Source organism: Pseudoalteromonas sp. SR43-2, from assembly GCF_014163885.1.
GTDB lineage: Bacteria > Pseudomonadota > Gammaproteobacteria > Enterobacterales > Alteromonadaceae > Pseudoalteromonas > Pseudoalteromonas distincta.
Genome location: NZ_JACJED010000005.1, coordinates 151,578 through 209,248, shown reverse-complemented (window position 1 = coordinate 209,248; position 57,671 = coordinate 151,578). Strand labels below are relative to the sequence as shown.

55 protein-coding genes (1 of these 55 only partly in view) are annotated in these 57,671 nt (G+C 38.7%); 30 read left to right on the top strand and 25 right to left on the bottom strand.

Going from position 1 to position 57,671, the window contains the following annotated elements; translation table 11 throughout:
- From H5120_RS20205 to H5120_RS06535, 4 genes are all read right to left on the bottom strand, one after another.
- Window positions 1-96 carry the 5' end (the start) of a YbjQ family protein gene (locus H5120_RS20205; protein ID WP_259397825.1) on the bottom strand. The gene continues 807 nt to the left of window position 1, outside the view, so 96 of the gene's 903 nt are visible here — the first part of the coding sequence; its start codon is at window positions 94-96; its stop codon lies off the left edge, out of view.
- Window positions 97-502: 406 nt separating this feature from the next.
- The gene (locus H5120_RS06545) at window positions 503-1,609 is read right to left on the bottom strand and encodes a hypothetical protein (protein WP_310735968.1); all 1,107 of its coding nucleotides are present in this window, start codon (window positions 1,607-1,609) and stop codon (window positions 503-505) included.
- Between the two features lie 156 nt (window positions 1,610-1,765).
- The gene (locus H5120_RS06540) at window positions 1,766-2,062 is read right to left on the bottom strand and encodes a hypothetical protein (RefSeq protein WP_007581994.1); all 297 of its coding nucleotides are present in this window, start codon (window positions 2,060-2,062) and stop codon (window positions 1,766-1,768) included.
- Between the two features lie 35 nt (window positions 2,063-2,097).
- Window positions 2,098-3,102 (bottom strand): YHYH protein, encoded by a 1,005-nt coding sequence (locus H5120_RS06535; protein WP_182673914.1) that lies wholly within the window; start codon window positions 3,100-3,102, stop codon window positions 2,098-2,100.
- 186 nt (window positions 3,103-3,288) lie between these two features.
- Here H5120_RS06535 and H5120_RS06530 point away from each other — a divergent pair, with 186 nt between their 5' ends.
- The gene (locus H5120_RS06530; RefSeq protein ID WP_182673913.1) at window positions 3,289-4,047 is read left to right on the top strand and encodes a sulfite exporter TauE/SafE family protein; all 759 of its coding nucleotides are present in this window, start codon (window positions 3,289-3,291) and stop codon (window positions 4,045-4,047) included.
- A gap of 175 nt (window positions 4,048-4,222) precedes the next feature.
- Here H5120_RS06530 and H5120_RS06525 read toward each other — a convergent pair whose 3' ends face one another.
- Together H5120_RS06525 and H5120_RS06520 are read right to left on the bottom strand one after the other, a co-directional pair.
- A complete protein-coding gene (locus H5120_RS06525; RefSeq protein ID WP_182673912.1) occupies window positions 4,223-4,858 on the bottom strand; it encodes an NAD(P)-binding oxidoreductase in 636 nt (211 codons plus the stop codon).
- A 183-nt stretch (window positions 4,859-5,041) separates the two neighbouring features.
- Window positions 5,042-5,365: a hypothetical protein gene (locus tag H5120_RS06520; RefSeq protein WP_004335602.1), complete on the bottom strand. Its 324-nt coding sequence runs from the start codon at window positions 5,363-5,365 to the stop codon at window positions 5,042-5,044.
- Between the two features lie 318 nt (window positions 5,366-5,683).
- On the opposite strand from H5120_RS06520, the gene H5120_RS06515 reads away from it, so the two are divergent.
- Complete coding sequence (locus H5120_RS06515) at window positions 5,684-7,165, top strand: OmpA family protein (protein WP_182673911.1); 1,482 nt, start codon at window positions 5,684-5,686, stop codon at window positions 7,163-7,165.
- A 57-nt stretch (window positions 7,166-7,222) separates the two neighbouring features.
- On the opposite strand, the gene mnmC is transcribed toward H5120_RS06515, so the two are convergent.
- Window positions 7,223-9,232 carry a bifunctional tRNA (5-methylaminomethyl-2-thiouridine)(34)-methyltransferase MnmD/FAD-dependent 5-carboxymethylaminomethyl-2-thiouridine(34) oxidoreductase MnmC gene (gene mnmC, locus H5120_RS06510; protein ID WP_182673910.1) on the bottom strand — a complete coding sequence of 670 codons (2,010 nt, stop codon included), beginning with the start codon at window positions 9,230-9,232 and terminating at the stop codon, window positions 7,223-7,225.
- Between the two features lie 179 nt (window positions 9,233-9,411).
- Between mnmC and fabB the strand changes: the two genes are divergently transcribed.
- Complete coding sequence (gene fabB / locus H5120_RS06505; protein WP_004335606.1) at window positions 9,412-10,623, top strand: beta-ketoacyl-ACP synthase I; 1,212 nt, start codon at window positions 9,412-9,414, stop codon at window positions 10,621-10,623.
- A 101-nt stretch (window positions 10,624-10,724) separates the two neighbouring features.
- Here fabB and H5120_RS06500 read toward each other — a convergent pair whose 3' ends face one another.
- On the bottom strand, window positions 10,725-11,090 hold the full coding sequence (locus H5120_RS06500) for a hypothetical protein (RefSeq protein WP_024596750.1): 366 nt from the start codon (window positions 11,088-11,090) through the stop codon (window positions 10,725-10,727).
- A gap of 51 nt (window positions 11,091-11,141) precedes the next feature.
- On the opposite strand from H5120_RS06500, the gene H5120_RS06495 reads away from it, so the two are divergent.
- Entirely contained in the window at window positions 11,142-11,684 is a 543-nt protein-coding gene (locus H5120_RS06495; RefSeq protein WP_182673909.1) for a GNAT family N-acetyltransferase, read from the top strand.
- A gap of 98 nt (window positions 11,685-11,782) precedes the next feature.
- Window positions 11,783-13,456 carry a gamma-glutamyltransferase gene (gene ggt, locus H5120_RS06490; RefSeq protein WP_182673908.1) on the top strand — a complete coding sequence of 558 codons (1,674 nt, stop codon included), beginning with the start codon at window positions 11,783-11,785 and terminating at the stop codon, window positions 13,454-13,456.
- Between the two features lie 47 nt (window positions 13,457-13,503).
- Here the strand turns inward: ggt and H5120_RS06485 are convergent, their stop codons facing one another.
- From H5120_RS06485 to H5120_RS06445, 9 genes are all read right to left on the bottom strand, one after another.
- Window positions 13,504-14,358 carry a Tim44 domain-containing protein gene (locus H5120_RS06485; protein WP_182673907.1) on the bottom strand — a complete coding sequence of 285 codons (855 nt, stop codon included), beginning with the start codon at window positions 14,356-14,358 and terminating at the stop codon, window positions 13,504-13,506.
- A gap of 163 nt (window positions 14,359-14,521) precedes the next feature.
- Window positions 14,522-15,274, bottom strand: a complete 753-nt coding sequence (locus H5120_RS06480; RefSeq protein WP_004335615.1) for a DUF3379 family protein — start codon at window positions 15,272-15,274, stop codon at window positions 14,522-14,524.
- Complete coding sequence (locus H5120_RS06475; RefSeq protein ID WP_032827217.1) at window positions 15,274-15,831, bottom strand: sigma-70 family RNA polymerase sigma factor; 558 nt, start codon at window positions 15,829-15,831, stop codon at window positions 15,274-15,276. The genes H5120_RS06480 and H5120_RS06475 overlap by 1 nt, the downstream gene beginning before the upstream one ends.
- Window positions 15,832-15,892: 61 nt before the next feature.
- Window positions 15,893-17,551 carry a BatD family protein gene (locus H5120_RS06470; RefSeq protein ID WP_182673906.1) on the bottom strand — a complete coding sequence of 553 codons (1,659 nt, stop codon included), beginning with the start codon at window positions 17,549-17,551 and terminating at the stop codon, window positions 15,893-15,895.
- Window positions 17,545-19,476 carry a VWA domain-containing protein gene (locus H5120_RS06465; protein WP_182673905.1) on the bottom strand — a complete coding sequence of 644 codons (1,932 nt, stop codon included), beginning with the start codon at window positions 19,474-19,476 and terminating at the stop codon, window positions 17,545-17,547. The genes H5120_RS06470 and H5120_RS06465 overlap by 7 nt, the downstream gene beginning before the upstream one ends.
- Window positions 19,476-20,462: a VWA domain-containing protein gene (locus H5120_RS06460; RefSeq protein ID WP_182671277.1), complete on the bottom strand. Its 987-nt coding sequence runs from the start codon at window positions 20,460-20,462 to the stop codon at window positions 19,476-19,478. Before H5120_RS06460 ends, H5120_RS06465 begins: the two co-directional genes overlap by 1 nt.
- Window positions 20,455-20,889 (bottom strand): DUF4381 domain-containing protein, encoded by a 435-nt coding sequence (locus H5120_RS06455; RefSeq protein WP_004335624.1) that lies wholly within the window; start codon window positions 20,887-20,889, stop codon window positions 20,455-20,457. The genes H5120_RS06460 and H5120_RS06455 overlap by 8 nt, the downstream gene beginning before the upstream one ends.
- A 2-nt stretch (window positions 20,890-20,891) precedes the next feature.
- Window positions 20,892-21,836 carry a DUF58 domain-containing protein gene (locus H5120_RS06450; protein ID WP_182671279.1) on the bottom strand — a complete coding sequence of 315 codons (945 nt, stop codon included), beginning with the start codon at window positions 21,834-21,836 and terminating at the stop codon, window positions 20,892-20,894.
- 3 nt (window positions 21,837-21,839) lie between these two features.
- A complete protein-coding gene (locus H5120_RS06445; RefSeq protein ID WP_182673904.1) occupies window positions 21,840-22,796 on the bottom strand; it encodes a MoxR family ATPase in 957 nt (318 codons plus the stop codon).
- 306 nt (window positions 22,797-23,102) lie between these two features.
- On the opposite strand from H5120_RS06445, the gene fadI reads away from it, so the two are divergent.
- The 3 genes from fadI to H5120_RS06430 all read left to right on the top strand — a co-directional run bounded on the left by fadI (window position 23,103) and on the right by H5120_RS06430 (window position 27,204).
- Window positions 23,103-24,413, top strand: coding sequence for an acetyl-CoA C-acyltransferase FadI (gene fadI / locus H5120_RS06440; protein WP_004335629.1), 1,311 nt, complete (start codon window positions 23,103-23,105; stop codon window positions 24,411-24,413).
- Window positions 24,413-26,620 carry a fatty acid oxidation complex subunit alpha FadJ gene (fadJ, locus tag H5120_RS06435; protein WP_182673903.1) on the top strand — a complete coding sequence of 736 codons (2,208 nt, stop codon included), beginning with the start codon at window positions 24,413-24,415 and terminating at the stop codon, window positions 26,618-26,620. The genes fadI and fadJ overlap by 1 nt, the downstream gene beginning before the upstream one ends.
- Window positions 26,621-26,694: 74 nt before the next feature.
- Window positions 26,695-27,204, top strand: coding sequence for a GNAT family N-acetyltransferase (locus H5120_RS06430; protein WP_182673902.1), 510 nt, complete (start codon window positions 26,695-26,697; stop codon window positions 27,202-27,204).
- A 35-nt stretch (window positions 27,205-27,239) separates the two neighbouring features.
- On the opposite strand, the gene H5120_RS06425 is transcribed toward H5120_RS06430, so the two are convergent.
- Window positions 27,240-27,626 carry an MmcQ/YjbR family DNA-binding protein gene (locus H5120_RS06425; protein ID WP_024596739.1) on the bottom strand — a complete coding sequence of 129 codons (387 nt, stop codon included), beginning with the start codon at window positions 27,624-27,626 and terminating at the stop codon, window positions 27,240-27,242.
- Between the two features lie 194 nt (window positions 27,627-27,820).
- Between H5120_RS06425 and yeiP the strand changes: the two genes are divergently transcribed.
- A complete protein-coding gene (gene yeiP / locus H5120_RS06420) occupies window positions 27,821-28,393 on the top strand; it encodes an elongation factor P-like protein YeiP (protein WP_002962153.1) in 573 nt (190 codons plus the stop codon).
- A gap of 139 nt (window positions 28,394-28,532) precedes the next feature.
- Window positions 28,533-28,727 (top strand): hypothetical protein, encoded by a 195-nt coding sequence (locus H5120_RS06415; RefSeq protein ID WP_024604473.1) that lies wholly within the window; start codon window positions 28,533-28,535, stop codon window positions 28,725-28,727.
- Here the strand turns inward: H5120_RS06415 and H5120_RS06410 are convergent.
- Together H5120_RS06410 and H5120_RS06405 are read right to left on the bottom strand one after the other, a co-directional pair.
- On the bottom strand, window positions 28,724-30,976 hold the full coding sequence (locus tag H5120_RS06410) for an EAL domain-containing protein (protein WP_182673901.1): 2,253 nt from the start codon (window positions 30,974-30,976) through the stop codon (window positions 28,724-28,726). The two genes, H5120_RS06415 and H5120_RS06410, sit on opposite strands and share 4 nt — an antisense overlap.
- 54 nt (window positions 30,977-31,030) lie before the next feature.
- Complete coding sequence (locus H5120_RS06405) at window positions 31,031-33,754, bottom strand: insulinase family protein (RefSeq protein ID WP_182673900.1); 2,724 nt, start codon at window positions 33,752-33,754, stop codon at window positions 31,031-31,033.
- A gap of 191 nt (window positions 33,755-33,945) precedes the next feature.
- Here H5120_RS06405 and sixA point away from each other — a divergent pair, with 191 nt between their 5' ends.
- The 3 genes from sixA to H5120_RS06390 are packed head-to-tail and all read left to right on the top strand — an operon-like array spanning window position 33,946 to window position 35,539.
- Window positions 33,946-34,416: a phosphohistidine phosphatase SixA gene (gene sixA / locus H5120_RS06400; protein WP_024593905.1), complete on the top strand. Its 471-nt coding sequence runs from the start codon at window positions 33,946-33,948 to the stop codon at window positions 34,414-34,416.
- A gap of 23 nt (window positions 34,417-34,439) precedes the next feature.
- Window positions 34,440-34,793, top strand: a complete 354-nt coding sequence (locus H5120_RS06395) for a RidA family protein (RefSeq protein WP_002962161.1) — start codon at window positions 34,440-34,442, stop codon at window positions 34,791-34,793.
- Window positions 34,794-34,801: 8 nt separating this feature from the next.
- Window positions 34,802-35,539 (top strand): SDR family oxidoreductase, encoded by a 738-nt coding sequence (locus tag H5120_RS06390; protein ID WP_182673899.1) that lies wholly within the window; start codon window positions 34,802-34,804, stop codon window positions 35,537-35,539.
- Window position 35,540: 1 nt separating this feature from the next.
- Here H5120_RS06390 and H5120_RS06385 read toward each other — a convergent pair whose 3' ends face one another.
- Window positions 35,541-36,470, bottom strand: coding sequence for an AEC family transporter (locus tag H5120_RS06385; protein WP_182673898.1), 930 nt, complete (start codon window positions 36,468-36,470; stop codon window positions 35,541-35,543).
- A gap of 27 nt (window positions 36,471-36,497) precedes the next feature.
- Window positions 36,498-37,055 (bottom strand): endonuclease SmrB, encoded by a 558-nt coding sequence (smrB, locus tag H5120_RS06380; RefSeq protein ID WP_007377742.1) that lies wholly within the window; start codon window positions 37,053-37,055, stop codon window positions 36,498-36,500.
- A gap of 152 nt (window positions 37,056-37,207) precedes the next feature.
- Here smrB and prmB point away from each other — a divergent pair, with 152 nt between their 5' ends.
- The 9 genes from prmB to H5120_RS06335 all read left to right on the top strand — a co-directional run bounded on the left by prmB (window position 37,208) and on the right by H5120_RS06335 (window position 44,875).
- On the top strand, window positions 37,208-38,143 hold the full coding sequence (gene prmB, locus H5120_RS06375; protein WP_182673897.1) for a 50S ribosomal protein L3 N(5)-glutamine methyltransferase: 936 nt from the start codon (window positions 37,208-37,210) through the stop codon (window positions 38,141-38,143).
- A 64-nt stretch (window positions 38,144-38,207) separates the two neighbouring features.
- Window positions 38,208-39,305, top strand: a complete 1,098-nt coding sequence (aroC, locus tag H5120_RS06370) for a chorismate synthase (protein WP_008138551.1) — start codon at window positions 38,208-38,210, stop codon at window positions 39,303-39,305.
- Between the two features lie 120 nt (window positions 39,306-39,425).
- Complete coding sequence (locus tag H5120_RS06365; RefSeq protein WP_182673896.1) at window positions 39,426-39,803, top strand: DUF4112 domain-containing protein; 378 nt, start codon at window positions 39,426-39,428, stop codon at window positions 39,801-39,803.
- A gap of 106 nt (window positions 39,804-39,909) precedes the next feature.
- Window positions 39,910-40,557 (top strand): glutathione S-transferase family protein, encoded by a 648-nt coding sequence (locus H5120_RS06360; protein ID WP_182673895.1) that lies wholly within the window; start codon window positions 39,910-39,912, stop codon window positions 40,555-40,557.
- Between the two features lie 61 nt (window positions 40,558-40,618).
- Window positions 40,619-41,080, top strand: coding sequence for a zinc-ribbon domain containing protein (locus H5120_RS06355; RefSeq protein ID WP_182673894.1), 462 nt, complete (start codon window positions 40,619-40,621; stop codon window positions 41,078-41,080).
- Window positions 41,081-41,198: 118 nt separating this feature from the next.
- Window positions 41,199-41,753, top strand: a complete 555-nt coding sequence (locus tag H5120_RS06350) for an elongation factor P hydroxylase (RefSeq protein WP_182673893.1) — start codon at window positions 41,199-41,201, stop codon at window positions 41,751-41,753.
- Window positions 41,743-42,906: an ATP-NAD kinase family protein gene (locus H5120_RS06345; RefSeq protein WP_182673892.1), complete on the top strand. Its 1,164-nt coding sequence runs from the start codon at window positions 41,743-41,745 to the stop codon at window positions 42,904-42,906. The genes H5120_RS06350 and H5120_RS06345 overlap by 11 nt, the downstream gene beginning before the upstream one ends.
- Window positions 42,903-43,178: a YfcL family protein gene (locus H5120_RS06340; RefSeq protein ID WP_024596509.1), complete on the top strand. Its 276-nt coding sequence runs from the start codon at window positions 42,903-42,905 to the stop codon at window positions 43,176-43,178. The genes H5120_RS06345 and H5120_RS06340 overlap by 4 nt, the downstream gene beginning before the upstream one ends.
- 143 nt (window positions 43,179-43,321) lie before the next feature.
- Window positions 43,322-44,875, top strand: coding sequence for an AbgT family transporter (locus H5120_RS06335; protein ID WP_182673891.1), 1,554 nt, complete (start codon window positions 43,322-43,324; stop codon window positions 44,873-44,875).
- Window positions 44,876-44,951: 76 nt separating this feature from the next.
- Here H5120_RS06335 and H5120_RS20200 read toward each other — a convergent pair whose 3' ends face one another.
- From H5120_RS20200 to H5120_RS06320, 3 genes are all read right to left on the bottom strand, one after another.
- Complete coding sequence (locus tag H5120_RS20200) at window positions 44,952-45,266, bottom strand: hypothetical protein (protein WP_259397732.1); 315 nt, start codon at window positions 45,264-45,266, stop codon at window positions 44,952-44,954.
- Between the two features lie 512 nt (window positions 45,267-45,778).
- Window positions 45,779-47,623 carry a DEAD/DEAH box helicase gene (locus H5120_RS06325; protein ID WP_024606656.1) on the bottom strand — a complete coding sequence of 615 codons (1,845 nt, stop codon included), beginning with the start codon at window positions 47,621-47,623 and terminating at the stop codon, window positions 45,779-45,781.
- Between the two features lie 160 nt (window positions 47,624-47,783).
- Window positions 47,784-48,047 (bottom strand): GrxA family glutaredoxin, encoded by a 264-nt coding sequence (locus H5120_RS06320; protein ID WP_024595981.1) that lies wholly within the window; start codon window positions 48,045-48,047, stop codon window positions 47,784-47,786.
- A gap of 258 nt (window positions 48,048-48,305) precedes the next feature.
- Here H5120_RS06320 and H5120_RS06315 point away from each other — a divergent pair, with 258 nt between their 5' ends.
- The 8 genes from H5120_RS06315 (at window position 48,306) to H5120_RS06280 (ending at window position 57,534) form a co-directional block, all read left to right on the top strand.
- A complete protein-coding gene (locus tag H5120_RS06315) occupies window positions 48,306-49,343 on the top strand; it encodes a response regulator (protein WP_259397824.1) in 1,038 nt (345 codons plus the stop codon).
- A 19-nt stretch (window positions 49,344-49,362) separates the two neighbouring features.
- The gene (locus H5120_RS06310; RefSeq protein WP_259397823.1) at window positions 49,363-49,977 is read left to right on the top strand and encodes an isochorismatase family cysteine hydrolase; all 615 of its coding nucleotides are present in this window, start codon (window positions 49,363-49,365) and stop codon (window positions 49,975-49,977) included.
- On the top strand, window positions 49,970-52,780 hold the full coding sequence (locus H5120_RS06305) for a PAS domain-containing hybrid sensor histidine kinase/response regulator (protein WP_182673890.1): 2,811 nt from the start codon (window positions 49,970-49,972) through the stop codon (window positions 52,778-52,780). The genes H5120_RS06310 and H5120_RS06305 overlap by 8 nt, the downstream gene beginning before the upstream one ends.
- 688 nt (window positions 52,781-53,468) lie before the next feature.
- The gene (locus H5120_RS06300) at window positions 53,469-53,759 is read left to right on the top strand and encodes a hypothetical protein (RefSeq protein ID WP_182671308.1); all 291 of its coding nucleotides are present in this window, start codon (window positions 53,469-53,471) and stop codon (window positions 53,757-53,759) included.
- Between the two features lie 500 nt (window positions 53,760-54,259).
- Window positions 54,260-55,000: a bifunctional diguanylate cyclase/phosphodiesterase gene (locus H5120_RS06295; protein ID WP_182673889.1), complete on the top strand. Its 741-nt coding sequence runs from the start codon at window positions 54,260-54,262 to the stop codon at window positions 54,998-55,000.
- A gap of 108 nt (window positions 55,001-55,108) precedes the next feature.
- The gene (locus tag H5120_RS06290; RefSeq protein WP_039489282.1) at window positions 55,109-55,483 is read left to right on the top strand and encodes an Hpt domain-containing protein; all 375 of its coding nucleotides are present in this window, start codon (window positions 55,109-55,111) and stop codon (window positions 55,481-55,483) included.
- Between the two features lie 9 nt (window positions 55,484-55,492).
- Complete coding sequence (locus tag H5120_RS06285; RefSeq protein WP_082007326.1) at window positions 55,493-56,890, top strand: sigma-54 dependent transcriptional regulator; 1,398 nt, start codon at window positions 55,493-55,495, stop codon at window positions 56,888-56,890.
- Window positions 56,891-57,003: 113 nt separating this feature from the next.
- Window positions 57,004-57,534, top strand: a complete 531-nt coding sequence (locus H5120_RS06280; protein WP_182673888.1) for a peroxiredoxin-like family protein — start codon at window positions 57,004-57,006, stop codon at window positions 57,532-57,534.
- Window positions 57,535-57,671 lie beyond the last annotated feature (137 nt).

Below are 57,671 nucleotides of genomic sequence, written 5' to 3'. Positions count from 1 at the left end.
TTGATTGGTTATTGTGTTTTTAAGTCCTTTTTCAGAAATGCTCCACATTGGAGTTTTTTTATCTGATTCAGTTTTTGTTTTTTTAGAAAAAAACATATCTATCCTTAGTGTGATTTTATAAATTAATAAATACTTATGTAGAATGACAAATGTTTAATTTTTTAGCAATGGACTTAATTATTGTTTGTTAAGCCTAATGTATTAAATAACTACTGTTGTAAAATGATAGCCACAATAATAATTAGCTTCGTTGTATTGGTTCAGCTGCAAAACGCGAATTTGAACCCACACAAAAACAAATAGTCACAACAATCGTAACAACAAGTGGTTTTATATAGATAAGTTTTATTAATTTTCAGCTAGTTACATGCCCGATTAAGACTCCCCCAGCTCCACCAATAAAGGTTTTTGAACTCGTTATTCAAAAACCATAAGAAACCCGCAAATTTGTTAATCCAAATTTGCGGGTTTTTTTATGAAATTTATAAAGTAAAAATAAAGTTTAAGAATGTCTTATAGCACGTAGCTTTATTTTTATTGCAATCACAAGCAGGCTAAATAATGACAGCATACTTATTAACAACGTTAGGTTAAGTATGGGGTTACTTGGCTCATAGGTAGCGACAGGAGAGTTATTTATAGTTTGCGAGTTTTGATATTGCCTAATATAGCTTTGGCTGATCCAATCTACCGCGTTTATCCATTGTACTTTGGCGGGGTCAGTATTGTTTAGCATCCCTATTGCGTGCTTATCGTTATCTAAGCTTTTTGAAAGTTGTATCAGTTGCTGCCAAAATTCATTTTTAGGGCCTAGGTCATCTATTTCTTGCAGGTGCTGTTGTAATTTATTGCCCCCCATCGCTTTTATATCAGCTTGTCCTGTACTTTGCGCGTAGCTATTTATTAGCGATGAAAAGCGACTAAAGTACTCATTACTTTTTTGCTGTGTAGGGTTAGCTGTTTGCTCGTTTGTGACTTTTTGTGTTGGTTTATTTAGGCTATTTTGATCAATCAAATATTGTTTATAGTTTTGGTAACTTAAGCTGTTTGTAGTTGTGTTATTTGTGGTTCCATTATTTAGAGTGCCAAAGTTATTTTTAAGTGCATTAACACTGATCACTACGCCTATTATGGTAATAATACAAAGTGCGCAATAGCAAAAGTACAATGCGCTTTTTAAAGTGTTACGCAGTAGTTTATATTTATTATAACTTTGCTTAATAGCTGCAGCTGTATTTGGGGCTTCGTCTGTATCTAGGCGTTCGTTTTGTATTGAGATATTTTTGCCGTTAGTGCTTTCACTAATGTGTTTATCTGTATTTTTACTGTGCTCAGTGAGTGCTATTTGATTATTTTGAGACTGAGAGCTTACAGTAGAGAGTTGAGGTTCTACTTTAGTAATCAAACCTAGCTTTTTTAGTGAGGATTCTGTTTTAACAGCATCAATACTCGATAAGTCTTTTTTTAAAGCGTAAGCTTTTCCATCAAATAACTGAACAACTATATTATGAGGAATATTAAGAAGTTGGCTAAGTTTTTCTTGGGCAGAGGTAATGTCAGTATTTTGATATAACTGACCATTAAAAACAATTTTAAATGTGGCGCTCACGTTAGTACCTTGCTTGTGTAATTCCATTTTTGGAATTTTATTTTTATTATTTGATACACAAAGTTAACTTAACAGATAAAGGATATGCTTTCTAATGATTTGCGATTAAAAAAGCCTTAACAAACAGCGTTAAGGCTTTGGCGTGTAGCTGTTACTTTATCGTTTAGCGAGTGATTTTACAGATTGCTTTTGATCACTTGCTGGTTGGGTTGCTTTGTCTATTAATGTTTCAAGTGGTTTATTTCGAACGCACATAAGTACTTTGTTCATTGCTTGGCATGTGCCTGTCGCTTTTTTATCATGGCTTGTGTAGCTGCAATCTTCATTAATGGCTTTTGCTTCACATGCTTCCCAAGGCGCATTTGAGCCGTGGCCTGCATGACTTAGCGCTGAGCATGAGGCAGCAAGTAAAAAGCCAGTGGTTAGTGCTTTTATCACGTTAAATATTTTCATTAGTATCTCAGTTAATTATTTGGCCAGAATGCGAGTTATCTTGCGGTAGCACCTTTAAAACAACCAATAAACATGTTTTCAGATACATCTGCTGCATGGTAGTGGTATCCGCGTGTATCGTCGGTGTGGCCTCTACATTCGTCTAAATCAGTGGGTTCTAATCCATCTTCGTTAAGCATGCCAAATATACCAAATCCATCGAGTGCATAACCCATCATGGCGGCATGACCGTCTGATTGAATTTGTGTTTGGCTACAGCCTGCTTCACCGTGATAGTGATAACCTGCTACTAAGTTAATATGGCCAGCGCAATCATCAAAGGCTGCAATAGTGTATGCGCCTAAAATAGCCTCAACAGGGGCTGGTGCAGCAAGTACAACACCATTGAGAGCAACACCTACATTAGCATTACCAATACTGCTGTTTTGAGTGGTTGCAACGGGCGTTATTGGTATTAAAAATGATTCTGATATACCGCCATCAACATAATCAATAGAGCATTCTACGCAGTGGTTTTGGTATTGTTCTTCTACGTTTGGACGTGCAGCGCCATCACACGATTCTTGTGTGTCTGTTACATTTACAAGGCCTGTACCTTCGTCGTATAGCTGCCAATGACTATCGTTATATAATGTAGGAAGATTTAAAATAAAGTCACCAGTTATATCATAAACCTCACCGGTTCCGTCAAACCAAATACCGGCTTCGTCTGCTGTTGAGGTGATATTTCTAGGGCAAAATACACCAATCTCGTAATTTGAAGGTGCACCTGCAATATCAATTTTGTAGCATGAAGCTTCATCGCCATTACTTAGCGTACATGTTTGAGTGGTAATTGATGAAATGAGCGCATCGTTTTCAAAGTTAAAAGGGTCAACTTCTACAATGAAATCGGTTGAAGTATCTGTTGTAGTGCCCTCATCGGTGGTTGTTTCAGTTACGACGGTACTTTCAGCATCGCTACCGTTACAGGCGGCTAAACTCAGTGCAAGTATACACACTGCAAGCGGTGCTAAAATTGGTGCGTTAAGTTTTCTCATCAGAAATATCCGGTAATGAAGTTGAATGTATAATATTTGTTAAATGTGCAAACAAAGTGCAAAAACAACGCAACATAATACATTGCCTGAAATAGAGGCTTATAACGCTTGCTATAAGTGTATGTTGTACCTTTTATTGTTTAAAATACTGCGACTTTAAAGTACCTAAATAGGCAGTGGAGTTTTATGGACTTTTTACTTCCCGACAGTATGTCTTTATTTTTGTTTTTATTAATGATGATCACCGCTGGCTTTACTTCTTTTATATCTGCTGCATTTGGTGCGGGTGGCGGGCTAATGTTGCTTGTTGTTATGGCGTCGTTTATGCCTATGGCAGTTGTTGTGCCTGTGCATGGTTTAGTACAGCTTGGCTCTAATGCAAATAGGTTTTTACTCAGCTTTAAGCATATTGATAAAAGCATGTTTGTATATTTTGCGTTAGGCGGCTTAGTAGGGGCGGGGTTATCAAGTTTTGTTATTGATGATATATCGCTTGATGCTATGAAGTTAGTGGTCGCTATTTTTGTTATTTATTTACTGTGGGGTAAAACACCGCCAGTAAAATTAACCTCTAAGTTATGGCGTATGGTCGCCGGAGGCATAACGACTTTTATTTCTATGTTTGTGGGAGCGAGCGGGCCATTAGTTGGTAGCTGTTTATATATAAATAATTACGAAAAGTTAAAATTTACGGCAACGTTTTCGAGCATTATGAGTGTGCAGCATCTGTTAAAAGCGGTAATTTATGGTGCTGTTGGCTTTAGCTTTTGGCAATGGATGCCGCTTGTAATTGCTATGGTACTAAGTGGTGCTGTAGGTACTTGGTTTGGAATTAAATTACTTAAAGGTATGTCTGGGGATAAATTTAAGCGTATTTTTAGAGTCGTTTTAACGCTATTAACGCTACAACTCGGTTGGCAAGGTATTAAAATATTACTCCACTAATTTACTTAGTGGAGTAAATTTAACTTTATTAAACATAAATTACTTAAGCGAATTAAATAACTCATTGCCTAAAAACTACCGATGCAGAGTGACTACACTGTAATTTTTGGCTTATCGATGAGCTATACTAATCTGCAATAATTGTTTATACGTTTAATTAAATAGGTATTAAAGCTTATTTAACTGCGGCTTTAATTGGTTTGTCGCCATCAAATAACTCAAAGATGCGGTTAGTAATAAATGAGTTAGTCGCAATATGTAATAATGCATTGGCTACGTTTTCACGGCTAATTTTAGCCTCAGAACGATCACTTGGTCGCTGCGTCGTTACTTGCATTGAAGCGCTATCATCAGTCAGTGTACCAGGGCGAACAATGGTGTAATTTAAACCACTATTGATTAAGTGCTCGTCAGCCATGTGCTTAGCAACTAAGTAAGGTTTTAAATCACCTTGAATCGAATCTGGGTCGTCTGCACCGATTGAGCTGACCATAATAAAGTGTTTAACGCCATGTTCTTTAGCAAAGGTAGCTGCTTTAGTTGCAGCCCATAAATCAATAAGTACAGTTTTATCATCGCCCGTATTTCCGCCAGAACCTGCAGCAAAAATCACTTGGTCACAGCCTTTTATTGCTTCGCCAAAATCGCCTTCAAGATCTTGCTCAACAATAGTTAAAAAAGAGCTGTTTAAATCACTTAGCTTATTTTTGTCACGCACTAATGCCACAACATTTTGCTCATTTTTTAAAAGTAGCTCAGTTGCCATTTTACCTATTTGTCCGCTTGCGCCAATAATTAGGGTCTTACTCATAATTAACTCCTTCCAATAAATAGTAAAAGTAATGTGCTTACAAACAGACCTTGGGGGTAGGGGATAATTTTTAAAGGGTAAAAAAGAGTTTAAATGAGCTAATTTCAAAAAATACTTTAATTAAAATTCAATACTTAACTGAGCATTAAAATTAGCTGCTTTTGGCGTGTTTTTTAGAACTTTTTATTCAACCATTATACTCACTTCGGTCACATAACTACGGCGATATAGACTAATACGAACCTTATGTTCTTGGTAATTATAAAACAAAGTGCGATATGTATTATTGCCGTTTGTTTTTAACGGCTCACCTAATTTTTGCTGATAAAAGCGAGCGATATCAGAAATTGAATCTGTTAAATAACCAGTGCGAACCATTGGGTATTCGCCGGCTACATCCATTGTTGTAACAAACTCTTCAGGAAGTGGGATTTCAGTGACGTTTTGGCTAAGTACATTAAACGATAGAGTGCATAGCAGTATTATTAAAAATGCTAAAGTTTTCATTAAAGTCCTTTAAATAATAAATTCCATTTATTGGTACTCATTTTACCTCAATAAGCACCTTTGTCATTTAAATTTTATTACGAATTAAATCTCGTACTATAAACCGAGCAGGGTGAATAGCTTGGCTTACACGTTCGCTTAATGGGCGGGGCTCGTTATTTATACAACTTATTAACCGACGCATTATACAACTCTTAATATGGCTGCACTCCAGTTACACGTTGAAGTTTGAAAAAGTTACGCAAATAAGGATCGTTGAATTAAGTTTGCTCATTAGGCATAGTGCTAATGTAAACTAATACTTTAAAAGGAATTTTTATGAAAAATAATATTATCAAAGTACTTTTAATTTGTACTACCTACCTGTGCTGCATATTTAACCTGCAAGCAAAGCCATTATTAACGGCTTACCCCGATGCGAAATTAGAGAGAAAAGTCACTTTATCGGGTGAAGAAGCACAGTTTGTATCAGCCTTTAATCCTGCGCTAAAAAAATCTCAAAAATTTGAATATAAGACATTTATTGGTGATGTAAGTCATTTTTCTTATCTAATAAAGAATGTTGCTTCTTTAAAGGTAATAGAAAACTACAAAGACGCTTTAAATGATGCTGGATTTAAAGTTTTGTATATATGTTCTTTAAACGATTGTTATGAAAAGCGAGAGGATAAATTGCTGGCTGAAGAGTCGAGCTATTTCAACGTGTCTAGTTATTACGGACAACCACATTATATTTACGCAGCAAAAGGAGAGGTTCCTGAAGCTGCCATTTCGTTATTTGTTGGACAATATAAAAATACGACACAAGCGCTTTTGACTACGATCAATATTAAAGAAATTGAAACTGGGCTGATAAAAGCTGATTTTGAAGCATTCAAGAAAAAATTTAGTAATAAAATAAAAAAATCTACACATGAAGATCTTAAAGGTTCTGCTGATCATCTTTTATTAAGTCGTTACCCTGGTAGCTATATCGAGGATTATCAAAATGTTGATTATGAGGAGTTTAGTATCCCAATTGGCAAGTCTGATAAAAAAACGAGTACTTCACCTATGCTTGATGTTACAGGAGATTTAACGCGAATTACTTATATTGCGAATAAAGTATCGACGTTAAAAATTTATCATAACTATGTGAGTGCTTTGACTAAAGAAGGTTTTGAAACCGTATTTTCTTGTCAAAAAAATGAATGCGGTACAAAAAGAAAAGAGATTCAAGCATTAGGCGATAAGCTGGCAATCAAATCTGTTTATAACTACTTTCACCAACCTAGATATCAAGTTATGAAAAACACTCTAAATGAGCAAACTACCTACGTTGCCTTTTTTATAGGTAATTATAATGGCGATTCTCGTATTCAGCTTGTTGTTGCTCGTACAGAGCCCTTAGTGACAGGCTTAATAGAAACGAATAGTGATAAAGTTCTTGAGCAGTTAGAGCAAAAAGGAAAGGCGTCTATTTACGGTATTTTATTTGATTATGATAAAGCCACTATTAAAGCTGAATCTAAAGAGGCGTTAGATGTTATTGCTCAAGTTATGGAAAAAAATAAAAAATTGAGTTTATATGTTGTTGGTCATACCGATGATAAAGGCTCGTTTGATTATAATTTAAAGCTTTCAAAGCGCCGTGCTGATGCGGTTGTTAACGCATTAATTGCTGATTATGGGGTAGCTAAAGCAAGGTTATTAGCTCAAGGAGCGGGTCCTTATTCCCCCGTTGCAACTAATAAAAATGATTTAGGTCGTGAACTAAACCGCCGTGTTGAATTAGTTGAAAGGTTGTCTAGTTCGAAATAATTTATGTTTTTAACTTATATGCACATTAGACCTATTGTTTTAATGTGCATACCTCATTTAAATTTTATTACGAATTAAGTCTCGCACTATAAACCGGGCAGGGTGAATAGCTTGGCTTACACGTTCGCTTAATGGGCGAGGCTCGTTATTTAAACAGCTTACGAGATGTTCTGCGCTTAGCGGTGCGCTACATAAAGCGCGGGCGCCAAAGCCGGTAAAAATATGTAGGCCTTGTTGTGGCTTATTAAGTTTCTCATATTGATAGCGTTTTCCTAGGCGTAAGTTAGCAAAGGCCATTGTATAATCACTTTGTTCGCACCATTGCCCTGCCATTGGTAGGTGATCTATAAATGTGCATCGTACAGCTGCTTTTGCCGAGGTAATATTGCCAAGGGTAGAGGCAAATTCACTTTGCTGATAAAAGCTAAGTAGTTGCTCTTGGTTTAATTGGTTGTCGAGCGCTGTAACTTGACGGCTTTTAGTATTTTTTTCAAACGTGGCTCCCATACAGTGATGATCTAAATAGGCTGGGGTAAAATACCCTTTATGGCATAGCACTGTTTTAAGTTTGCGTGATTGCTCACTTGCCTCAATATGTGAAACTTGCCCGCGTACGCCTACTATTGGTAGCGATTTTGTTTGCTCAAATGCATCACTGTGCTCGCCTGCACAAATAATTACATCACTAAAAGGACCTAGCCGTTCATCATTTGTTGATAAAAACCAGCCGTTATCGGTTTTTTCTAGCTGTTCAATATTACAACTAAATGAGCTTTTAAATGGGTTTATGCTATTTGCAGCGCTTAACATGGCGTTTACTAGTTGCGGAGGGTTAACCCAGCCGCCTTGTTCAAAAAATACGCCCGAATAACCTGTTTTTACGCCGGCTATTTCGTCGCCTTGCTCTGCGGTTACGTTGTGCATTAGCTGGGTTGGCCACAGTTGTTTTTGTGCTAAATTTTCATGTTTATCGGCCAGAGGCTTTTTTACTGCGTGTTGTAATACGCCGCACCAATCGTAATCAAAGCTAAAGCCATTATTGATTAGTTGGTTATACAAACGCTTTGCGTATAAAAAGCTATGTGCAAACAATTCACTGTGCGGTGAATTTTTAGCTTGTAGGTGAGGGTAAATAGCACCTTGCACATTGTGCGATGCCCCCATAGCTGGTTTTTCATCTTGGCAGAATAATTGACTTGCTATGCCTCGTTTAGCCAAGCTATATAAAATGCAGCTACTGGCTATACCGCCGCCAATGACCGCTACATTTTTTAAAGCGCTGCTATCTTGATGAAAATATGCAGGAGCTGATTGAGCATCATTTACGCACTCTAGTTGGCCAACAAGCATATCTCTTTTTTGGCCAAAGCCTTTGGCTTTTTTAGTATTAAACCCTGCATCAATTAATCCACGGCGAACAAAACCTGCTGAAGTAAATGTTGATAAGGTTGCATTTGCCCTTGATATATTGACCATAGAATTAAATAAACTTTGCTGCCACATTTCGGGGTTTTTACTTGGCGCAAAACCATCTAAATACCAAGCGTCAACAATTCCTGTTTGCGGATAGCTCATTGCTTGTATTGATTCAAGTGCATCACCAAAGTATAAATCGAGAACAACAAGTCCATTGTCAAATTCGAGTCTGTGGCATCCTTCTAAATTAATTGGGTATTGTTTAGATAATTTGTTACTAAAGGCGCTTAATGATGGCCATGCCTGTAGTGCTTTGTTTAAATCGTCTATGTGCAGTGGATATTTTTCAAATGAAATAAAGTGTAAGCGTTTAACACCATTATCTAATTGATTTTGAACTTGTTGACGTGCAAGGTGGTCAGTAAAACGCTGCCATGTATTTAAAAAGTTTAAACCTGTACCAAAGCCGGTTTCGGCAATAACAAAATGTGGCTGGTCATGATTTTGTAATCGTACATCTATATTATTTTGCTCATAATACACATAATGCGATTCAGCTAAGCCATCGTCATTAGAAAAATAAATATCACCGAAGTCATTAGCGAAAGGTGTACCTAAATTATTAAAGTGTATATGTGCATTTTTGATCATGATTTTTTAATTTTATAGATATATTTTTTAATTATTTTACGGGTTTTCTTTGAAATAGTCTGGCGTTATTTATAAGCTAGCAGTTCAGAGTACAAGTGTACGCTAGAAAGCTGACCACTTAGGTGATTAAATTCGCGTAAAATAGAATGCAATTAAGTATTAAGCTAAGGGAATTACCCATGAGAAGAGCTGTAATTACAGGTATCGGTGTTGTATCAAGTATAGGTAACAACAAAGAAGAAGTATTAGAATCGTTAAAAACGGGCAAAAGCGGCATCGCTTTTAATCAAGAATTTGCCGATTATAAGTTACGTAGTAACGTATCGGGTAAAATTGATATTGACGTTAAAGCACACGTTGACCGCAAAGCAATGCGCTTTATGGGAGATGCTGCTGCTTACTCTTATATTTCAATGACGCAAGCAATTGAAGACTCAGGTTTGTCTGACGACCAAGTATCAAATGAGCGCACGGGTATTATTGTTGGCTCTGGCGGTGGTTCGTCTAAATGGCAAGTAGAAGCTGCTGATATTTTACGTGAAAAAGGCGTAAAACGTGTAGGTCCTTATATGGTGCCACGCACTATGGCGAGTACTACATCTGCTTGTTTAGCAACACCATTTAAAATTAAAGGTGTTAACTATTCAATTAGCTCTGCATGTGCAACATCTGCGCATTGTATTGGTAATGCAGTAGAGCAAATCCAGCTTGGCAAGCAAGACGTTGTGTTTGCTGGTGGTGGTGAAGAGCTACACTGGACATTGGCAATGGAATTTGACGCTATGGGCGCACTTTCTACTAAATACAATGAAACACCTGAAAAAGCGTCTCGTACATACGATGCAAATCGCGATGGTTTTGTTATTTCTGGCGGCGGCGGTATTGTTGTAGTTGAAGAACTTGAACATGCACTTGCACGTGGCGCGCATATTTACGCTGAAATTGTTGGCTACGGTGCAACATCAGATGGCTACGACATGGTTGCTCCTTCTGGCGAAGGTGCAGCACGTTGTATGCGCCAAGCTATGCAAGATGTAGATAGTATTGATTACCTAAACACTCACGGCACATCAACGCCTGTAGGCGATGTTAAAGAGTTAGGTGCGATACAAGAAGTGTTTGGTGGTAAATCACCAATGATCAGCGCAACTAAAGCAATGACGGGTCATGCCCTAGGTGCTGCAGGTGTTCACGAAGCTATCTTCTCATTATTAATGCTAGAGCACAGCTTTGTAGCACCTTCAATTAATATTGATGAGCTAGATGAGCAAGCGACAGGTTTAGATATTATTACTGAGCGTCGTGATGTTGAGTTAAATACTGTAATGTCTAATAGCTTTGGCTTTGGTGGCACAAACGCGACTTTAGTTATGAGTAAGTACAAAGGTTAATTTGAGCTTATAAGCCCTATATGCAAACGCATAACTGGGCTAAATAGCCCAAAACAAAAAAGGAAAGCCGAGGCTTTCCTTTTTTATTATCGAAAGTTTAATTAACCTTCGTTATGTTCTTGACGTGCTTGCTCAATTTCGTCTGCAATTTCTTGCGCTTTTTGCTTAGTTTTTTCAGTTAACTCGCCAGCAGCTTCTTTGCTTTTAATCCATGCGTCAACCGCAATCTCTTTGCCGTCGTCGTACATGTCTAAGCCCATTGCTTTACTTTGCTCTAATAGCTCGTTTAAAGACTCGTCATTTTTAAGATCGTTAGTTGTCTCTTTAACGTCGTTCCATGCATCACCAAGCTTTTCTTGCATTTGTGCGCTTTTATCTTTTGCATCTTCTTTTACTTCGTTGGCATCTTCACAACCAGTTAATGTAATTAAAGTGCCTAATAAAGCTAAACCTGCTAATTTATTCATGTGCTATCTCCTTTAGAGACTGATAATTAATTCGAGACAGACTATACAACAATGAAAATGAACGCCCCCGTAACAAAACGATTAAATTTTAAATTAATGAATGAGCATGATTGGCCTCAATTATTTGAACTCGACCAAGACCCAGCTGTAATGCAGTATTTAACACGAGGTGAACCTACCTCTTTAGAGCAAATAAAAAATGAGGGAGTGCCTCGTATGCTCGCATATCGAAATGAGCTAAAAGGCTGGGGGCTGTGGAGCATCACTATAAAGCAAACCAATACATTTATAGGTTGGGTATTAATAAGGCCTATGGGCTTTTTTACTGATGCACCAAACTACAGTGATATTGAAATAGGCTGGCGCTTTAAGCAAGCAAGTTGGGGGCATGGTTATGCAACCGAGGCGGCTTTAGCATTATGTGATGAACTTATAAAGCAAGATGACGTTAAGGTGATAAGTGCAACGGCACTAAAAGATAATACGGCTTCTATAAATATAATGAAAAAGCTAGGCCTGCAATTTATAAAAAATTATACACATACAGACGAGCAAGGCGACTTACCTGCGGTGCTTTATTCAAAAAATGTTTAAAGATGATTAAATATCAACAGTATAAAGATTGACCTGTCCTTAAGTGACGTGCATTAATAAGAATGCGTAACTAAAAAATAATAAATTAAGGATGTTGTATGGGATTGCTTTTTTCACCAAGTAAATTAATCGTCAAAAGTGTGCTGGTTTTACAGTTCGCTGCTTTTAGTGTTTTAGCGCAGCCTTTATCGCAAAGTGCGGTAGCAATGCCTGACTCGTTCAGTGCCGATGCTGCTAAAAGTATATTAGAGCAAGGCGGTAATGCTGTTGATGCGGCTATTACGGCACAATTTGTACTTGCAGTAACGCTTCCTGAAGCTGGCAATATTGGCGGCGGGGGATTTATGCTTATTCAAAAAGATGGCAAGGGTGATTTTATAGATTATCGCGAAACAGCGCCAACAGCGGCTCATCGTGATATGTATTTAGATGAGCAAGGTAATGTTATTGCAAACAAATCAATATATGGTATTCACGCAAGCGGTGTACCTGGCAGTGTAGCGGGCATGTGGCTTGCCCATCAAAAACATGGCACTTTAAAGTGGGAAGAATTAGTACAACCAGCGGTAACGTTGGCTGAGCAAGGGTTTGTAGTTCCGCCTAAGTTAGCAAAAGGTGTGAGCAATTATATAGCCCGCCTAAAAGAGCAAAAAATAAATGTAAACTTCGAAAAATACTTTGCTGATGTAAAAGCTAATAAAGTATTTAAGCAACCCGAGTTAGCGGCGACGCTAAAGCGTATCCGTGATAACGGCCAAGATGGGTTTTATAAAGGTGAAACTGCAAATATTATTGCTAAATTTATGCACCAACATGGCGGTATAATTAATCAAGATGATTTAAAAGGTTACACCGCTAAATCACGTACACCTATTAAAGCGAGTTGGAATGGTTATGAAGTACTTACTTCTCCACCGCCGAGTTCAGGTGGTATTGCTATTTTACAGTGGCTTAAAATGTATGAGTTACAAAAACCAGATGCGGGCTTAGCGCATAACTCTACTCAGTATGTACACTTACTTTCTGAAATAGGTAAACGTGTATTTGCAGATAGGGCGGAGTATTTAGGCGATCCTGATTTTTTTGATGTACCAGTCAACGCATTAACTAATATTAACTACCTCAAAGAGCGCAGTAATGGCATTTCGTTAACCGCTATCTCGACTACCGAAAATATTAAACCGGGCCTTAAAGAAAGTGAGCAAACTACACACTTTTCAATCGTTGATAAAATGGGTAACGCTGTCGCAAATACCACCACAATAAACTTAGGGTTTGGTAGCGGTGTAGTTGTTGAAGGTGCAGGGTTTATTTTAAATGATGAAATGGACGACTTTAGTGCCAAACCAGGCGTTATGAATGTGTTTGGTGCAATAGGCGGTAAAGCTAACGAAATACAGCCGCACAAGCGTATGCTTAGCTCTATGACGCCTACAATACTCCTTAAAGACAACACCGTTAAAATGGTGACAGGCTCGCCTGGTGGCACAACAATTATTAGCTCTGTGTACGAATCTATCTTAAATGCGGTAGAGTTTGATATGACTGCTGAGCAGGTTGTAAATAGCCCTCGTTTTCATCATCAACTATGGCCTAAAAATATAATTAGAACACACATAGGTTTAACCGATAGCGTAAAAGCAGAGCTTACAAAAATGGGTTACACCATAGATGAGAATCACTTTGGTGACTTACACGTTATTATTAATAAAGAGGGCCAATTAGATGCCGCTTCTGAAGCATCAGGACGTGGTAAATCAATTGTTTTTTAAATAAAAAAACACCGCGCTAAAAGCGCGGTGCTTTAAATAATACAAAATTATTGAGTATCAATTAAATCTTCAACACCCACTATTAGCCATGGAGCGTCGTCTGAAATTAGACGCTCTAAGTGCCAAATTTCTAAAATAGGCTCTTCTTTTTTATCGCCTAAATCACGGTACTTACCTTTAAAGCGAACACTAACTTGCCACGATTGCGCGTTTGTATCTGCGCGCACAAGTTCGGCATCAATAAACATCACTTCTGTTTCTACGCTTTGTATAGCTTCACGTTCAGCTTTAAACTCGGCAACAAGTGCAGGGCTTAAGTATTCAGCCATTGTGGAGTAATCGGCATTGTTCCATGCAGTTTGTAGCGTATGGTAATGACTACGGGCACCTTGCAAAAAGCCATTAACGTCAAAGTTAGGTGGTAAATTAAAAGGCACACTTTCACCTTGTGGGGCGCTGCTTGCAAAGCCTGTACTTGTTGGTTGCTCGATAGGTGCTTGTTTAAAAGCATTTTGCTGAGCACTTGTACTTGCACTGGCAAGTTGTGGGGCACGATTAGCACGTAAAAAGCCCGTTACTAGCTTAAATAAAATAAAGAGTCCGCCAGCTAATAAAATAATTTCTAATAGCTGAAAACCTTCAAAATCGTCGCCTAACATTGCTGCAATTAAGCCACCCGCTAAAAGCCCTCCAAAAACGCCTGCCATAATGCCTTTTTTATTTGATGTTGCTTTAGGTGCAGCGTTAGGTGTTGTTGTATCTGTTTGCTGTTTTTGCGCTGTTTGTTGTGTTGCAGGTGTCTGTCCGCGTTTACTACTGCCAAACTTTTTACGTGCGTGTGCATCAAAACTGGCAGTACATAATAATGCCAATAATGAAAAAATAACGATGATGTTCTTCATGAAATACCCTAATTAAAATCGAGCCGCGATTATAATTTACTTTCTTTAGAAATTTAATTAATTACTTTAAAAATCAGAGGTTTTGGGTATAAAGGAAGGGTTTATTAGAGGGTATTTAATAAAAAAACCGCTCAGTAGAAACTAAGCGGTAAATTTGTCTATTTTAAAGCCAACGAATTGCGCCAGTAACGCGTTCGTTATATGTATCTAGAGGTGCTCCAAGACTTGCCACTAAAATAGTATCAGCTTGTGAGCCACGATTAATGTGACCTTCAAAGCGCTCATCGCGGAAGTTGTCATCCCCAAAACCAAATGATTTATTTTCAGAAGGCACTATAAATACCGTCATAGGACCAAAGTCAGACTCAAATATTAAATGCAGTCCTTTTTCGCCTTTAAAATCACAAAACATGGCATAAGTTACAGCGCCAGGAAGTTCATCAAGATGACCACCTAATACTGCAAGCTTGTCGTTGACGCTTTGTAGGCTAATGGGCTCTTTTTTATCAAGCGCATTAATTTCGTAGTACACATGGGCAAGCGCATGCTCACCGGCTTCGTGTGCAATATTTTGCTCTGTACTAAAAAAGAAGGCACTAATCGCCACTACAAAAGATGCTGCTAACGCAAGATGTACACGATCAAACTTAAAACGCGATCGAGCATCAACCACATTTTTGCCTTTTGCTTGTTCTTCTTGGAGTGCTTTTTCTTTTAACGATGTGTTTAAAAGAATGCGGTCTGCAAGATTTTCAGGCACAGGTATATCTAAAGAATCTTGAATGAATTTATCAAAATCTTTCATATCGTTAATAAAACTTTGTCGCTCTGGGTTATTGTCAGCAAACTCCATAAGCTCCTTGTCAATGTCGTTTGGCTGCGCAATAGTGCGGCGACGAAACTCAAGTTCATCCATTATTTTGATGCCCCTTTAAGTTGTTCATCATCACGGCTTAAAGCCTCTTTAAGTTGATTTCTGGCACGGTATAAACGAGTCATTACCGTGTTTTTATTTAAATTAAGTATGCCTGCAATTTCTTCACCAGAGCAGCCCATTACAACTTGCAGTAATAATGGCTCTCGGTATTCATCAGATAGCAGTGCAATCTGGCGTTGAATTACCGTTTGTTCCATTTCATCGTCTAATGAATGGCTGGTTTCATCAACAAGCGTATCGTTTTCTACGTCGCTGTAATCAAACTGTTTACGTTCAAATCGGCGTGCGTTTTCTCTTCGTAATATAGTAAGCAGCCAAGGTTTAGCTGCCTTTTGATCAAGTAAAGAGTCGAGTGAACGCCATGCGCGTAAAAACGTTTCCTGTACTAAATCATCTGCTATGTGCGGATCACGGCATAACCAATAAGCAAAGCGATAAAGCTCTTTATTGTAAACGTGGACCAAGGCTTCATAACGCTTTTGTTTCTCTGCCATATCGATTAAGACCTGATTGTTTGATTTTTTCTTTCCAAGCATAAGCACTTTTTTAATTAAAAATTATTAGTTATTGCAAAAAATGACCTGAGGTTCGTAGTTATTAATCATAAAGGTCTTTTAATACAGCTTGTTGCGACTTTGATGCCTGAGTTTGATAGTTCTCAAGAATTTTAATAATAGCATTAAGATCCGTGTTTGCGCCTTTATTACTGTAAAGTTGTGCCTGCAATTGGCTAATGAGACCATTAAGCTCGCTGCTGTTTACACGGATGCAGAGCTCATCAATCGCGCCAACATTTTTATGGGTCACCTTTACAGAAAAGTTATTTAATGCGGTGTAAAAGGCTTTCACATCGTGTGTTTTAGCTAATGCTTTAAGCTCATTTAAGCTTGGCTGAGAAGTACCACGGGTGTTTAGCTGTAATTTTTCAGTCGTATTTTTAGTAGAACGGCTTATTAAGTAAAAAATTACAGTACCAATCCATAAAATATACCCTAAAGCGGCAACAACTATTAACCAAAGAGGAGTATCACTTTTAGTTTCAATAGGTTGTGTGCCAGTTGCTTGATTCGAAATATTTTCAAGAGTAGGTGAATTATTTGTGCTGGGTTGTGGGTTTGCTATGGCTGTATTAGGCGCGGTAGTACTTGGCGTTACTGTAATAGTACGCTTTGGTAATGTAGCTACACTAATACGGTTCATTTTGGTATTAAACCAAGGCAGCTTTATTTCAGGCAAAGTATAAGTACCTGGTTTTTGCGGCAGTAAGGCATATGATGCCGTTTGTTGCGATACAACGCGTCCGTCTCGCACTGCATTGTTATTTTCTTTTTTATCAGGATAGCTGCGTATGCCATCAATAGTAGGCATAGAGATTTCAGGTAATTGCTCTTTTGTAACTCCAAGCGCGGTAAGCGTAATAGTACGTGTTATAGGCGTACCTACTTCTACTGTGTTGTCGTTAGGTTGCCATTCTTCATCAAGGTTAACCAATTCGCTTGGTAACCATGCGCCTTTATAGTCACTCGGGATTGGTTTTATTTCTACTTGCTGATCCTCGCCAAGAGCAGATACCTCCAGTTGGCGGTAATTTTGCTGTACTCGCCCTTGAAACGCAGGGCCTGCAATCGTGTAGGCACCACTTTTTTGTGGCTGAATCAAATACTCACGAGTAATAACAAGGTAGCGTTTGCCATCAACCAGCTCATAACTCTCAGTTTGTTTACCTAATTGGGTTAGCTGAGCATCTTCCATACTTGGTGTGCTTAAGCTGCCATCAAGCAGTTCTTTGGCAAGGTAGAGCTTAACAGTGTAAACACCGGCTTCTTGGACAAATAATGAATTACTTGAGAGCGACGTTTTTAAAAATATTTCGTTATTTTTATCTGCATCAACTGAGCGTTTTGCCACTTTTAATTTAATAGGTTGTGAGGTTAACCCTGCAACGCTAAATGCCGGTATCGTGTAATCACCCTCTGTACGGGTCATTAGTTTAACTGACCACGTAGTTTGTTTATTAATGCTGCCATTAATAATGTTGGTACGAGAGCTTAAGCTCGTCGGGCCTACAACAAAGTCTTTTAACAGCGATGAGGTGTCTGGTTGCTCGCCTTTAACTGTATCGTCTACCGATATATTAAGCATAAAAAATTCACCCGCTAATACAGGGTTTTTATCTATGCTGGCTTCTAATTTGGTGGCAGCCCACGAAGGCATCGCACTTAATAGCAATAAACAGCAAAATAATCGCATTACCATGATTTTTCGACTCCTGTAGGGCGACGTTTATATTGTCTTTTTTGGGCTTCTAATTGCATTTTATTCCGTAATAAAATAGCCGGATCGTCCGGGACTTTTCTAAGTAGTTGATTAAGCTGTTGTGCTTTTTCTTTTTCTTCATTAGTGAGCTCACTTGCTTGGGCTTGCATCGCTTGTTGCTGAGCACTTTGTTTTTGCTCATCAGTGGCAGGTTGCTCACTTATTGCTTGTGGCTTACTTTGTTGCTGCTCATCCTCTTTAGGCTGATCAGCGTCTTTATTTTGCCCTTGTTCGCTTTGTGGCTGGGCTTGCATATCAGGTTCATTTTGCTTATCTGATTGCTCGCCAGGCTCACCTTGTTGATCTTTTGATTGTTCAGATTCTTTATCTGATTTTTCATCGCTTGAGCTTTGACTTTCGTTTTCGCCTTTTTCAGAATCGCTTTTATCACCATTTTGTTGCTGGTCCTGTTTTGACCCATCAGAATTTTGCCCTTGGTTCTGCTCATCTTTTTTCTGACTATCATCTTGGTCTTGAGAGTCGTCGCCGTCGCTTTGCTGATCTTGCTGGTTTTGTTGCTCTTGTTGATTTAGTAATTGCTCAACTAAGGCTTGGTTATCGGCTGCTTGTGTAAAGTCATCTTGTAAGCTTTGGGCCTGTTTGTACGCCTCAATTGCGTCCTCAAGTTTGCCAGCTTTGGCAAGGGCATTACCGTAGTTGTATAATCCGGTAGCCGACTTATCATTACTAAACTCATTAAGTGCAGCATCAAAATTACCTTGCTGGTAAAGCGCCGCGCCTTTCAACTCACTCGATTGCGCCTGTGTTGCTGCATCGTATTCTTTATTATTGTAAGCCTCTAATGCACGTTGATCTGCATTTTGCAAAAGAGTAGGGAGCTCTACGGCATACGCATTTTGTTGCGGTAAAAAACCAAAAGCTAAAAATGCGCCTAACAAGGCAGCGCGTCTAAATAAATACAAACCAAATGGCAGTAATAACAAGAGTCCGTAAATACCTGCATCTATTCGCCAAAGCGCATGGCTTTGTTTTTCGTCTTTCAATAATTCACTCTGTGCATTTGGGGCAAACGTATTTATGTCGTTATTGCTAGGTTGGTAACTAGCAAATTTACCACCGCTGCTTGATGCTAAATTTTTAAGCTGAGAGGCATTAATTGTAGGTACTACAATTTGGCCGTATCTGTCTTTCAAAAAGCCGCCTTCAGGTAACTTAATTGGTGCGCCTTGAGCGGTACCTACACCATATATATTTAATCTATATTGGGTGTTACTGGTAAAGCTACTCACGTCGCTTTGTTCTTGTTGGTCAATACCGTCGGTCACTAAAATAATGTCGCCATCAATATAACCCGCTTGCGTTAATAGCTCTTTGGCCATATCAAGACCCGCTAAAACGTTTGAGCCTTTGTCTGGCATTATTTCAGGGCTCAAGCTTGGAATTAAATTACTGAGTGTTGTGGCATCGTTTGTTAGTGGTGAAATTACATAGGCCGTGCCTGCGTAAGCTACAAGCGCGGTATCACCTTCTTTAAATAGCTCAATCATATCAAGCGCTTTAAAGCGTGATTGCATTAAACGATTTGGCAGAATATCGGTGCTGTACATTGAGTACGACATATCCATAACAATTACACGGGCACTTTTACTTTGAAATACAGGAACTTGTTTTTTCTCAAAGCTAGGCCCAGCACTAAATAAAATGCCAAGGCTGCAAAATAAAGCAACTAGCCAAAGTGGCTGGCTGGCTTTAGTGTTTGCTTCGCTCATTATAAATTGTGCTAAATGCGGTGCAATTAGCTGCTCACTGGTGGTTTTTTTATGCTTAATTAAGGCAACAAAAAATAATGCCACAGCAGGTATGAGTAACCATAAAAGAGCGGGGCGAATAAATTCAAAATCCATTAGTTTGGCTCCTTTAATGCACGCAGTGTACTAAGCATTACTTTTAAGCTAATAAGTAAAATAGCGATAAGTAACGGGTAGTAAAATAATGAGCTTTGTGGGCGAAATGTTTGTTCATCAGCGCTAATAGGTTCAAGCTTATCAAGCTCTGCGTAAATTTGTTGAAGGCCAGCTACATCTTTGGCTCTAAAGTATAATCCGCCAGTTTGCTCGGCAATCTTTTTAAGTAATCTTTCATCTAAATTACTGCCACTAGAGCCTCCCACATTAAAGAGACTAAAGCCGCGCGGATTATCTGAGCCAACACCAATGGTGTACACTTTAATACCTTCTTCGCGAGCTAGCAGTAGGGCATCTTCTGGGTTTAGATTGCCCGCGGTGTTTTGTCCGTCGGTTAATAGCACCACAATTCGGTTACTTTCATCTTTATTGGCAAAGCGTTTTACCGAAAGACCCAATGCATCACCAATGGCTGTTGCGCGCCCCACTAAACCAATTTGCGCTTCGCTGAGCATTTTACTTACTGTTTTGACGTCGCGGGTGAGCGGGGTTTGTAAAAACGCGGTGTCGCCAAATAATATTAGCCCAAGCCTGTCGCCTTGACGTTGCTCTATAAAATCACTGAGTACAGCTTTTACCATGGTAAGGCGGTCAACATATTGGCCATTATAAGCCATGTCTTGTTCGGTCATCGAGCCTGATAAGTCAACTGCTAACATTATATCGCGTCCTTCATTTGGTAATGAAATTGGCTCATCTAACCATGTTGGATTGGCAGCAGCAGTAACAAGTAATAACCAAATTACCCACTCGAGGGGATTTAAACGTCGTGCGTGTGGCTCGATGCTTTGGCTGGTTAAATTGTGCTTTGCAAAACTGGGTATACGTAAACGCGTACTGGCATTACTTGCTGCGGGTTTTAATAGTAAAAGTAATAAAGGCAAGGGTAGTAATAAAAATAACCATGGCCAGCTAAATTCAAACATTTACTGACTCCTTTATTTTAAATTGCTTAATACCTTGGCGAAATTTTTCGCACAGTGTTGTATCTTTTTGACTGGGGTTATACAAGCTTAGTATTTCTTGTTCTGTAAAGCTTAAACCGGTGAGTGTATTAAGTGTTGTGCACCATTTAGAGGTAGATTGCGCAGCAAGTCGCTTGTCGTAATATTCAATCACTAAACGTTTTAAAATAATATGCAGTTGCTGAGGGTTTTGCTCACTTTGACTCAATTGTATTGCGTAGCGTTTAGGCTTTTTAAATTTATGTTTTTTATAAAATATATAAATAGCTGCGCACAGTGCTAAAAACAGCAGTGCAATAATAACCCACCAAGCAGGGGCGAGTGGCCACCAATTAACTTGGCTTGGCGCTATTATATCGTGCAGGCCATCGAGTGGATTGGTTTGCATGGTTATTTTCTCACTAATTGCAGCTCAAGCGGTGTTGCTGCATTGAATGATATTAAATTAAGACCCGATTTAGTTAGGCGATTAAAGCGCGCGCTAAATGCTTGCTCAGCATTTTTAGCAAAACGTTCTCTAAAGCTGTTATCCATTAATGGTAGGGCAAAGTCTTGACCATTTGCATTAACGATAACGGCTTGCTTAAACGCAGGTAACTGATGCTCAAACGGATCGCTTATGTGGCAACCAATCAGCTCGCAGTGGCGGCTTAATATTTCAAGTTGCTTAAAGCTCGCATCATCCAGAGCATTAAAATCAGACACTAAATACACTAAGCTGCCTGGTTTTGCTAAATGGTTAAGGCGCTTTAGGTTATCGCTAAAGTTGTTAGTGGCTGTTTTATCAATATTGTTAAGCGCTTGCTGGTGGTTATCGCATAAATTATGACAAAGCTTAAGCACGGCTTTTTCACGGGCGCTGGGTTTTAGCTCTAAATGCGAGTGCTGATTAAACACAATACCGCCAATTCTATCGCCGCGCTGACACGCCGACCATGCAACAAGAGCGCTTATATGCGCAGCTTGCACCGACTTTAACAGTAACTTTGAGCCAAACAGCATTGAGTTAGAAAAATCAGTAAATACAAATACAGGACGCTCTTTTTCTTCTTGAAAGAGCTTTGTGTGAGTCTCGCCGGTACGCGCAGTAACTCGCCAATCAATAGAGCGAATATCGTCACCTTGCTGATAATGTCGCACTTCGGCAAATTCCATTCCTCGGCCTTTGTGCGGTGCAAGGTATTGCCCTGTTAAGGTATTTTTTATTTTTACCTTAGGGGCAAGTTCAAGCAATTGCGCTTTGGCTTTGTAATACATCAGCTCTTTGAGTGCTAAATTAACACCGTGGCTATGGCTCTGTTTGAGCCATGCTTGGGTTTCTAATTGTTTTTGCATAACTTATGGTACGGCTACAAGTTCAACTATACGGCTTATTACTTGATCTTTAGTAATGCCATCGGCTTGGGCTTCGTAACTTAAGATAATGCGATGACGCAGTACGTTATGCACAACAGCTTGAATGTCATCAGGTGCTACAAAGTCACGGCCTTGAAGCCATGCATGAGCACGAGCACATTTATCAAGTGCTATTGTTGCACGCGGACTTGCACCGAACTCAATCCAGCTACCTAGTTGCGCATCTAATTTAGCGCCTTCACGAGTGGCAATAATAAGTTGTACTAAATATTGCTCAAGCGGCTCTGCTAAATAAAGGCCTAATATTTCTTTACGAGCTGCAAATAAGTCGCTTTGACTGATTTTTTGCATTACTGGTTGTTGCTCGTTAAGCGCTTCGCCGCGTGTTAAACGCAGTATATCAAGCTCATGCTCTGTGCCAGGGTAGCCAATACTTAGGTGCAGTAAAAAGCGATCCAGCTGGGCTTCTGGTAACGGGTAAGTCCCTTCTTGCTCTAGCGGGTTTTGTGTTGCCATAACTAAGAACAGTTCGCTAAGCGGATAGGTATTTTTACCCACGGTAACTTGTCGCTCTGCCATGGCTTCTAATAGTGCTGATTGTACTTTGGCTGGTGCGCGGTTAATTTCGTCAGCTAAAATTAGGTTGTGAAAAAGAGGGCCTTTTTCAAATACAAACTCGCTAGTTTGTTGGCGGTAAATATCGGTACCTGTTACATCAGCTGGTAATAAATCTGGCGTAAACTGTACGCGCTGAAATGAGCCTTCAATGCCTTTAGCAAGTGCATTAACTGCACGTGTTTTTGCAAGCCCAGGAGGGCCTTCTACTAATAAGTGACCATCAGCTAAAATAGCAATAAGTAGCGCTTGTGTAAGCTCTGGCTGGCCAATGATTTGTGTATCTAAGTACGTTTTTAATTGTGAAAATGCGTTAGCTGCCATAATAAGTGGACTGTCCTCGTCAGCTGGGTTTGTACCTAATAGTGTTAGGTGATAAATACTGACCTATTTATAAGGTTTATAATTGGGTAACTCAAGAGTTAGACTGTATTTTTTAAAATAGTTCGTTATTTTTTAACGATTTTTAGCGTACCACAAAACTTTGTAAATGCGTCTAAAAAAGCCTATTGTGATAGTCGTAATTAAACACTGTTTATATAAATTTGTGTTTATCTATTGGCTTTAGGGCACGGGTTGTTTAGAATCGAGGAAAACAAACAGGTCAGACCTGTCAGCGGGAGAGCATAAATGTCTGAGCAAAACATACTAAAAACACCAAAGGGCGACCGTATTGCCATAGTTAGCGGCTTACGTACACCTTTTGCAAAACAAGCAACAGCGTTTCACCATGTACCAGCACTTGATATGGGTAAATTGGTGGTTAACGAAATGCTTGAACGATTAAATTTCAATAAGTCAGAAATTGATCAACTTGTATTTGGTCAAGTAGTACAAATGCCAGAAGCGCCAAATATTGCACGTGAAATTGTATTGGGCACAGGTATGCCTGTATCGGTTGATGCATATTCTGTATCGCGCGCATGTGCTACCAGCTTTCAGGCTATTGCTAATGTAGCTGAGTCTATTATGGCGGGATCTGTAAGTGTAGGTATTGCAGGCGGCGCAGATTCGTCATCAGTACTACCGATTGGTGTTAGTAAAAAGCTAGCAGGCAGCTTAGTTGATTTAAATAAAGCGCGTACGCTTGGTCAACGTTTAAAAATATTTTCAAAACTGCGCTTAAAAGATTTATTACCAGTGCCTCCTGCAGTTGCAGAGTACTCAACAGGCCTTTCAATGGGGCAAACTGCTGAGCAAATGGCTAAAACACATAATATTAGCCGTGAAGATCAAGATGCATTAGCGCATCGTTCTCACTCACTTGCAACGCAAGCATGGGCTGATGGTAAGTTAAAAGATGAAGTAATGACGGCGCATTTACCGCCATATAAAAGCTTTATTTCAGAAGACAACAACATTCGTAAAAACTCAACGGTTGAAGGCTACGCCAAGCTTAAACCTGTTTTTGACCGTCAGCACGGTACTGTTACCGCTGCAAATGCAACACCATTGACTGATGGTGCAGCGGCCGTACTTATGATGAGCGAAAGCAAAGCAAAAGCACTTGGCTATGAAATACTAGGTTACGTACGTAGCTTTGCATTTTCGGCAATTGGCGTAGAAAAAGACATGTTAATGGGCCCAGCTCATTCAACGCCTATTGCACTAGATAGAGCGGGTATTACGCTTGCTGATTTAGATTTAATTGAAATGCACGAAGCGTTTGCATCGCAAACACTTGCCAATATGAAAATGTTTGCCTCAGACAAATTTGCACAAGAGCATTTAGGTCGCAGCAAAGCAATTGGCGAAATTAACATGGATAAGTTTAACGTTAACGGCGGCTCTTTAGCATATGGTCACCCATTTGCAGCAACAGGTGCACGCTTAATTACGCAAAGCTTACACGAGCTTAAACGTCGTGGTGGCGGTTTGGCATTAACAACAGCGTGTGCTGCTGGTGGTTTAGGTGCAGCCTTTGTATTGGAGAGCGCGTAATGACTGATTCAGTATTTAATTTAGCGGTAGATGAAAACAAAATTGCCGTAGTAACGATTGATGTGCCAGGGGAGAAAATGAATACCCTGCGCAGTAGTTTTGCCGATGACTTAAAAGCATTATTAGAAGACGCTAAGTCGCAAAATGTAAAAGGCATGGTATTTATAAGCGGAAAAAGCGATAACTTTATCGCGGGCGCCGATGTAAAAATGCTCGATAGCGTTCAAAAGCGTGATGATGCTTTAGCTATTAGCGAACTATGTCATCAAGCATTTTTTGATATGACAAAACTGCCATACACAACAGTAAGCGCGATTCATGGCGCTGCATTAGGTGGTGGTTTAGAGTTTGCTTTAGCGTGTGACTACCGTGTTGGTACCGACAGCGATTTAACAAAAATTGGCTTACCAGAAGTGCAACTAGGTTTACTACCAGGTGGCGGCGGTACGCAGCGCTTAACTAAAATTGTTGGTATTCAAAAAGCACTTGAGTGGATGCTAACAGGTAAACAAATTCGCCCTAAGCAAGCTAAAAAAGCAGGCGTGCTTGATGACTGTGTACCACACAGTGTGCTGCTAAAAGTTGCAAAAGAATTTGCGACTAAGAAAAAGCCACAAGCAAAAGAGCCAAAGCTCGACAATATTAGTAAATTATTAGAGTCAAACCCGTTTGGTCGTAACTTTATATTTAAAAAAGCCAAAGAAAACGTACTTAAAAAAACGGGCGGGCACTACCCAGCACCACTCGCTATTATTAAAGCTGTGCGTGCTAGTGTAGAGCTTGATGAGCTAAAAGCGTATAAAACAGAAGCTGAAAGCTTTGCAACACTTGTAATGAGTGACGAATCGAAAGCGCTTCGCGGTATTTTCTTTGCAACCACTGAAATGAAAAAAGAGTGGCGCAATGATGACGCCCCCGCAATTAGCAAAACTGCTGTTTTAGGTGGTGGACTAATGGGCGCAGGTATTGCGCACGTAAGTGCTGTTAAAGCTAAAGTACCGGTACGTATTAAAGATGTAGCAGAGCAGGGCATTAGTAATGCAATGAGCTACACCTACAAAATTTTAGACAAGCGCCTTAAGCGCCGTATTATGTCTAAAGCTGATATGCAGTTAACAATGAACCGTATTACAGGTACAACAGACTACAGTGGCTTTAAACACATTGATTTAGTAATAGAAGCGGTGTTTGAAGATCTTGCGCTTAAGCAAGGTATGGTTGCCGACGTAGAGCAGCAATGCCAAGAAAATACAATTTTTGCTAGTAACACGTCATCATTACCAATTTCGCAAATTGCAGCGCAGGCAGCACGTCCTGAAAATGTAATTGGCTTACATTACTTTTCACCAGTAGAAAAAATGCCATTAGTGGAAATTATTCCACACGAAGGTACATCTAAAGAGACCATTGCTCGCGTTGTTAACTTTGCACGTAAGCAAGGTAAAACGCCAATTGTTGTAAAAGACATGGCCGGTTTTTACGTAAACCGTATTTTAGCGCCTTACTTAAATGAAGCTGCTAACTTAATGCTTGCGGGTGAGCCAATTGAAAAGATTGATGCAGCCCTAGTTGAGTTTGGCTTTCCGGTAGGACCGCTGGCTCTACTTGATGAAGTAGGGATTGATATTGGCTCTAAAATTGCTCCAATTCTTGAAAAAGAATTAGGTGAGCGTTTTAAAGGCCCTGATGCATTTATGCGTATGATTGATTCAAAACGCCTTGGCCGTAAGTCGGGTCGTGGTTTTTATGAATACGACAAAAAAGGCAAAAAGGTTGATGAGTCAGTTTACGAACTATTGGGTGTTACCCCAGCTCCACGTTTAAACAAAAGCGAAATTGCTAAGCGATGTGTATCAAAAATGCTTAACGAAGCAGTACGCTGTTTAGATGATGGCATTATTGCAAGCCCACGTGATGGCGACATTGGTGCAATATTTGGTATTGGTTTCCCACCATTTTTAGGTGGCCCGTTTAGCTATATGGATAAATTAGGCGCAAGTAAAATAAGCTCTGATATGTCTACATTGGCTAACAGCGATGCTAATTTTGCTCCATGTGAGTCACTGGTAACAATGGCAAGCTCTGGTACTACTTTTTATAATGCAGCAACTGTTGAGGTTGTAGCTCCTGAAGTACAAAGTACTGAGCCACAAGAGCAAAGTGTCACTGAGCCTGAAGTTACTAAAGAGATTGAAACGAAAGAATAAAGTTTCTACTGTTTATAAAAACCGCATTTAGATGCGGTTTTTTTATGATTTTTAATATTTAAATGAGGAGCTTAATGACATTATTTACACAAAGATTGAGCATGTACCAAATAGAAGAGTCTGATTGGCCTCTTTTTCTAGCGCTTCATCGCGATCCTCAAGTCCTTAAGTATTGTTTTGATATGCCAATGGAGTCACTGATAAGAAACCGCTTTGAGGTACGCTTACCTAAGTGGAATACTAAATCACGCCATCCACTGTGCTTACTCATTATTAATAATAAAACAAAACAACCAGTGGGTGTTACAGGCTTTGCCTATGACGGAGAAACCGCAGAGCTCGGTTATTTATTATTGCCAGAGTATTTTAATGAAGGCTACGCGACAGAGTCATTAAGAGCAGTGATTGATTGGGCTTGGAAAGAATGTGGTATTAGGCAGTTTAAAGCTGTCGTAACGCGTGGCAATATTGGTTCTGAAAAGGTGCTTAGTAAGTGTGGCTTAACCCATACCGATACACTTTTTAAAGTGCATACAATAGGCGAAAAGTTATATGACGATTTAATTTATACGCTTAAGGTTTAAGGTTTTAATGGGCTAGTAGCCTAGCCCAAAAAGTGCTACAAGTGAAGTGCGATAGCTTTGCGGTCTTTTTCTGGCATATTTTCTACGACTAAATTAAATGAGTTATCAATCATTCTCTCAATTTCACTTTGTGCAATTGTGCCGTCTAAAATTACTGTGTTCCATAAGCGTTTATTCATATGGTAACCAGGGATCACTGCCGGGAAAGTATCACGCAATGATATTGCTTCATCAGGATCGCATTTTAAGTTAAGCCACCAAATAACCTCACCATCATCATTAGTTTGACCGTCATTGCCAATAGCAAGAGTCGCAAACATTTTATGATTCACTTTATATACATCAACCTCTTGCGCAAATGGTTTTGTAACCTGAACAAGTGGTTTTTTAACTAAATACTCATGTACTTTTTTCTGGTCCATGATCCATTCCTTGAAGTCATACTCGGTAAAGCTACCATAGCAGTTTTTTTCACATTTGATTATATGTATTTTAGTATAAATTAAAATTTTACAAGCTAATACAACATGTAGCGTAAAACCAACGTAATTTTAGTTGAACAAAATCCAGTTCGTGGTATGTTTCTGCCAATCAAAAAAATAATAGGAATTCACACATGCCAAAGGCGAGTGATGTTAAAAAAGGTACTGCTATTGACTTCAATGGCCGCGTTTTAGTTGTAAAAGATATTGTGCGCTCTGTGCCGCAAGGTCGTGCTGGTGGTAGTTTATACCGTATGCGTTTATACGATGTGGTAACCGGTGGTAAAGTTGACGAAACATTCAAAGACAGTGACATGCTAACGCTGGCTGATTTAACACGCCGTGAAGTAATGCTATCGTACATTGATGGCGACGAGTATGTGTTCATGGATAATGAAGATTACACGCCTTACAACTTAAACAAAGATGCTATTAGCGAAGAAATTTTATTTGTTAATGAAGAAACGCAAGGCGTACACGTCATTGTTATTGATGGCGCGCCAGTAGGACTTGATTTACCGTCAAGTGTTGAACTTGTTGTTGAAGAAACAGACCCATCTATCAAAGGTGCATCTGCAAGTGCTCGTTCAAAACCTGCACGTATGTCTACTGGCTTAAATATTTCTGTGCCAGAGCATATTTCAACAGGTGACCGTATCCGTATTAATACTGTTGAACACAAATTTATGGGTCGTGCTGAAAAGTAACTTGTAAATTATAATTTTAAAAGCCGAATCTGTATTTAACAGCTTCGGCTTTTTTGCGCGCGGGGATTTGTTGCTTTAAATTTAATCACGTTAGCGTTAGAATAAGCGCCGTATTTTTGAGCAACTTTAAGGGGTAGCTTTGTTTATAGTTTTACTAAGCAGTGCATTTATAGCTTTAATGTATTTAGAAACCATTAAAAAAGGCATGCCAATTAAACGATGGCTGATTTTAGGCGGTTTACTTGGACCTGTAGCCTGGTGCTTGTTTAATCTACATTATCGTCGTGCTTTAGTTAGAAATGTAGGAATAAATGCGTGTATATGGCGCCCTTAATTTATCGATGCCACATTTTTATTTTTTCTAATTAAGCTTGGGGCCGCTTTAGTTTGTTGCTGCTTTAAAAATTCAGTAAATTCACTTTTTGATAGTGGCTTAGAATAGTAATAACCTTGTACTGTTTCGCAATTAAGCTTTTTGAGTATATCAATTTGATGGGCTTGTTCTACACCTTCAGCAACTACATGTAAATCAAGGTTATGCGCAATAGTGACTATTGAGTCGACCATATTACGGCCACGTTCGTTGGTCATGTCATCTATAAATGCTTTATCTACTTTAAGTGTATTAAGCGGAAATTGCTTTAAATACGCTAATGATGAATAACCAGTACCAAAATCATCCATTGCTAAATGAATACCTCGGGCACTTAACGAACGCATAATTGCAATGGCATCTTTAGGGTCATCCATTACAGTACCTTCTGTTATTTCAAGCTCTAAAAAGTAAGAAGGTAATTCATTTTTTTGCAAAATAACGTCAATACGAGAGGTTAAATCGGGGAGGCTAAATTGCTTTGCTGATAAGTTGACAGCTACTCGGCCGCTAAATAAACCGTTATCTAGCCATTCTTTTACGTCTCTGCAGGCTTTGTTTAATACCACCTCACCAATTTCAATTATTTGGCCCGTTTCCTCGGCTATAGGTATAAAAACTCCCGGACTAATAATGCCTTTTTTGGGTGTAATAAAGCGCACTAATGCTTCCATTCCGGTTAGCTTGCCTGTGCGAATATTCATTTTTGGTTGGTAGTACACTTCAAAATGGTCTTCTTTTAAACCAAAGCGCATGAGGTTTTCAATTTGCAGTCGTTTAACGGCTTGACGGTTCATCGTGTCGTTAAAAAATAAGTAGCTGTTACCTTTCTTTTTAGCATGATACATCGCGGTATCTGCATTTTTTAAAAGCAGTTCAGGTGTATTACCGTCTTCTGGGAATAATACAATACCTACACTTGAGGTGATTGCTAGTTCGTGGCCTGCTATTTTAAATGGTGTAGCAATGGCTGCTAAAAACTGTTTAGCCATGCGTGTAATTACATGTATGTCGTTAGTGTCAGACATTACCAGAGCAAACTCATCGCCGCCTAAACGATAAAACACATCATTTTCGCGGGTTAGTTTATTTAAGCGCATTGCTAGTTTAGCTAATAAGCTGTCACCTAGCTGATGTCCTAACGAGTCATTTATTTTTTTAAAGTTATCTAAATCGAATACAAGCAAGGCGTGATGCGAATTGAGTTTTACTAGTTTATGCAAATCAGTAAAAAATAAATTTCGGTTAGGCAGACTGGTTGTCCGATCTCGATTCGATAAGTTATGTAATTGCGATTCTGCTTTTTTACGCTCTGTTAAATCTGAATATACAACGACATAATTAGTTATTTGATTTTGATCGTTTTTAATTTCATCTATGGATATTTCTATCGGTAATAAAATACGCTCACTATTACGAAGCTTCACTTCTTGTTGAATATGTTCGCGCTCTTTTACTATTTCAATAATTCTGTTTGTGTAGCTTGGCTCATACCCAGATAGGCTAAAATCTTTTCCTAAGTATTGTTCGCGTACGCCACCAAACAAGGTTAAAAAGCTAGGGTTTATATCAACCAGTTTAAAGTTTTTATCGTAAATTGCTAAGGCGTCAGTAAGCGACTCAACACATTTTGCAAAAAGGTTTAAGCGCTCTTCAGTTGATTTTAACTGTGATATATCGCGAACGGTACCTGTCATTCTAAGGGGGGATAAGTTGGCGTCTTTTTCAATTATTTTTCCGCGATCGAGCACCCAGTGCCAACGACCAAAAGTATCTTTGATTCGGTAGGTGGCTTCAAAAAAAGCAGACTGCTCTGCAAAGTGCACTTTTAGCAAGTGCTCAACGTTATTAATATCGTGAGGATGGATAAGGCCTTTATTTGGTGGAAACCCCATTAACGTAGTTGAGTCCATTAAATACTTATCGTTAATACGAATAACTTCGCCTGTTTTTATGTTCCAGTCCCAAAGTGTATCGCCGCTACCTTCTACAGTACTTTTAAGGCGTTTTTCCGAAAGTCGAAGTTGGCGGCGTGAACGTCTAAGTTTATGGATTACAAATAACAGGTACGGCAAAGCAAGCGCTATAATGGCGCTTGCTAGTATAAGTATATTGTCTGAGTTGTAATTAAGTGATGACTCAAAGGCAAAAAGCTCAAATGAGTAAGCAAGTACTACAAGCATGCTTAGTTTTATTATTGTTTTTATCATTTTTTGATTACTTCTAATTTACAAATGATAATTTAAAACAAGCTAAACCTAGAGTCAAAGAGATTGAGAGTAAACGAGCATATTTTGAGATTTACTGACTTTCGCCGAGCTTAAAAGCTCATATCTTGGTCTATTATCATCAAATAGGCTTAGTGCATAAACTTTTACTTCTCTTAGTGTTAGTGCGTTTAGGGCATCTAAAAGTCGCTGCTGCATATGAAATTCATGATCTCTGTTACCAATAGCAAGCCATAACCGTTGTGAGCGCAGGCGCAAGTTTTTATCTTTTTCTGCAATATGAGTACTAAGGCCATGTTTTTGCTGTTGCCAATCGTTTTCATCAAGTGCATCAATGTTATCAAGGTATTTTTTAATAAAGCTGTTATGGCGATGTAATAATGTTTTTGCATCAAACTTAGGTGACTGCACATAAAATGCTATTCCAGCACGAGTATTAAAAGGTGCATAACCTGCGCCAACTAAATAACCTAGCTGTTGTGTTGTTCGTAACTCGTTAAAGTAATCTTGATTAATTAAATGATTTAACGCCATCATTTTTACTTTTTCGGCCACGCAATCCGTTTGCGCCTGATAGTAAACTACCATGGCATGGTCGCTACAAGGAAGTTCTAACTCGTAGCGAGTTACTTTTTTAATTTCAAAAAGAGGGCGTCTTAAATCTTCAATTATGGCTGCGTTTTTTAGGTGTTCGGCGACCTTTTTTTGAAAGGCTAATGCATCACTTTGCTGCCAGTTACCATGTAAAAATGATTCAACATGTAGTGCTTTAAAAAAGTCTGTTCTGAACTCATTAAATTGCTGAAAACAGGTGTTTTTCAATGCCGATGCAAGCTCCCCAGGTTGAGGGTTCCAAGGCATTATTTTTGCGCCTAAAATACTAAACAACTCACTGACTGGTTTGTTTTGGTTGCTATTGCGCCAATGCCTTACAAGTTGTTTTTTATATTCAGCAAAGCGTTTTGCACAAATTTCTACATTAAATAAAGCATCTATTAATTGATCAACAAGCTCTAACTGGCTAGATGAAAGCCCTGCGGTATGTAGAGTTAACCCACCTTGATGCGAGGTTAAGTGATAGCTAAGCCCCGCAAGTTCTGCAGGATAAAATTGCTCGCCCACGCTATCCATAAATAAATCTGTAAATAAGCGGGTGAGTGCCATATGCTTTACATCTTTTACGGCAAAATCAGAATCCATGGCCAAATAAAAATGGCCTTTAGCAACACGAAATGTGTTGTCTTGTTTAAACCAAAAATCAAAACCGGGTTCTTTTACTAATAACTCGGGTTTTGTTTGTGGTTTTATGACATCAAATAACACCACTTCTTTTGTTAAATAAGGATTAGCGGTAGGCAGCAGCATTTCGCTCAGCGGTTTATTTATCTCGCTAAGTGCATCAAGCCAACTAGGTGAAATATGTTCTACTTTATATGGTGTGTTGTACCATGCGGTTTTATGTTCAGGCTCTACATCTGGATGTATAAGTACGATGCGCATATTATGTGGCGTTAACCACTGCATGGCCATTTCGTGGGTCGCTTTTTTAAAGCCTTCCATTAAATAGTCGCCTTGCACGTAGTTTGCTTCATCGTAATGCTGCATATTAATGCTTAAATTACTGACCCAATCAATCAAGCGTGACTTTTCTTGGTTATCGAATGCTATTTGTAATAGATTTTTTTTATCTTGATATAAACGCGGCAATTTTTCGGTGTTATCGTTAATTAAGCAAATGTATTCAAACACCATTTCAATAATGTCTTCGAAGTATTCAATACCTTCATCGGTAAGCGCTAAGCTAATATTAAAGTCTTTAAAGTTGCTGCCATTAATACCACCGCCAGCAGAAAGCGCGTTTATCCAGCCTTGCTCTTTTAAAATAGAATAAAGAGAACCCGCGCCTTCATAGCCAAGTAAATGGGCAATAAAACTCACTGTTTTGTGGCGATAAAAGTCGTCAATATTAGGCATAGCAAAACTTATGATAAGTTTTTGCATATGCTTATGCGGCTCAATATGGAGTATTTTTCCTATGTCTTGTTTGCGATAGAGGGGCTCACTGATCTCTGGCTTTTTGAGGTTTTTATTACCCTTAATTGCGCCAAAGTAAGTTTGTGCCCAGCTTTGTAGTGTGTCTAATGTTTCGTTTGCGCAAATAACTAAAGTCATCCACTGAGCTTGGTACTGGCTATTAAAAAAGTCGCGAAGCTCATCACTAATACAGCGCTCTCTGTCAGCTAAGGTTTGTAGGTTTCCTACAGAAAATTTAGCAAATGGATGAGCTGGATTTACCGTTTCTTTGTGGGCTTGATAAATACGGCGACCATCGTCTTTTATTTTTAGTTTAAACTCGGCTTCAATTGCGTTGCGTTCTTTTTCTGTTTCGGCTGAATTTAAAAGTGGCGCAATAAAAAAACGGCTAAATTGGGTAAGCGCCTGTTCAAATTCTTGGTTATTAATATCAAAAAAGTAACAAGTATGCTCAGTGCCAGTCCACGCATTAGTGTTACCACCGGCTTGCGAAACAAAATTATTAAAACTGCCTGAATCTGGGTATTGGTCAGTGCCTAAAAAAAGCATGTGCTCTAAAAAGTGTGCTAGGCCTTGCCTATCAAGAGGATCGTCAAAATGCCCGGCGTTAACTGCCATTGATGCTGCCGCTTTTGTAGAATCTTTATCTTGCACTAATAGTACTTTTAGACCATTGTCCAGTGTAAAGGCGCGGTATGCTCTGTTATCATTGCGGCTGATATTCAAATGATGCTCCTGAAACTAAACGTTTACTTGTTAACAACAGATGATGGCTTCAGGAAAGCGAAATACAGCTTAAAGATTTACCTGAATCTCATGAAAGAATTATTTAGAAATAAATAGATTTATGTTGTTAATATAGCTGACAAATGGGCAAACTGGCTACTGTTTTATATTCTTTAATCGGTTGATTTTTTATGAAAACAATCCTAATAATGCGCCACGGCGAAGCAACACCCATGCAGGCTGATGATGCAGGTAGAAATTTAACCCAAGCAGGGCACGATGAAGCTGAAAAAATGGGCCTTTGGCTCAGTAAAGCACATTGCCCTGATGCACTGTTAGTTAGTCCTTACATTCGTGCACAGCAAACAGCTGCAGGTGTGGCTAAAAATAACGTATTTAAATTTAGCGAAACCACATCCGATATTATCCCCGAAGGCAAACCTCAAATTGCTGCTGACTATCTTGAAACGCTTATTGCTACTCATCCCCAATGCAACACATGGCTTATAGTGGCACACATGCCTATTGTAAGTTATTTAGTGGACCAATTAAGCCCTGGTAATATGCCAATTTTTAATACAGGTGCTGTTGCTGTTATTAGTTATGATGAGCAAACCCAGCGTAGTAGTTATATAAGTATAAATGCCCCAGAAAACCTTTAATATAAATAATTGAGAAAAGTAATATGACGATAGAACGCTTACAAACAGGTGCGCGCATGAGCCGCATAGTAAAACATAATGGCACTGTGTATTTATGTGGGCAGGTATGCGCCGACGCGCAAAAAGGTATTAAAGAGCAAACTCAAACTATGCTTGATAAAGTAGAGGCGCTGCTTGATGAAGCAGGGAGTTCAAAAGAACATATGCTTAGCGCGACTATTTATGTAAAGAGCATGGAATACTTTGCAGATATGAATGCAGTATGGGATGCATGGGTACCCGAGGGTTATGCACCTGCACGGGCATGCGTGGAAGCTAAAATGGCACGTGATGCACTACTTGTTGAAATTTCAGTAGTTGCAGCTTTAAAAGAATAATAGCTTTAATGAATCGCTCCCCCGTTGTACTTATCACAGGCTCTAGCCGAGGTATTGGCGCAGCTACCGCACTATATTTTGCAAAGCATGGTTATGATGTTTGCATTAATTATAAAGCTGATTTAGCTAGTGCGAAGCTAGTAGCCGATCAAGTAAGAAGCTTTGGCGTTAGAGCTCAAGTTATAAAAGCAGATGTATCGAAAGAGGCAGATGTTTTGGCTTTGTTTGATTTTATTGATAAAGAATTTAGCCAACTTGATGTACTAATAAATAACGCCGGTATTTTAAAACCACAAATGCCTTTGTTAGAAATGAGTGCTGAGCGCATAAACGAAGTTTTGACTACAAATATTACCAGTGCTTTTTTATGTAGCCGAGAGGCAATAAAGCGAATGAGAAATGGCGGTAGTATTGTTAATGTTTCATCGGGGGCCGCTAAAACGGGCTCTCCTAATGAGTACATTGATTATGCAGCATCTAAAGGTGCAATGGACACATTTACTATTGGCTTTGCAAAAGAGGTGGCAAGTAAAGGTATTCGAGTTAACTCGGTTAGACCTGGGCTTATTTACACTGATATGCATAGCGATGGCGGTGAAGAAAATCGAGTCGATCGTCTTAAAAGTAAACTACCCCTTGGCAGAGGCGGTACACCCGAAGAGGTTGCTGCAGCAATTTACTTTTTAGCTTCAGAGCACGCTTCTTTTACAACGGGTAGCTTTGTTGATGTAGCCGGCGGTTTGTAAGCTAAAGTAATAAAGCTAGCCAAAACGTAAAGCTAATAACACTTAAGATAGTAGAAAGTACGACAGCCCCAGCAAGCGTGGCTTCATGCTGCTTTATTTGAGTCGCAATAAGATAAGCATTTACGCCAACAGGGGACGCACTTAAAAGTACCAATACATTAAGTATTTGCGTGCCTAGCTTAAATACATAGGTGCCTACCAATAAAACTAGCGCAGGCAATAAAAATATTTTTAAAATTGATGCTATTAACGCCGGTTGCCAATTTGCAGCTATTTTATAAAAAGCTAAATTTGCACCAAGTACAAATAGCGCACAGGCAATTGCTGGTTTAGCTAATAGCTCCAAACTATTTGCTAAGTCGGTAAACAGTGTAACTCCTAATATGTTTAATATAAGCCCGCACCCAATACTTAGTACTATTGGGTTTAACACCATACTTTTTCCAAAGTGCGACCACGAAAATTTATCGCTACTACCTTTAGCGCCTATTAAAAAAGTAAGTGCAAATAACAATGTGCTATGAAAAGTAATGATCATAAATGCAATGGCTATCATCTCTTTGCCAAGCGAGGCAATAACAATAGGAATACCCACTAACACCATATTTGAATAGCTAGAAGCAAGTCCAAAGACACCGTGTTGTTGGTAATTTTTTAAATGTTTTTTACTTAAATAAAAGCGGTCAATTAAAATACCCACCCCAAATACACTCAGAACAGGTATGTAAAAGCTCAAAAATGCAAAAAGGCTAATGCTTTGCTGTAAGTTAATTTGCGACATATTTAATAATAAAAAAGCAGGCAAACTAATATAAAAAGTAAACTTACTCAGGCCTGCGATATGCTGCTTTTCGAAAAATTTTAATCGGCAACAGCTATAACCAAGCGCAACAATAAAAATGAGCGGAAAAATAATTGAAAAAATATGCACGTAGTTACATCCTAGTAATGGCTAAAGTTAGCGTCTAAATTCATCACTTTGCGGTAAATTAATTAAAATAAGTACAGCGCCTCTTCCACCATATTCGAGAGGGGCTTGGTGCATCGCTATTACGTCAGGGTGCTGTACTAAATACTGAGGCACTTTGTGCTTTAGTACGCCGCCACCAATACCATGCACTACACATGCACAATAATAATGCTGCTTTTTACATTCGTGAATGAGCCCAGCGAGTTCGTCTTTAGCAAGTTCTTTATTTAAGCCGTGTAAATCTAGCGTCAAATCGGGTGCAAAGTCACCACGGCGAAGCTGTTTAGCTAGGAAAGTATCTTGGCCAGGTTTTACATATTTAACCGTACCGTGGGTGTCTATATCGGGAATATAAACGTCTGAGAAGAAAAATTCAGATTGAGCCTGCTTTTTTTGCTGGGCAAATTGCTTAGCTTGTGACACCTTAGGCTTTGTATCAAAACGATGAGTATCTTGTTTAAATACTTTGGCGCCTGTGATCGTTTGACGAAATAAGCTTATGTCGTCATTGCTTAGGGACGAATGTGATGGAGTGTCTTTTTTCATAACTATTACCTAAACAAAAAAACGTAAAAACGCAGCGCAAAAGGCGGTACAATACTTAAATGAGGGGCAATTGTAATTTGCCCAGCGCAGATAGGCAATGCAATCGTCTTAAAGACTCAAAACAGTCAGTAAGCTAATACAGGTAAAAATATATGAGCGATTTACAAATAGAAGAAGCAACACTCGAAGAAGCCGTTGCAGAACTGTCAACTTTACATGACTGGTTACGTTGGACTACAAGCCAATTTGCAAGTAGTAGTATATTTTTTGGACACGGTACAGATAACGCATGGGATGAAGCTGTAAGCTTATTACTGCCTGCGCTTAGCTTGCCTGTTGATGCGCCAAAAGAATTAATGCACGCGCGTTTAACAAGCACAGAAAAAAACCGACTTGCGGGTCTTATTGCAGAACGTATTAACGACTGCACACCAGTCCCTTACTTAACAAACATTGCATGGTTTGCGGGTATGCCGTTTTATGTGGATGAACGTGTACTTATACCTCGCTCACCATTTGCCGAGCTTATTAGTAACCGTTTTACGCCGTGGCTTGAAGATCCACAATCGGTAAACCGTATATTAGATTTATGTACGGGTTCGGGTTGTATCGCAATTGCACTTGCGCAAGCTTTTGAGCAGGCACAAGTTGATGCGGTAGATATATCGTATGAAGCGCTTGAAGTGACAGACATTAACATTAACGATTACATGTTGAGTGATCGCGTGTTACCGATTCAGTCAGATGTATTTAGCGGTGTACCAGGTCAAAAATACGACCTAATAGTAGCAAACCCACCATATGTTGATGCAGAAGATATGGCTGACTTACCACGCGAATTTCATCATGAGCCAGAGCTTGGGCTTGCATCAGGCCACGATGGTTTAGATGTAACCCGTACTATATTGAGCGAAGCGAGTGAACATCTAACTGATAACGGTTTGTTATTTGTAGAAGTTGGTAACTCTATGGTACATATGGATGCACTGTATCCGGGCGCGCCGTTTGAATGGATTGAATTTGAACAAGGCGGCTTAGGTGTATTTGTAATTAGCAAAAAGCAGCTAGATGAGTATTTTGCAAAATAAGTAAAAAATGAATAGCCAAGCCCAGTGCTTGGCTATTGGTAGTCATTAGGAATGAGGAAAGTTAATGGCAGGTAATAGCATTGGGCAGTTATTTAAAGTGTCCACCTTTGGTGAGAGCCACGGCGTTGCATTAGGCGGCGTTGTTGATGGTACTCCCGCGGGTCTTGAAATCACAGAGGCCGACTTACAAATTGATTTAGATCGCCGAAAACCAGGCCAAAGCCGTTACACAACGCAGCGCCGTGAAAGCGATCAAATAAAAATATTAGCAGGCGTTTTTGAAGGTAAAACCACAGGTACCAGTATTGGTTTATTGATTGAAAATACCGATCAACGCTCGCAAGATTACGGCAAAATTAAAGATGTATTTCGCCCAGGTCATGGCGATTACACGTATTGGCATAAGTACGGCTTGCGTGATTATCGCGGTGGTGGTCGTTCATCTGCACGCGAAACCGCGATACGCGTAGCGGCAGGTGCTATTGCTAAAAAATACTTAAAGCAATTTCATGGTATTGAAGTTAAAGCATGTTTAAGTCAGCTTGGCCCTATTAAGGCCGAAACGTTTGACTGGGATGAAGTGGAAAATAACTTATTTTTCTTCCCTGATGCAAGTAAGCTCGAAGCGCTTGACGAATATATGCGTGACCTTAAAAAGCAAGGTGACTCAGTTGGCGCTAAAGTAAAAGTAGTGGCAAGCAATGTACCTGTTGGTCTTGGAGAGCCAGTATTTGACCGCCTTGACGCCGAACTTGCGCACTCATTAATGAGTATTAACGCAGTTAAAGGCGTTGAAATTGGTGATGGCTTTGATGTGGTTGAGCAAAAAGGCTCTGAGCATCGTGATGAACTAACCCCTGAAGGTTTTACATCAAATCATGCAGGTGGCGTACTTGCGGGTATTTCGACAGGGCAAGATATTATTGCTTCTATTGCGCTTAAGCCAACGTCGAGTATTACTATTCCAGGTAATAGCATTAATACAAGCAACGAAGCGGTTGAGATGATCACTAAAGGTCGTCACGACCCGTGTGTAGGTATTCGTGCAATACCGATTGCAGAGGCAATGATGGCCATTACCTTAATGGACCACTTACTGCGTCAACGCGGACAAAATCCACATGTAAACCACGAACATGGGCCAATTAATGGCTCTGTGTAAGTATTTATAATTATAAAAAAACGCGGATTACCGCGTTTTTTTATGTCTGTAATTTAGTTAGGAGCCTTTCAGGAGTTGTTCAAATAAGCACTATATACTGCGAGAAGGAGGGTAGTAATCATGAACGATAATATTAATGAACACTCACAAATAAAAGCCCAAGCTGCAATAGCCCGCTTAGAACGTTTCAGTAAGTTAACGGATAGCAGCATTGGTATTCCTTTTACTAAATTTAATATAGGTTTGGAGGCTGTGATTGGCTTAGTCCCTGTTATAGGTGATGCTGCAGGGCTAATTTTATCAAGCTATGTGCTTATAGAAGCGCAGCGCTTAGGTGTGAGTAAACGTATAAAGACTAAGATGATCATTAATATGCTCATAGATTTTGTGGGCGGCTTAGTGCCATTTTTTGGCGATATATTTGATGCGTTTTTTAAAGCTAACACGCGTAATACACAACTATTAAAAAAACATTTAAACAAGCAGTTAAGTGAGTAATTAATAGCTTTAAGTAACCGTTAGCAAAGAGACTTTAAACAAAATGTTGTTGGTTGTTTAATCACCTAGTAAGGTAGGAGCGTCTATTCACTTTGGTATTTACAATATGCAATTATTCATCGGTAATAAAAACTACTCCAGCTGGTCATTACGCGCATGGTATTTAATGAGTAGGTTTGATGTTGAGTTTAGTGAAACCCAGCTGGTACTCGACACCCCTGATTTTTACAATGAACTAAAAAAGACCTTTGCTGTGCAAAAAGTTCCAGCGTTAATCGATGGTGATTTACAGGTTTGGGATTCATTAGCAATTTGTGAATATATTAACGATGCTTACTTATCGGGCGCTGCATGGCCAAAATATATTACCCAAAGAGCTAAAGCGCGTGCGCTAAGCGCTGAAATGCATTCAGGCTTTATGGCGCTGCGCAGCGAAATGCCAATGAATATAAGAGCTACCCGTAAAGTAGACCTATCGAGCGAAGCATTAAAAGACATAGCCCGTATAGACGAGATATTTGCACAGCAACAAGATGTGTTTCCAAATGAGTGGTTTTTTGGTGACTTTAGTATTGCTGATGCTATGTACGTACCTATTGTATTGCGTTTAAAAACATATCAAATTACGTTATCGCCAGAGGCGCAACAATATTGTGACTTTGCTATGCGTTGCCCAGTATTACAAGTATGGATCACTCAGGCATTAACCGAAACCGATATTGTAGAGTGTGATGAAGCAGGAACGCCTGTATAATTATTGTTTTTCATATGGCATGTTCTATGCCTTAAAATCATAAGTTTAAACTAGGCAGCTCATGTATCTAAATCACCCAAGGTATGGCAATAAACCGATAACTACCAATACCTCAGTGACAATAGAGACGATAGAGAATGCGCACTGGCGTTACTCGAGGCTTAAATACTTCCCTGATACGGTAATATTGGCAGATATAAAAAAGCAAAACTATGCCATTGACCCTCGGGCACTTTATGTTGATATTGAAGAGAAGTGCGAAAGTTGCTCTAAGGCATTTATTTTTTTTGCTCAAGAGCAGCAATATTGGTTTGAGGTACTTGATTTTTGGGTTGATTCACACTGTACACGTTGTTTTGAATGCCGTAAGCATGCCAGATATATACTAACTCTACGTAAACGGTACGATATGTTAACTAGCTTAGCCAATAAAACCTCAAGTGAAAAAACACAGCGTAAAGAACTTGCCAATACGCTTTACTGTTTAGGTATTATTAAAAATATCAATAAAGTGAAAGATTAATCCGCTTATATTTTACTATCCCGCCTTATTTTTACTTTAGTTGTAAAAGCCCGTACAATTCGTCTCGTTTTTAGTGCGCTAATATGGCGCTGTAACCGAGACGAATTAATCAATTTTTATGCATCAAATAGCTGATCTAATTTCAATTTTTGAGCACACTTTTTATCAAAGTCACAATACACGACTGATAAAAGGCGATTGTGAGCCTGTGTATTTACCAGCAACAGAGCAGGTGCCATATCACCAAGTTGTATTCGCTCATGGTTTTTACGCGAGTGCACTGCATGAAATTGCACATTGGCTAGTAGCAGGCGATGCACGTCGTTTACAAGAAGACTACGGTTATTGGTACTGCCCCGATGGGCGCGACAAACAAAAACAAGCTGAGTTTGAAAAGGTAGAAGTAAAGCCCCAAGCTATAGAGTGGTTATTAAGCACCGCAGCAGGGTTTAATTTTAATGTGTCGGTGGATAACTTAAACGGCGAGCAAACATGTCGGTTTGATTTTCAGCAGCGAGTACATGCACGTGTATTATTGTTAATCGAAAATGGCTTTAACTCTCGTACAGAGTCACTTTTAAAAGCACTATGTGATTTTTACAATACACAGTGGCCATTAACAGCGCAGCAATTTAATTGGCAACATCCGAAGGAGCTTTGTAATGGCGTTTAAATTAGGTTTAATTGTAAACCCAGTAGCGGGTTTAGGCGGAACAGTTGCTTTAAAAGGTAGTGATGGCGCACACACAGCCGCTAAAGCAATCGAATTAGGTGCAGAACCCAAAGCAAATAGCCGCACAAAAGCAGCGCTTGAGGTGCTATTGCCTTATAAAGAGCGCTTAACCATTTACACCGTTAACGGTGACATGGGTGAGCAAACAGCAAAAGCCTTGGGCTTTAATGTAGAGGTTGTATATAACACTGCAGCAATAACAACCCCAGATGATACAGAACAAGCGGCAAAAGTACTTAAAGACTTTGGTGTTGATTTAATTTTATTTGCTGGAGGCGATGGTACAGCGCGTAATATTTGCCATGTAATAGAGGATACCATTCCCGTACTTGGTATTCCTGCAGGTTGTAAAATTCATTCTGGTGTTTACGCTATTACGCCAAAGGCTGCAGGGCGCGTAGTTGAAATGCTGGTTAAGGGTGAGTTAGTTACCTTAGCCGATGCAGATGTAATGGATATAGATGAAGATGCTTTCAGGCAAGGCACAGTAAAAGCCAAACGTTACGGCGAAATGCAAACACCTAGCGAAGTGCGCTATATGCAAGCGGTTAAAAATGGCGGTAAAGAAACCGACGAACTCGTACTTGCCGACATTGCAGCGCATGTTGTATCTCAAATGGATGAAGACACATTTTATATTATGGGTAGCGGCTCAACTGTTGAAGCCATAATGGAAGAAATGGGGCTTGAGAATACGTTACTTGGTGTTGATTTAATAAAAGATCAAACCTTAGTTGCCCAAGATTTAACGGCTAAGCAATTACTTGAGCTTACACATGATCAAAGTACTAAGTTAGTCATTACGCTCATTGGCGGGCAAGGGCATATATTTGGGCGTGGTAACCAGCAATTGAGTCCTGTGCTTATACGCGCAATTGGCAAAGAAAACATTATTGTAGTAGCAACAAAAACAAAACTACAAGCGCTTAATGGTCGCCCCCTTATTTGTGATACAGGCGATGGCGAATTAGATGATGAATTAACCGGTTATATTAAAGTAACCACCGGATTTAACGACCATATTATGTATGCAGTAGGGCACCACAACATTGAAAATACGGGTGCTTTGCAAAACCAGGAGATTAATAAATGAGTTTAGTGAACTATATCGATGCAGCCCAGCAGTACTTCGATGATTTAGTAATAAAAGCAACTGACGATGAGTTATTTGCAGGCGGCTATTTACGAGGTCATTTTGATCTTGCAGTTGGTTATGCCGAAGTAGAAAAGCTGACAATCAGTATAGATGAGCTAAACGAAACTGTAGAGCAAAGCTTAGTTAAAGCATATCGCAACGGCGAGCTTAACGAAGAAGACAAGGCATTAGTTGCACGCTTATGGGATGAAGTTAAAGCCCTCGCTTAACCCTAAGTGTTACAAAAAACACGATGTGTTTATCACTATCGTGTTTTTTTGTGCCCAAAACTTTTAAAGTAGATTTTCATGTTAATTTACTGTTTTGTTTTTATGCGATATTGTTACTAAAATAAATTTTAGGAACAATAAGAATGAATAATAATCAAGATGCTTTACCTTCAGGGGTTGTAGCGCGTTTTTTAAACTTTGTTGAGCGAGTAGGAAATAAGCTTCCAGATCCAGCCGTAATATTTCTATTTGCAATGTTATTAATTTGGTTTTTGTCGTGGTGGTTTTCAAGCGTGAGTTTTGATGCAATAGACCCACGTACCGGTGAAGCGATTATTATTAATAATATGCTGGCAAGTGATTCGCTCGCTACCTTTTTATCCTCTATGGTAAAAACCTTTACTGGCTTCGCTCCCTTAGGTGTTGTTTTAGTAGCTATGTTAGGTGTCGGTGTTGCAGAGCATTCGGGCTTTATTAATACCGGCCTTAAGTTAATGCTTAAAGTGACTCCTAAAAAGCTATTAACGCCTTCAATCATTTTAGTGGCCATTGTGAGCCATACCGCTACTGACGCAGGTTATGTATTAGTTATTCCACTTGCTGGTGTTATATTTTATGCTGCAGGACGCCATCCACTTGCGGGTATTGCAGCTGCATTTGCAGGAGTCAGTGGTGGTTTTGGGGCTAACTTTATTCCATCAGGGATTGATCCATTACTACAAAGCTTTACCCAAAGTGCGGCGCAAATAATTAATCCTGCAATAGCAATTAACCCGTTAAATAACTGGGCATTTGCTTCAGCATCTAGCTTATTTATTGTGGCATTAGGCTGGTACATTACCGATAAAATTATCGAACCACGTTTACAAAAAACAGCGGTTGATGGTGCTAAAGAGGATTTACCTGTATTTGAAGATGCACGTAGTGATGAAAAACGTGCCTTTTATATAGCCAGTACCGTGATGATTGCAGGACTTGCGTTATTAGCATTTGTTTCTGCTCCAGACGATTCTGCAATGCGCAGTAGTGACGGATCCCTTACTAATTTTAGCTCTCCTTTAATGCAATCAATTGTACCACTAATATTTTTACTTTTTTGGATCCCAGGCACTGTATATGGTTTTACGGTAGGCACTTTTAAAACTTCAAAAGATACGATTGATGCCATGAGTAAAGCAATGAGCGGTATGGCATATTATATCGTCATGGCATTTTTCTGTTCGCTATTTATTGCTGCATTTAGTAAATCAAATTTAGGTGCACTACTCGCAATCGAAGGTGCGCAGTTATTAAAGGCAATGGAATTGCCAAGTGCAGTAACGGTTGTAGGCATTATCTTTTTAACTGGCTTTGTTAACTTGTTTGTAGGTTCAAGTTCAGCAAAATGGGCGTTACTTGGCCCTATTTTTGTACCGATGTTAATGCAACTTGGCATTTCGCCTGACCTAACTCAAGCCGCTTATCGTGTAGGTGACTCAAGCTCTAATATTATTACACCGTTAATGCCATACTTCCCATTAGTGGTGGTGTACTGTCAAAAGTATGTAAAAGGCACCGGGATAGGCACTTTAATTGCTATTATGCTGCCGTACTCAATCGCCTTTATGATTGGCTGGAGTATCTTTTTATTAGGTTACTGGGCACTTGGTATTCCACTAGGACTTGATGCCAGCTACATTTATCCAGCATTGCCTTAGCCTAAACCTTTATGAACCTCACTCACTTGAGTGAGGTTTTTAAATAAAAGTTCTGTAATGTAAAAGTAAGTCTAAGTTACCTTTCTAAATCTCTCACTATATAGCCAAATAAGCTGGCCTCTCCAACAATATACACATGATCATTTTTATTGTTCATTATTGTAGACTTATCGTCATACCACCTAAAATCATGAATCTTATTCGTTTTAGGCTCTTTGAAGTATAAACGAGTACAGCTATCTTCATACTCAGTGCCACACTCTTGTACATCGGTCAGGATGTATTCTTTATACCAATAGTCGCCTTGCGTGTAGTAAGCCCATAATTTAATAGGATCAGAGATAAAAATATAGAGTATTCCATAGATTAATAAAGGGGATAATGGGTACATGAAAATGGATGCTAATTTTATTTTAGTATCTGAGAAATTGTATTTAAGTGATTCTCTATATTTACTGCAGCGTTTATATTCATTAAATATAAGTATATTTAGATAGATAAATAGCGCACAACAGATAATAGGGAGGGTTATAAAGAAAACAACGTCGTATAGTTCATTTGAGATGAATGGTGGATCTGTAAAGTCCATTAAAATAGGAAGAGTGATGCATAATAAAATGGGGAGTATTATTGCTACAAGGAGCAAGTTGTCGTAAATCTTTTTCAATTTTTAATTCGTCCGTGAACTATAGCCTTTGTCTAGTTTACAGAATTTTTGTTATTTTAAAAATCAGAGAAATGTATTTATAGGCATTAAGCAACCCGAACTCAGGATAAAAAAACTATCTCAAGCCGCTATTGAATTGACGCGAAAGTTTACTTTGTTTTCACTGTAGCAGCAGCTTAAAAACAAAAAAACCTTGTCACTTTCGTGGCAAGGTTTTTTTATTAAAGAGTCGTTGCTTATTTAGCTGTGAAGCTTACAGGGCGACGTTCTTTACGAGGACCGCTGCGCTTATCACCGCGTGCGCCGTCATCTTTATTAAAGCTGCGTTTCTTATCACCAGCTGGACGCTCAGAGCGTTCGCCACGTGGTTCAGCAGGGCCTTGATCAGTTGTAATTGTTAAGCCCATAGGGCGTTTACAAATAAACACTTTTTGGAAGTGATCAAGTACATCTTTAGGCATGTTTTGCGGTAATTGAACCGTGCTGTGATTGTCGTGTAGACGAATGTCACCAATAAACTTGCTTGAGATGTCAGCTTCGTTAGCGATAGCGCCAACAATATTTTTAACCTGAACACCATGTTCACGACCTACTTCGATACGGTAAGTATCCATAGGACCTGCATCACGGCTGTTACGTTCGCGAGGTTTACGCTCAGCGCGTTCACCACCACGTTCGCCGCCACGTTCGTTACGACGTCCACGGTCACCACGATCGTTGCGTGAATTGCGGTCGTTACGCTCGTTACGTTCACGAGGTTGAATCTTAACTTCTTCAACTTTAATTGGCGACTGTTGCTGTGCTAAACACAGTAACGCACCCGCTAAGCTTTCAAGAGGAAGATCAAGTTTTTCAGCCATGTTAGTAGCTACTTCATTGAAGAACGTGATGTCTTTGTTTTCAAGCGCAATAGTTAATTTTGCTTGTAACGCTTCGATACGTTTTTCTTCAACAATTTTTGCTGTAGGTAATTCAACTTGAGCAATTTCAGACTTCGTATGACGAATGATATTTTTAAGTAAATAACGTTCGTTATGTTTTACGAATAAGATTGCTTTACCAGTACGACCAGCACGACCTGTACGGCCGATACGGTGAACGTAGGCTTCAGAATCTTGTGGGATATCGTAGTTGATAACTAAGCTTAAACGGTCAACATCTAGACCACGTGCCGCTACATCTGTTGCAATAACAATGTTTAGCATGCCACTTTTTAAGCGATCTACAGTGCGCTCACGTGCTTGCTGGTTCATGTCACCGTTAAGTGGAGCAGCAGAGAAACCTTCGCGCTCTAATAACTCAGCAAGTTGTACTGTATCGTTACGCGTACGTACGAAAACAATAGCACCTTCATATTGCTCAGCTTCTAAGAAGCGAACAATTGCTTTATTTTTATGTACGCTTGCATTCCAAAACACTTGCTCAACAGATGATACTGTAGAGTTACGCGCAGAAATATGAACCTGTTCAGGATTGTTCATATACTTGCTGCTGATGTTTTGAATTTGCTTAGGCATAGTCGCAGAGAAAAGACATGTTTGCTTTTCGCGCGGTGTTTTTTCCATGATGCTTTCTACATCATCGATAAAGCCCATACGTAACATTTCATCGGCTTCATCAAGTACAAGTGCTTGTAGAGCATCAAACTTGATAGTGCCACGGTTAATGTGATCGATTAAACGACCTGGAGTTGCAACAATAACCTGAGCGCCACGACGAAGTGCGCTTAATTGGATACTGTAGCTTTGGCCACCATAGAGTGCCAATACTTCAATACCACGAACATGTTTAGCATATTGTTCGAATGCCTCAGCAACTTGGATCGCAAGCTCACGTGTTGGTGTGAGTACAAGGATCTGTGGCTGTTTCACAGACGGGTCAATATTATTTAGTAATGGCAGTGCAAATGCTGCGGTTTTACCTGTACCCGTTTGAGCTAGTCCCAGTACGTCCTTTCTTTCTAGCAATAACGGTATACATTGAGCTTGGATTTCAGATGGTGTCTTGTAACCCAACTCTTCAACTGCCTTCAAAATTGCAGGAGAAAGATTTAGAGATTCAAACGTGACTGGTTCTGACATTAATACGCCTCAACGAATTTAAAGAGGCGCGCATTATATAGGATTCGCGAGGCAAATGCTTGTATAAATTGAAACTAATTTCTATGTGTTTGATGTTGGTCGAAATTTAACCAGTTTAATTTGGGGTTTATTAAACTGGTTAACATATTTAATACAACGCTTATTTGTACAAGCCTAGGTTTTCTTTTGCGTAAGCTTCAAATTCTGTAAATCCACCGATGTGATTTTGATCCACAAAAATTTGTGGAACGGTAGGGCAAGGTTTACCAGCTGACTTTTCAAGATCGGCCTTACTAATGCCTTCTTTAATTATATCGATGTAACGAAATTTAAAGTCATCACGTTCATTTGATAGTTGCTCCGCAACATCTTTTGCACGAACACAATATGGACAACCTTCACGGCCAAAAATTACAGTTAACATAGCTTTCTCCTCAATTTGATTAAAATCAGTTTAAATGATTGAAAAATTATTTAAAGCAAAAAAAATCGATTACACCATTCTAATAAAAACCATAAATCATATATTGCACAGCAATATGATTTGCAAAATGCGAATGAGAAACTAAAGCGCTGTCTGTCTAATACTTAAGTATATGAATGCAAGTGTGTTTACAAGAATTAATTTGTGGCACATAACTTGATGATTAAGAGGTATACATTGGGTTAACGAGAATACTTTATGAATATTAATAGTCACGTGTTAGAAATTATCCAAGGGGTAATCGGTAAATATTGTGAAACCCAAAATCGAAATTTTTCAGTTACTTTAATTAATAAGTTGCAATGTAACTACGTTTGTTTGCAAATTCCTTTTGAGCAAATGATTGCGCAATGCGAGGAATTTCTGATTCCAGCGCTAGCATCTGTTAAGCAGAGCTTTTTACTTAACCTAGAAGCAAATATACAAGGGGTTAGTCTTCATTACCAGATTGATGATTCTGAGCAAGTAAGAACGCTGGATTTTCATGGGCTTTTAGCAACAAAAGAGTCTGTTAGTTTGGCACTTGATATTAGCCAAAATATAGACGTTCTAACTGATTGTGAGGCGTTATTTAAAAGTTGTTTAATAACATCGGATAATACCCATGAGCGCTTTGGCTTAAATTTTAAATTATTCAATAGCATTTTTAAGGAAACGGTACAGATTGAGGATTTACGTCACCTTAGTGGTGACGCGCTAACTGATAAACTAAATGGTGACAGCATAAATAGACACATAAAGTTATGCACTATTAGCGACATTAGTGAGCTGAGCCAAGAGAATAAACTATCTAAAAAAATATTAGGTTGGCCATTTTTTGATACTGACCTCATTGCTATTTTAACAACATTTCATACGCAAACACGTTTATCTGTATTAGTGGCGGATGATAGCTTACCAAGCCAAATTGCAACAAAAGTGATGCTCGAAATGCTGGGCTGCTTAGTAACGTGTGCAGAAAATGGCGCTAGTGCTTTAACGCTTGCTCAAAATGAACCATTTGATTTACTGCTCTTAGATGAGCGCATGCCAGGAATGTTTGGCAGTGACGTAGCACAGCAATTGGTGCGTCAAAATACCCCTAATAATGATACACCCAAAGTTATTTTAACGGGACTAACAGGGGATGAGCAGATAGCTGAGTTATTTGAAAAAGGTATTACGCACTATTTACAAAAACCAGTGACCAAAGCAGTGCTCGAAAAGTTTATTAAACCTTGGCAATTAGCGTCTTAAATTGGTTAATAAGGTGGCAATGATGCATGACTTTTCTAAAACAGCGCTTATTTTGATTGGTTTTCAAAATGATTACTTTTCACCGAAAGGTATTTTGTATGGCGTGGTTGAAGAGTCGTCAAGAATTACTGGCGTGGTAGAAAATACACTCTCTTTATTGACCGCCTGTGCAGAGCAATTTGCGTTAGTTGTTAATACACCCATTCATTTTACACAAAACTACAGTGAGCTTAAAAATCCGATTGGCATATTAAAAGCTATTGCTGATGTGGGCGCATTTAAAGCAGGTTCGTACGGCGCTCAAACCATTGAGCAGCTAGATTTTTTTAGCAATGTTATAGAAGTGGTGCCTGGGAAAAGAGGTTTAAATGCTTTTACACATACTGCTCTAGCGCAAAAGCTCAAAGAACATGGTGTCACTAATGTAATTTTAGCCGGTACGGTGACTTCTATTTGTATTGACTCAACTGCGCGTACGGCTGTTGAACTTGGTTTTAACGTCACTATTTTAAGTGACTGCACATCGAGTCGCACTCCTTTTGAACAAACTTTTTACTGTGAAGAGGTTTTTCCTCTTTATGCGCGAGTTTGTGATAGTAAAACTTTTATTAAGCATTGGAGAGAGCATGGATAACAACGATGAACTACAAGTGCAAATCCAATATGCATTGGTCGAAAAGCTCTCCAATAGTAATCGACGTCAAGCAAAGCTATTAGCTATTTTAGATGAATGTATTTTTGAGTGTGATAAACATTTAAATCTTACCTATATTAACGAAGCATGGGAGAAGAAACTAGGTTACTCAAGCGATTCATTAATTGGTTCTAATATCACTAAGTTAATGAATTGCGATGATATTGTGCATTTTGTTGCATACAGTTGTTGTTTGCTTGAAGGAAAGCAGACTCCTAGTGTAGAAATACAAATAAAAAATAGTCATGGACTCTTAAACTGGTTTGAGTTGAGGCTAGTTTATGATGAAAAAAGCGGTTTTATAGGTTCACTCTATGACATTCAACGCCATAAAGATTCTCAATTTTTACTAACGCAACAGCAAAAATATGTAAAGCGCTTATCGCTTGTTGCGAGTCATACAAATAACTTAGTAATAATTACAGATAAATTTGGCGTAATTGAGTGGGTTAACAATAGTTTTGAAGTACTTACAGGTTACACCTGTGATGAGGTTATAGGCACCAGTCCTGGTCATTTACTGCAAGGGCCAAAAACATGTGAAAAAAGCCGTAAGGTCATGTCTCATGCCGTAAAAAATGGACTTCCTTTTCAAGTTGAAACTACAAATTACGATAAAAACGGTAATATTTATTGGGTTGCTATTGATGCAAACCCAGTGCGAGATGATGAAGGCCAAGTAAAGCACTTTATCGCTATAGAAACTAATATTACGCAGCGAGTTAAAGCCGAACAAGCAATGGCAGAGATAGAATATAATTATCACTCTGTCGTTGATAATATCCCTGATATTGTTTTACGCCTTGATACATTTGGCAATCTATTATTTATAAATCAAGCATGGCAGCGAGTGCTACACAGCAGGGTAGATGAGAGCCTTGGCTTACCTATAATTAAGTTTATAGCAAAAGAAGATGTAGAAAAAATTAGTAGCACTTTACTTGATTATAAACAAGGTAAGCGTGATATACGTCGCTTTGATATACGTTTAATTAATGCACAAGGTATAAATAACTGGGTCGAAATTACACTTACTCCAATTGTTGGTGGCTACGAAAGTGATTTATCATCAATTGCTGCGACACTTGTGGATATACAAGAGCGTATTGAAAGCGAGCAAATATTACTTGAAGCTAAACATCAGGCAGAAACCCTAGCGGAGTCAAAAAGCCGATTCATGGCAAATATTAGCCATGAAATTCGCACGCCATTAAATGCTGTGATTGGATCTGCAGATATTTTGCATCATACCGGTTTAACTTCTGAACAAATGCGCTATACACAAATGATTAAAACAAGTTCTGACGCGCTATTAAGTGTATTGGACGATGTATTAACGTACTCACGTTTTGAAGCACAAGCCATAACACTAAATAATCAGCCATTTAGTATTGATACGTGTATTGAAGAGGCAATAGATATAATTTCCCAAAGCGCTTTACAAAAAGGGCTTGAGGTTATTTTTGATTTTTATCCTGATGTACCAGCTCAAGTAATTGGTGATCATGCCCGTATAAGACAAATAGTCATAAATTTATTAGCCAATGCGATTAAGTTCACTCAACATGGTGTAATAACGGTTACTGTTAAGTGCACTCATATTGAAGGTAATAATTTAAACCTTTATATATCTGTAAAAGACACGGGTATGGGAATTGCAAAAAATAAAATTGACAGTATGTTTATGCCTTTTATTCAATCCGATAATTCAATTACTCGAAAGCATGGTGGGAGTGGCTTAGGGCTTGCGATATGTAGGCAAATTTGTGATGTAGTAGGTGGAGATATTTCGGTTAGTTCTGAGTTTAATAAAGGAAGCGAGTTTGTAGTTAATTACCCGCTGCAAATAGACACAACTGACTCAATTTTAAGAGAAGGGTTTGCAGCACGAAGTAAAAAGCCAAAAGTATGGATAGTAGGAAATCACGAAATTCTAAAAACAGCCTTGGAGCATACGCTCACTCGGTTTTCTATCACTTTTGAACACTACGAAGTATGCCCAGATATACCCAAGTACGATAGTTTTCCTGATGCAATTGTACTAACTGATCCTCAAATGTTAGCCCAAACACGCGAGCGTATAAATACATACAACTCCCTTAATTCACCGTGTTTACTCATCCTAGATTTGCTAGGTAAAAGCTTATTACCGCAAAATATTAACGACAGAGAGCTCAGGTTAAATGGCCCTTATAAAGTATCCCATGTACTACGGGCAATTAGTTTATTAGAAGAGCAGTTGTTTCATTTGGATATTATATTTACCAATCGTGAGCAAAAAGAAACTTTAGAAAGCCCCTTAGGGTTAACTCAGTTAAGCGGAACCAATGTATTGGTTGCTGAAGATAATACGAATAATCAAATTGTAATTCGGCAGTTTTTAGAACAAAAAGGTTGCCGTGTATATATTGTTAGTGATGGTCAAGAGGCAATAATAAAGGCGCAAAACGATGAAATTGATATTATTTTTATGGATATCCAAATGCCAATACTCGATGGGATTTCTGCAACTAAAGCAATCAGAAAGTTAGGTATAGCCACCCCCATAATAGCACTCACTGCAAATGCGATTCATGGTGATAAAGAGCGATTTATAGACGCGGGGATGAATGACTATTTAGCTAAGCCAATTGTAAGTAAGACACTTTATTTATTACTTGATAAATATGCCCCAGAGCAGGTTATTGAATCTAAACATTTAAAGCTCTCTCGTTTAGCGCAAGTTTGGGAAAAGCTGAGTTGAGCAATGAAGGCTAGGGTTTGTTAAACGTTTAGGGTTAAATTTGTAGCAGTGTGTTTGGTATTTAGGCAAAGTTGAGCCTATGCAGTGTGGTTATTTTCCATAAATGGGCGATAACGTAGCATTAATGCCAAACAGGCGCTGCCCAAAGGGATCTTCCTAGGGGCTATTTACTCTTTGTTGCCAACATGGATGTAGGTAAGGGGCGTGAGCAGGACGCAGAAGCTTCGCTCGGTCTTACATCGATGTAAGTTAGTAGGGTAACGCAGGAGCTGTTACAGAACCCGCTGGGTTATAAACCTCGCGCCGGGATTAAACCGCCTGTAGTTTGAACGAATTTTAATCCGCAAAGATCAACAGACAATATAAAAAGTGGGTTTGTGTTGCATAAAACTTGATAAACGGAGAAATTAACCTAGTATTTTAGGGGTAAGTTAAATTTATTTTTTAGTAATTAATGAGTGTTTTTAGTGTGTGTTTTTTTAATTTGATTCGCAAATTGCAATTCAAAATAAAAATAAAATGTTATGAACTTTATTTAAATACTCAATCATACCTTTAATTTATTTTAACGACATGATTTTGTAAGGTTTTTACTTTTTTGTAAAGTTGTTATCTGGTTGGCACGACTTTCGCAATATATTAAATATCAAATCAAGACGAATTTAGTTAAATTTTTAAGGGGTGCAATATGCAAACAAACACAAAAGCCAAACAACAGCCTAAAGGTAACAATTGGGTACTAACACCTGAAATTATGGTTTTGTCAATTTTGCTTGTTGCCACTTTAGTAATAGGTATAACAGTTTTACGAGGTAGCGATTCGATTGAACCGCTGGCAGATATTCAGCCAATTACTTTTACACAAGCTGATGTTGAAAACGCTCAGTTGATGAGTAATACGTTTGACTCGCAAAATACCAACTATGCACAACATGTAACTTCTTCTAAAAACGAAAATAACGACACTCTTCCAAACTAGAGACTTTTGCGCAGGTAACTATTTATAGTTGCCTGCGTTTTTTTATGTTCCTACCACCAATTTAACTTTTTAATCCCTCCCCATAAAATTATTTATATTCTCTTAAATTTAGATGGTGCTTAACCTAAACAGGGTTTTATCAAAACTTTCTCTTTTCTCATATACAATTGCTAATATTAGCTTTGGTCAGTATCTATTAACTGGCTTATCTGTGTTTTATAAGCTCGATTAAGCGCTCACTTGCCAATTTAGCTGCATTGCAAACTGAATTGCAAAATGCGAATGAAATGGGAGAAGTAAATCCATTTAATCTTCTAATTTAACTACCTGAATATATTGGTTTTTATTTCTGTTTTTTTGTATTTAAAATGGCCTGTAAATTGCTCTTTAATATAATAAGTCACTAAGAGTGAAACCGGGGCAAAATCATGAGTGCGTTTAAATACCTAGAATCGGAAAAACCAGTCAATCTAGCAAGATGGCATGAGTTAGAGAGGATCATGTCTGATTCAATGCAAAATAATTATTTTAAAATGGTTTATCAACCGCTTGTATCATTGGGATCTGGAAAGCTGGTCGGCTTTGAGTCGCTAGTAAGGTGCCAATCACCGCGCTTTGGCATTGTTGGCCCTGATGAGTTTATCCCTCATGTAGAGCAATCGGGAATGATTTTAGAATTAGGTGACTGGATTTTTGAGCAATGCTTGTCTGATTTAAAGCATATGCGGCAGTTTGGTATGACAGATATTGCTGTTTCATTAAATATTTCACCGTTACAAATCTTAGATGGTGATGTGTTTTCAAAAGTAATGTCTTTGCTAGAAAAGCACCAAATACCACCACAGGCTATTAAAGTCGAATTAACGGAAACAGCGCTCATTCATAGTCCTGATAAAATAGCTAAGGCGTTTGAAAACTTCCATAAAGAAGGCGTAAAGGTGTGGATTGATGATTTTGGCACTGGGTATGCCTCTTTAGGTTTACTTCGTCAATTTGATATTGATGGTTTAAAAATTGATCGCAGTTTTGTAAGTGGTATTGCAACTAATAATGAAGACTTTACGTTATGTAGCGCAATTATTGCGATGGCTCAACGATTGGGTTTACAAACGGTAGCAGAGGGTATTGAAGAGAATGAGCAATTACAAATATTAGAACAACTTGGTTGCGATATAGCTCAGGGGTACTTGCTAGATAAGCCGCAAACGTTAACTAAAAGTATTGGTACTTGGACTTTGTAAATGTTTATATTCATTTTGATTTGCAAAATGCAAAAAACAAATTACTCTTAAACTACAACTCTTACATTTGATTAGTGTAAGAAGTTTTAACTTACACAAAGGTTATCTATGCCCATATCAGAGCAGTTTGTCGATAAAAGTATTACCGAGCTAAATGTATTAACTCAACTCGAAAAGGATGTTGGGACAACCGTGTTAGCTCGTTTAATTAAATTATTTATTGATGAATTAGTTACTATGGCTAACCAATTAGATACGGCAATTAGTAGTGAAGATACTATAAAAATTAAAGAAGTAATGCATGTCTTAAAAAATTCAGCAGCTTTATACGGTGCATCTGCTTTAGCCGCGTTAGCAACACAATTACACGATTCGCCACCGTCAACTACACAAGAAAACTTGCACGCAGCGCTTGTTATTAAACACAACTTGGATAAAACCCGAGATGCGTATCAAATAATGAGTAATAGTATAGCTATCTAGGAGAAAGCTGTGTCAGATATAATTGATAAAGGTCTTGTTTATATTGTTGAAGATAGCATTGCCAGTGGTGCTTTATATGCAAGTCAGCTTGAGCAGGCTGGTTTCCAATGCAAACACTTTACAGATGGGTACTCTGCTTTAGTCGGTATTAAAGAAAAAATGCCAGCGGTCATAGTACAAGACGTATGCTTGCCAGATATAAGTGGGCTTGAGGTATTACAATTTGTAAATAAGCAGAAAAATCCTGCTAATGTAGTCATGATCACCTCAAACAGCTCTATTGATATTGCAGTGGAAGCAATGCGTTTAGGCGGTTTTGATTTTTTAGAAAAACCTTTCACAAGTCAACGACTCATTAGTTCAGTAGAAAGTGCCTTGACGCCAAAAGAGCAAGTTAAAGTTCAACCATTGGTTAAAAACAGGGATAAAAATCAAGATTTTGTTGGTGAATCTCTGGCAATGAAAACCGTTTTTAGATTACTTGATAGTGCAGCTAGAAGCAAAGCGTGTGTGTTTATCACAGGTGAAAGTGGAACCGGTAAAGAAGTTTGCGCACAAACCCTTCATGATACAAGCCCGAGAAATACAGGACCATTTATTGCCATAAACTGTGCAGCTATTCCTGCTGAGCTATTTGAATCAGAATTTTTTGGTCATGTTAAAGGTGCGTTTAGTGGGGCATTAAGCGATCGAAAAGGGGCTGTTGAAGTGGCCAACGGCGGTACCTTATTTTTAGATGAATTATGTGAAATGGAACTTAACTTACAAGCAAAGTTATTACGCTTTTTACAAACAGGCATTTTTAGTAAGGTGGGTAGTAGTGAAGTATTACACAGCGATGTTCGTTTAGTCTGTGCAACAAACAGAAACCCAATCATAGAGGTTGCAGAAGGGCGTTTTAGAGAAGATTTATATTACCGTTTAAATGTTATCCCCGTAAAGCTCCCCCCTTTAAGAGAACGCGGAGGCGATATATTACTGCTTGCTGAGTATATTTTGAAACAAAAAAGCGATAGTAATGCAAAGCATTTCACTGGTTTTTCTGATGAAGTTAAGGCGCTTTTTTGTAATTACGATTGGCCAGGAAATATTCGCGAACTACAAAATGTAATTGAAAACACCGTTGTTATTAATGATGGCGATGTAATTGAAAAAGACATGCTACCAAGCTCATTTGGATTAGGCGCTGTGAAGCACTCGATATCCGCTAAGTCAGTTCACAATACAAACGAGCAGAGTGTTCAATTATCGCCTATGTCTGTTCATGATATAGAACCTTTGTGGCAAGTTGAAAAAAGGGCGATTGAAAATGCGATTAAAAGCTGTGAAGACAATATTCCTCTTGCTGCTGCTTATCTAGGGGTTAGTGCATCTACCATTTATAGAAAAATAAAGGGATGGTCTTAAAGTTATAATCGATTTTTAATTACACTTTTCAGATTGAATTAATAAAAGTTACCCTAAGCTCTATGGGTAAGAGCAAATTAACTTTTAATCTGAAACAGTAAAAGGAGATCGCAATGAGCAACACGAGTTTAAAACCTGCGGATATTATGCCATCACTAGTAGTGAGTGATGTTGATGAGAACAAGGTAGATTTAGTTGATAGAGTAAGTGACTCTCCTTGGAAAATGATTGTTGTTTATCGAGGCCAGCACTGCCCTAAATGTACTGCGCAACTTAACGAGCTTGCTAAAGTTCATAAAGACTTTAAAGATGCTGGTATTGAAGTGGTTGCGGTAAGTGGTGATAGCCATGAGCAGCTTGATAAACATCTTGAAAAAATAGATATTAACTTCCCAATTTACTATGGTTTAACAATCGAACAAATGACCGATTTAGGGCTACATATCAGCGAGCCTCGCAGTGATGCAGAAACTGATCATCCATTTGCTGAGCCAGGCATTTTTGTACTTAATGAAAAAAATCAGCTTCAAATGGTCGATATATCAAACAGCCCATTTGTTCGTCCTGATTTAGAGCAACTGCTAGGTGGAATTAAGTTTTCTAGAGAAAACGACTATCCAATCCGAGGCACATTTATTAAATAACATTCATTTTCATGGTTTCAAAAGGCACTTTTTAGTGCCTTTTTTATTTATTTTTAATTTTTTAAAATTAATCTCTTGAAAACAATTTTACCGTCCATATATAGTTTAGTAGGACGCCTGATGGGTCCTAAATTAAA

Excerpts from the sequence above, each read along its gene's own strand:
- H5120_RS06540 (WP_007581994.1), bottom strand. The coding sequence starts at position 2,062 with ATGAAAATATTTAACGTGATAAAAGCACTAACCACTGGCTTTTTACTT.
- H5120_RS06535 (WP_182673914.1), bottom strand. The coding sequence starts at position 3,102 with ATGAGAAAACTTAACGCACCAATTTTAGCACCGCTTGCAGTGTGTATA.
- H5120_RS06530 (WP_182673913.1), top strand. The coding sequence starts at position 3,289 with ATGGACTTTTTACTTCCCGACAGTATGTCTTTATTTTTGTTTTTATTA.
- H5120_RS06525 (WP_182673912.1), bottom strand. The coding sequence starts at position 4,858 with ATGAGTAAGACCCTAATTATTGGCGCAAGCGGACAAATAGGTAAAATG.
- H5120_RS06520 (WP_004335602.1), bottom strand. The coding sequence starts at position 5,365 with ATGAAAACTTTAGCATTTTTAATAATACTGCTATGCACTCTATCGTTT.
- H5120_RS06515 (WP_182673911.1), top strand. The coding sequence starts at position 5,684 with ATGAAAAATAATATTATCAAAGTACTTTTAATTTGTACTACCTACCTG.
- mnmC (WP_182673910.1), bottom strand. The coding sequence starts at position 9,232 with ATGATCAAAAATGCACATATACACTTTAATAATTTAGGTACACCTTTC.
- fabB (WP_004335606.1), top strand. The coding sequence starts at position 9,412 with ATGAGAAGAGCTGTAATTACAGGTATCGGTGTTGTATCAAGTATAGGT.
- H5120_RS06500 (WP_024596750.1), bottom strand. The coding sequence starts at position 11,090 with ATGAATAAATTAGCAGGTTTAGCTTTATTAGGCACTTTAATTACATTA.
- H5120_RS06495 (WP_182673909.1), top strand. The coding sequence starts at position 11,142 with ATGAAAATGAACGCCCCCGTAACAAAACGATTAAATTTTAAATTAATG.
- ggt (WP_182673908.1), top strand. The coding sequence starts at position 11,783 with ATGGGATTGCTTTTTTCACCAAGTAAATTAATCGTCAAAAGTGTGCTG.
- H5120_RS06485 (WP_182673907.1), bottom strand. The coding sequence starts at position 14,358 with ATGAAGAACATCATCGTTATTTTTTCATTATTGGCATTATTATGTACT.
- H5120_RS06480 (WP_004335615.1), bottom strand. The coding sequence starts at position 15,274 with ATGGATGAACTTGAGTTTCGTCGCCGCACTATTGCGCAGCCAAACGAC.
- H5120_RS06475 (WP_032827217.1), bottom strand. The coding sequence starts at position 15,831 with ATGCTTGGAAAGAAAAAATCAAACAATCAGGTCTTAATCGATATGGCA.
- H5120_RS06470 (WP_182673906.1), bottom strand. The coding sequence starts at position 17,551 with ATGGTAATGCGATTATTTTGCTGTTTATTGCTATTAAGTGCGATGCCT.
- H5120_RS06465 (WP_182673905.1), bottom strand. The coding sequence starts at position 19,476 with ATGGATTTTGAATTTATTCGCCCCGCTCTTTTATGGTTACTCATACCT.
- H5120_RS06460 (WP_182671277.1), bottom strand. The coding sequence starts at position 20,462 with ATGTTTGAATTTAGCTGGCCATGGTTATTTTTATTACTACCCTTGCCT.
- H5120_RS06455 (WP_004335624.1), bottom strand. The coding sequence starts at position 20,889 with ATGCAAACCAATCCACTCGATGGCCTGCACGATATAATAGCGCCAAGC.
- H5120_RS06450 (WP_182671279.1), bottom strand. The coding sequence starts at position 21,836 with ATGCAAAAACAATTAGAAACCCAAGCATGGCTCAAACAGAGCCATAGC.
- H5120_RS06445 (WP_182673904.1), bottom strand. The coding sequence starts at position 22,796 with ATGGCAGCTAACGCATTTTCACAATTAAAAACGTACTTAGATACACAA.
- fadI (WP_004335629.1), top strand. The coding sequence starts at position 23,103 with ATGTCTGAGCAAAACATACTAAAAACACCAAAGGGCGACCGTATTGCC.
- fadJ (WP_182673903.1), top strand. The coding sequence starts at position 24,413 with ATGACTGATTCAGTATTTAATTTAGCGGTAGATGAAAACAAAATTGCC.
- H5120_RS06430 (WP_182673902.1), top strand. The coding sequence starts at position 26,695 with ATGACATTATTTACACAAAGATTGAGCATGTACCAAATAGAAGAGTCT.
- H5120_RS06425 (WP_024596739.1), bottom strand. The coding sequence starts at position 27,626 with ATGGACCAGAAAAAAGTACATGAGTATTTAGTTAAAAAACCACTTGTT.
- yeiP (WP_002962153.1), top strand. The coding sequence starts at position 27,821 with ATGCCAAAGGCGAGTGATGTTAAAAAAGGTACTGCTATTGACTTCAAT.
- H5120_RS06410 (WP_182673901.1), bottom strand. The coding sequence starts at position 30,976 with ATGATAAAAACAATAATAAAACTAAGCATGCTTGTAGTACTTGCTTAC.
- sixA (WP_024593905.1), top strand. The coding sequence starts at position 33,946 with ATGAAAACAATCCTAATAATGCGCCACGGCGAAGCAACACCCATGCAG.
- H5120_RS06395 (WP_002962161.1), top strand. The coding sequence starts at position 34,440 with ATGACGATAGAACGCTTACAAACAGGTGCGCGCATGAGCCGCATAGTA.
- H5120_RS06390 (WP_182673899.1), top strand. The coding sequence starts at position 34,802 with ATGAATCGCTCCCCCGTTGTACTTATCACAGGCTCTAGCCGAGGTATT.
- smrB (WP_007377742.1), bottom strand. The coding sequence starts at position 37,055 with ATGAAAAAAGACACTCCATCACATTCGTCCCTAAGCAATGACGACATA.
- prmB (WP_182673897.1), top strand. The coding sequence starts at position 37,208 with ATGAGCGATTTACAAATAGAAGAAGCAACACTCGAAGAAGCCGTTGCA.
- aroC (WP_008138551.1), top strand. The coding sequence starts at position 38,208 with ATGGCAGGTAATAGCATTGGGCAGTTATTTAAAGTGTCCACCTTTGGT.
- H5120_RS06365 (WP_182673896.1), top strand. The coding sequence starts at position 39,426 with ATGAACGATAATATTAATGAACACTCACAAATAAAAGCCCAAGCTGCA.
- H5120_RS06360 (WP_182673895.1), top strand. The coding sequence starts at position 39,910 with ATGCAATTATTCATCGGTAATAAAAACTACTCCAGCTGGTCATTACGC.
- H5120_RS06355 (WP_182673894.1), top strand. The coding sequence starts at position 40,619 with ATGTATCTAAATCACCCAAGGTATGGCAATAAACCGATAACTACCAAT.
- H5120_RS06350 (WP_182673893.1), top strand. The coding sequence starts at position 41,199 with ATGCATCAAATAGCTGATCTAATTTCAATTTTTGAGCACACTTTTTAT.
- H5120_RS06345 (WP_182673892.1), top strand. The coding sequence starts at position 41,743 with ATGGCGTTTAAATTAGGTTTAATTGTAAACCCAGTAGCGGGTTTAGGC.
- H5120_RS06340 (WP_024596509.1), top strand. The coding sequence starts at position 42,903 with ATGAGTTTAGTGAACTATATCGATGCAGCCCAGCAGTACTTCGATGAT.
- H5120_RS06335 (WP_182673891.1), top strand. The coding sequence starts at position 43,322 with ATGAATAATAATCAAGATGCTTTACCTTCAGGGGTTGTAGCGCGTTTT.
- H5120_RS20200 (WP_259397732.1), bottom strand. The coding sequence starts at position 45,266 with ATGTACCCATTATCCCCTTTATTAATCTATGGAATACTCTATATTTTT.
- H5120_RS06325 (WP_024606656.1), bottom strand. The coding sequence starts at position 47,623 with ATGTCAGAACCAGTCACGTTTGAATCTCTAAATCTTTCTCCTGCAATT.
- H5120_RS06320 (WP_024595981.1), bottom strand. The coding sequence starts at position 48,047 with ATGTTAACTGTAATTTTTGGCCGTGAAGGTTGTCCATATTGTGTTCGT.
- H5120_RS06315 (WP_259397824.1), top strand. The coding sequence starts at position 48,306 with ATGAATATTAATAGTCACGTGTTAGAAATTATCCAAGGGGTAATCGGT.
- H5120_RS06310 (WP_259397823.1), top strand. The coding sequence starts at position 49,363 with ATGATGCATGACTTTTCTAAAACAGCGCTTATTTTGATTGGTTTTCAA.
- H5120_RS06305 (WP_182673890.1), top strand. The coding sequence starts at position 49,970 with ATGGATAACAACGATGAACTACAAGTGCAAATCCAATATGCATTGGTC.
- H5120_RS06300 (WP_182671308.1), top strand. The coding sequence starts at position 53,469 with ATGCAAACAAACACAAAAGCCAAACAACAGCCTAAAGGTAACAATTGG.
- H5120_RS06295 (WP_182673889.1), top strand. The coding sequence starts at position 54,260 with ATGTCTGATTCAATGCAAAATAATTATTTTAAAATGGTTTATCAACCG.
- H5120_RS06290 (WP_039489282.1), top strand. The coding sequence starts at position 55,109 with ATGCCCATATCAGAGCAGTTTGTCGATAAAAGTATTACCGAGCTAAAT.
- H5120_RS06280 (WP_182673888.1), top strand. The coding sequence starts at position 57,004 with ATGAGCAACACGAGTTTAAAACCTGCGGATATTATGCCATCACTAGTA.